This window comes from Aquimarina sp. TRL1 (genome assembly GCF_013365535.1).
Lineage (GTDB): Bacteria > Bacteroidota > Bacteroidia > Flavobacteriales > Flavobacteriaceae > Aquimarina > Aquimarina hainanensis.
In genome coordinates this window covers 903,187-960,857 of sequence record NZ_CP053590.1, presented here as the reverse complement: position 1 = coordinate 960,857, position 57,671 = coordinate 903,187, and the positions used below count along the sequence as shown (strand labels likewise).

The window sequence follows — 57,671 nt, the reverse complement described above, 5'->3', positions numbered from 1 at the left end:
AAAGACAAAGGTGTTAAAGCCGAAATCCAAATTCCGAATTAAAAAATACGTTTTATGTTTACGAAAGTATTGGTGGCAGAAGATTATGAAATTGCCAATCAGGGGATTATTAGGGTTCTTCAGGAAGAGATTGGCATTCAAAACATCGAGGAGGCTAAATATTGTGATGAAGCCTATCTCAAATTTAGAAAAGCACTGCAAGACCAAACCCCATTTGAGTTATTGATCACGGATCTTTCTTTTAAAGAAGATCACAAAGTACAGACCAGAACCTCTGGAATCGATCTGATACAAGATATCAGAAAGATACAGCCGGATATCAAGGTGATCGTCTATTCACAGGAAGACAGACCTGATAAAATTAATATGCTATTCGATGTCCATACGATTGATGGTTATGTGTGTAAAGGCCAACAAGCCATCAAAGAATTAGTAGATTGTATAACAGGAGTGTTTCAGGGAGATACAGTACACCCCCCCCAATTGGCAGATAGGAATACCAATGAAATGATTCACTTAGACGATCTGGATATGATACTACTGGAAGAATTGTCTAAGGGATTTACCAAGAAAGAAATCAGAGTCAAATTACAGGAGCAAAAAATAAAACCCAATAGCGAGAGCGCTATTGATAAAAGAGTAAGTAAGTTATTTGATGATTTTAAGGCAAAAAACACGACACATCTCGTAGCGATAGCAAAAGATTTAGGGTTGTTATAAGCGTATGTTGTATCGTTGCATTTGAGCCCTTGATACACAGGGGATATTGTATTGTTTTTAGAAAGGATATTGTTCTCAAAATCAATTTTTTTCAAAAAAAAAGACCCGGATTACAGAAATCTGTATTGAGATGTCCGATAGCTGATTTAAGTTTGTATAGTACTAGCAAGTAAGTGATAGATGCTGAGGAGCTTCTCCTAAATATGAAAGGGAAACAAACTAACTATACAATGGAAAAAGATCAAGTAATTATCACAGGAATCATCAACGGGAATGAAAAAATCCTAACACGTTTCTACGATGAAAACATACGCTATATTCAGGGGTATGTATTGAGAAATCATGGAAAACCTGAGGATGTAGAAGATGTCTTTCAGGATGCATTAATGGTATTGTACCAGAAGTTGAATTCCGGGATTTTTGAGTTAACAGGATCTATTAGAACCTATTTTTATGGGATTTGCAAAAATATCTGGAGAAACCAACTACGAAGAAAACCGATTTTTACAGATGGGAAACACATGCTCGAAGAGATTACCTATGATTCTTTGCTGGCTGATATAGAAAATCAAGAAAGAGAACAGTTTTATAAGAAGTATTTCCAACAGCTAAGTACAGATAATAAACAGCTACTGTATCTTTTTTTCGAAGGGAAGTCAATGAAAGAAATAGCTCAGATAACAGGGTATTCTGAAATTTATACGCGTAAAAAGAAATTTCTGGCCAAAAAGAAACTATTAGAAATGATGGAACAAGATCCATTGTATAATGAATTAAGAGCTGTATCCTAAAATGGATTATTACAATATATTGATATAGTTATGCGGGGGCAATAACATATATAGACAGTGAATTTTAGAAGAAGCCTTATGATTTCATAAGGTAGTTGAATAGAGGTATATTTTGTGGGGAAATATACCTCTTCTCTTTTTACTCCTGTCTTGATTTACATTGGAGACTTAAAAAACTGAAAGAGATATGCAGCAGCATCCAGTGGATATTGTGCAATAAGAAAATGAAAAAAAGTATTTTATAAGAAGGGGAGCGTTGTATAATTATTTGATTTGTAAAATAAAAAACTACATTTGAATCAATGTCACTTTTTTTATCGCAAAAAAAGACCAGTAAAATGAGGATCATAAATTCAGTAGATATCAACCTGTGCTAATGATAGGCGAATGCATACTGAATTACAGAATAATATGCCAATCAACAATGAATACCCTTACAAGAATCGTATTAGTTTTATTTGTAACCCTGTATTTCCCAATGTTGTTTTCCCAGGAAGAGAAACAGACCGCATATCAGTTTTTTAGACAGGGGGAAGAACAGTTTTTTTATGGAAAATTCAAAGAAGCTACCCGCTCATTAGAGAAGGCAGTAATGATCTATAAGGATACAAAACAGTTTAGTGAGCTTCCTAAGGTATATAATGTTTTAGCAAAATCGTACCTAGAGAATTACCAGTTGGATAAGGTACAGTTTTGTGTAGAAAAAGCCTTGTTGTACAGTCGGATTAAAAGTAAGGAAAATAAAAGAGAAGAAGCAAATGCCATAGAACATCAGGGAACCGTATTTCTCTTTAGAAGAAAATTAGGAGCCGCGCTAAAAAAATATGAAGAAGCACTGATGATTCGGGAGAAGAATATGTCAGATGACAAAGAGGTGATGGCAGTATCGTATTATCGCTTAGGAAAAGTATATGTCGAATTAGGGAAGTACGAACAAGCAAAGGCGTATTTAGAAAAAGCGTTTATCACAAATGAAGGCAAAACTCCGACACAAAAAATTTTGCAAGCCAATATTCATGAAGTGATCGGGCAACTTCATTATAACAAAAGAGAATTTGACAAGGCACTTACTTTTTTTGAAAAAACATTTGAGATCGCAAAAGAAGTGTATGAAAAAGAAAATCCATACTTCGGAAGACTTTATAATGAATTAGGGGTTATATACTCGATAAAAGAAGATTTTAATGCAAGCCTTGATTATTACAAGAAAGGATTGAGTGTTAGTATTTCTCAGTTAGGTGTAGATCACCCGGAACAAATGATGATTCATTTTAATATGGGAACGGTGTACCTAAAACAGCACCAGAAGTATAAAGCCATATTCCATACAGAGAAAGCATTGGCTATGGGGCTAAAAGTTTTTAGACCGGATCATGAGAATATGTTTTATCCGTTTAGTCAATTAGGTCAGATATACGGAGATGAAAAAGGAATTGAATATATAGAAAAAGCCTTAGCAATTTGTCATAAGTCAACACATAAGAATTTCTTGAGAATATCTTATTTGCATGAGTACCTGGCAGAAATTTATATGAGTCTGAATAATAATACAGCAGCACTCAAAAATGCCCAAAAGACACTGGATCTCCGGTTGCGAATGTTTGGAGAGCAAAACCCCAATACAATCAAATCCTATAATTTGGTATCGAAGATATATGCAAAATGTACAGATTATAAAAATGCTTTACTATATAATAGAAAAGCGATTGGTCATAACTATGAAACAGATAAACAATCAGAGACAAAGACGACAGAATCTTCATTAGGGAATTATTTAGATACTGATTTATTGTTAGAAACAATGGAAATCCGATCAGATGTTTTTCTTAGAAAATATAAAAGTACTCGCAATAAAGAAGACCTGGAGGAAGCAATATTATTTTGTGAAAAAGCAATTGCAGTAATTCCTCAAATAGAACAAAGAAAGCGAAATTATGACGACCGGATAAAGTTTTCAGAAATTGTAAAATCGATATATGCCAGGAGCATAGAAGCAAATTTATTACTTACGAAAGAGCAAGTTTCCGAGACCTCCTATCATACTCCTTTTTATTATTCTGAAAAAAGTAAGGCAACTGTTTTGAGGGCAATAGCAAAACGGGAAACGATAAAAAAAACAGTTGCTATTGATTTTACGTTGTTGAATACTGAAAAAACATTGAATATACAGATAGCAAGATTAAACTCGCAGATTCTTAAGGAAACTACAAAAGAGCGGCGAGATTCTGTAAAGCTATATAAATTGGAGGGGGAATTATTAGATGTATCCTTGCGAAGAGATTCTGTAGCAAAAGAAATAGAAACCTACTATCCCGCATATTATAAAAAAAATAAATCAAGAGAAGATATTATTACAGTTTCTGAGGTACAGAACAAATTGGAAGCCCATACTACACTAGTCGAATTCTTTAGATCTGATGCGGTTTTATATGTGTTTATTATTACGAATACGACTATTGAGGTCAGAGAGTTAGCAGTACCATTGCTGGATAAGCATATTGAGGAACTTAATAACAGTATTACAGCGAAAAATCACCATCAGTTTATAAAAAAATCAAGACAACTATATCGACAACTCATTGCTCCGATAAAGGATGCTTTTGTTGGGGATAGGTTAGTATTGATTCCTGATGAATCTTTATGGCATTTGCCATTTGATTTGTTACTGACCAGAGAAGAAAAAAATGAAGCAGGGAAATTATCGTATTTACTTTTTGAGTATGCCATTAGTTATGCGAATTCAGCCAGCTTATTATATAAAAATAACACAGGGGCAAAAAATGATGGATTGTTAGATGAATGCCTTGCATTTTCATATACCAGTACGGATACAATAGACAGTAAAGAAGAGGTGCTTTCTTTGCGAAAATTAAGAGATGAGAAGGCAGACTTACCAGGAACAAGAAAAGAAATAAAGGCGATTTCCAACATTGTAAATGGAAAATATTATTATCATAAAAGTGCGAATGAGGTAAACTTTAAAAAAGTGGTAAATAATTATAAGTTGGTACACCTGGCGTTACATGGAGAAATAGATCATATAAACCCTAAGAATTCGAAAATACTTTTTTCAGATACTGAAGCAACTACCTTTGAGGATAACAAATTGTTTAGTCATGAATTATATGCGTTAGATATTCCAGCAGAACTGGTGGTATTAAGTGCTTGTAATACAGGAGCCGGCAAGATAAATAAAGGAGAAGGTATTCTTAGTGTAGGGAATGCTTTTCAGTATGCAGGAGTAAAAAGTCTTTTGTTGAGCAAATGGGAAATTTCAGATCAAACAACTCCTGAGGTAATGGCACTTTTTTATGAAAATTTGCAACAGGGAATGAATAAAGACAAGGCGCTTCAACAAGCAAAAGTTGATTTTTTGAAGGCATCTGATGTCTTTACAGAAGCTCCTTTTTACTGGGGGAGCTTTTATGTACTGGGGAATACAGATGCCATTTCTTTTTTTCAATCCGATATATATGAGAAAGAATGGTTGTTTGCCTGGCTCCTTATCTTTTCAGGATTGGGAATACTATTTTATTGGAGGAAATCTCGGATACATAAAAAGGATTCCGGGACGAAATAAAAAATGATGATTAAAAATAGATGTATTCATATACATACATTATTACTAAGTTTATTCTTTAGAAACAGTCTCTTTCTTATATCGCAATTGTCCAAGTTCTATTTTTATAGCTGTTTTGGCTAGAATTGTAAACACAAAAGCACCCAAGGCCCAGATCCCTAATGTTACTCCTATTTCAATTCCTGTCGGGGTATATTCTGCAATTTTTCCATATGGTCCAGGGATAAAACCAGGAACGATTAATCCGAAACCTTTCTCAATCCAAATAGCAATAAAAAGTAAAGAACAAGCAAAATATAAAATCTTAAAATTATTTCTCAGTTTATGGAATGTAAGTAATAGTGTGGCTATCAAATTCATAGAAATAGCAGTCCAGATCCAGGGAAGTAAGGCTTTCTTTCCATGTAGCCCAAAGAACAAATAATATGCGCTTTCACTATGATGAGTTGGAGCATAAAACTCTTTGAATAACTCAGAAACAAGCATAATTAAGTTAATCTGAGCTGCTACGGTAACAACGATCCCAATTTTTTTTAAGGTTTTGTCTTCAATGCGAAAAGAACTACTGTATCGAATTAATGCCAATACCAAAATAATTAATGCAGGACCAGCAGCAAATGCAGAGGCTAAAAAACGAGGACCTAATAAAGCATTATTCCAGAACGGACGTGCCTGTAACCCCTGATATAGAAAGGCTGTAACCAAATGAATCCCTACTGCCCAGAGAACAGATAATAATGCTCCGGGAACATATACTTTAGACAAAGCATCTTTTCCTTGGTAATGTCTGAATAATATATAAAAAGGAATGCTGATATTTATGAATAAATACCCATTAAGTGCAATAACATCCCAGGTAAGCATAGAGTCTGGAAAATTAAAAACACCAATTCCAGGGAGCATATGCCATAATACAGAAGGGCCTCCCATATCAGCAACGACAAAAGCTAAACACATGATGAGAGCAGCAACAGCAAGTCCTTCTCCAATAAGTACCGCTTGTTTAAAATCAATATCCTTCAACACATAAGTAGGCATGACTAAAATAACAGCAGCAGCGGCAACACCCACTAAAAAAGTAAAATTAGAGATGTAAAGCCCCCAGCTTACACGATCTGTCATTCCAGTAACACTTAGACCATGTTCTAATTGAATGGTATAACAATACATACCTATAAGCATGATAAAAGTGAGAAAAGCCATCCATAGATGGTATTTTTTTGATCCATGGAGAATAGCTTGTAGACTGTCTTTTACTAAACTGATAAATACTGTAAACATTTTCATTTGATTTTGGTTGTTGATCTGGGAATAAGAAATAATAAGCCAGATCTTATGTTAAAGCCCACGGCTTTTTTATCTTTTAATTCTCAATTAGATGGAGTGTTAATCCATGAAATACCAGAATTTAGGCTCAGTACCTAAGTCTTCTTTTAGTCTGAATACTTTTTTATTCTCTAAGACCCACCTAATGGTACTGTTAGGATCTAGTAAGTTTCCAAAAATTCGTGCTCCTGTAGGGCAAGCCTCTACACAAGCAGGATTTTTCCCGGCTCTTGACCGCTGAACACAGAATGTGCATTTTTCCATAACCCCTTTTTTACGCAATCTGTTCCCTAGATAGTGTTGGTTTTTATTAATTTCTGCTTCAGGAACCTCGGGTTGAGACCAGTTAAACCGCCTTCCGTCATAGGGACATGCAGCCATACAATAACGGCAACCGACACACCAGTCATAATCAATAACCACTAGTCCATCCTCTTCTTGCCAGGTCGCTTGTACCGGACATACCTTGGTACAGGGAGGATTATCGCAATGAAAACATTGAGTTCCCATATAAAAATGACCTTCTGCAGGAACCTCATGATAGTAATTGTCATCTGCTTCATTGAAGTTAAACCCTTTTCCATCTTTCATTTCATGAATTCGGATATATTGCATTTGAGAATTTCTATCCTGATTATTTTCTTCCACGCATGCATTAACACAATCCATATAGCCTTGGCATTTAGAAATGTTAAATGCATATCCAAACAATACGTTTTCTTCTGGACCTTGAGAAGAAAGATTAATTGTTTTGCCGGTACGTAATTCATAAGAGCGAGCTAATCGTTCTACAGTGGCTTTTTTTTCCTCCTCGGACATTAATTTATAATTGCCTTTAAATTGTTCTTCCCAGTCGATTTGCGCTTTTTCTTTGGATTCATTACCAGAAACCAAACTACAGGAAGTACTGACAGCTCCAGCACCTATCAATAAGCTGGCAGTTAGTTTTTTAAAAGCAGTTCTGCGATCCATAGGAACATCAAATACCTGATCAAACCCATCTTTTTGTTGAGGGGAGGTATCGGCAGAATGACAATCGCCTTCCTTTTTTCCGCAACTGCAGGAAGATGAAGAGGCATTTTCTTTTCTAGATCCGAGGTTTAGAGAAAACCATTTTTTAGTAGTATTACTCATATTAGATATGATTATATGTTTGTCACCTTAGTGATAAGGTCTATTCTCGTTCTTTTATTTTTTGTGTATTGTATCGCACAGGCCACTTAGATTCAAAATGAGGTTTATGTGGATTATGACAGTTTACGCAAGTCAAAGCAGTTCTCGGAGGAGCCCAGCTTTTTACTTGTTTACCATGAGCACCTCCCTTCCAATCAGTAAATTGTTTAGAGTGACATTGACTGCATAATTGATAGCTTTTGTTAAAATTAATAGGGGTCCCGGTTATACTCTGAAGCTGATCCATATTATCTCCGTTATGGCAGCTAATGCAATTCATTGTATGCTCATCAGCATGCTGAAGTTTGATATTCCAATGTGCTTTTTTAGAAGCGGTTCCTTTCATTTCTTTTAGTGGACTGCTATGACATTCAGTACAGGCAAAGGAGGTGATTTCACCTGTTCTTTCTGGGATTAAAAAAGTATGCTCTCCTTCAGTTATTTTTATGGTATTCAGGTGTTTGGTGTGTAATTCAGAGGTGGTGGAAGTAGCATGGAAGCTCTTGCTTTTAGCCTCAATTTTATCCGTAATACTATGGTATTCATCTTCATGATGCTTACATGAGATAAGCAAGGAAAGAACAGTGATATAACCAACCCAATTTACTAGTATCTTATGTTTATTTTTCATGAGTATTTGGTCTTATAAAAATGGAAGAATTGGTTACGGTATTATCAGTAGAAACGTGGCATTGTCTGCAGTTGATACGCTCTGGATGAGATACTCTAATTTCTTTAGGGGCACTTGGTCCAGCGTGACACGACAGACAGTTTTCCCGCATTTGAATTTGATGAGGTATCATAGGAGGACTTCCTACTAAGGCACTATTTGTGCCTACAGAAGGTGCGGCAGCTTTAAAAAAGTTATTTTCTTTAAATAATTGCTGTGTATGCTGAGGGACGTGACATTGTTTACAGTTGAGCATTTCAGGATGAGGGGTAACCGGAGCATAGGCTTTATATTTAGTTACGAATCCTCCATTTTGATGACATTGCAAACATTCTTTTTCCCCCATAGCTCTTTCATTAGAAACCGGATGAGGGATACTGGGAGGAGCCCCATGAAAAGCTCTATTCTCATAATAAGTATCTAAACTTCTTTGATGTATTTCATCAACAGTCATGTTAGCATATTCTAATGCATATTTTGACCTTATAAAAACCCCGGTTTCTGATGGGATTAAAGGAGTTGATATCTCTTGCTCCAAAGGGATATAGGCATCTTCTAAGCCTGTTTGATAGCTATAATTCCAAATAGCAATAAAGCTTATAAAGAGCACTATAAATAATGATATGATGCCTAATCTTTTCATCTAAGTGTTTTTTTACTAAAACTGCTTCCTGTTTTATTTTTTTCAACCAGATGCAGCTTGCATTAATCGATATGTTGTATCATCTGCCTTTATTACTTTGAGTTGGCAGATGAGAATGGTTATTCGTTTATGCTTTTTCTACTTTTACAGCACACTTTTTATAATCAGGTTCTTTAGAAATAGGGCAGAAAGAGTCCAATGTGATATCATTGATCAGCATGCTTTCATCAAAAAAAGGAACAAATACCTGCATAGGAGCAGGAACCCCCCTTTGATTGACGGAAGCTGGTAATATAATTTCTCCTCTTCTAGTAGTAAGTTTAACGCTATCTCCATTTCGAATTTGCATTCGCTTAGCATCTGAAGGGTTCAATTCTACGTAAGCATGAGGCATTGCTTTGTGCAATACAGGAATTCTTCGGGTCATGGAACCCGTATGCCAATGTTCTACGACCCTTCCAGTACAAAGCCAGAAAGGAAATTCCTGATCAGGTTCCTCAGCAGCTGGTTCGTACGGGCGTTGCCATATAACTGCTTTACCATCCGGCTTCCCATAAAAATGAAAATCTTTTCCGTTAGTACATGCAGGATCGTATTTAGAATTAAAACGCCATTTTGTAGATTTCCCTTCTACGTATGGCCATAAAGCTCCTGATTGTGTTTTTAAGACCTCCAGAGGAGCCATGTTGTGTTTTTTTCCTTCATGGTGTCTTCGGTATTCATTATAAATTTCTTCAATATGTGTTTCTTTCTGGTAATAGAACTGTTTTTCGTATCCTAGACGTTTGGCAACTTCGATAAGCTGCCAAGTATCGCTCATTGCTTCTCCTGGAGGAGCAACCATTTGTTCGAAATATTGTGTTCTTCGTTCTGAATTTCCGTATAACCCTTCTCGCTCAATCCACATAGCTGATGGTAGTATAACATCGGCAATGTCTGTAGTAGGAGTTGGGTATACATCAGATACGACGATAAAACGCCCTTCTTTTTTAGCCCCGTCTCTATAGCGTTTTAGCTTAGGGATGGTTACCATAGGATTGGTTACTTGTATCCACATAAATCGTATATCTCCTCTGTCTAATGCTCTGAACATCTCTATGGTGTGATATGTCGGCTTTGGAGAAATATTTTCTGCCGGGACTTCCCAGATTTTTGCAGCGAACTCCCGATGTTTTTTGTTCATAACTACCCCGTGTGGGAGCTTATGTGTTAGTGTTCCTACTTCTCTTACCGTTCCACAAGCGCTTGGCTGTCCGGTTAGAGAAAAGGGGCTATTTCCGGGAGAGGAAATCTTACCTGTTAATAGATGAATATTATAAATCAGATTATTCATCCAAGTGCCTCTGGAGTGTTGATTTGGTCCCATACACCAAAAAGACATTACTTTTTTATTAGGGTCTCCGTAATACGCAGCCATATACTTAATCTCTTTGGCAGAGACTCCTGATATTTTTTCTACTTTTTCAGGAGTGTAATCTTTTAGAAATTCTTTATAAGATTCGAAGTCAATTTTTTGAGGTTTATCTTTGAATTTGAAGTTATCTTCCAAACCGTACCCCATATTGGTTAGCCCTTTACTGAAATTACAATGTGTTTCTATAAAAGCGGTATTTACCCACCCATTATTAATGATTTCATAGCAAATAGCATTTGCTACGGCAAGGTCTGTTTGTGGTTTGAAAATAATAGAAGTATCTGCTGCCATACTGGTTCGGGTCGTTCGGGTCGCAAAATCAATGATTTTTACACCTCTTTTTAATCGTTGATCTAATAACCTAGAAAATAATACAGGGTGCATTTCTGCCATATTATTACCCCATAGAACAAAAACATCAGCATGATCGATATCTTCATAACATCCCATTGGTTCATCAAGCCCAAATGAAGAGAGAAACCCCGTTACTGCAGTAGCCATACACAAACGTGCATTTGCTTCGACATTATTTGTTCCGATACATCCTTTAAATAGTTTAGAGGCAACATATCCATCAGGAATTGTCCATTGTCCGGAACCGTATATGGAAACAGCATCTTTTCCATGTTCTGTTATTGTTTCTTTCATTTTAGAAGCAATAAGATCTAATGCTTCCTTCATAGAGGTTTCTACATAGGTTCCATTTTTTTTAATAAGAGGTTTCGTCAATCTGTCTTTTCCATATAGAGCGATAACAGAATGGTACCCTTTTACACAGCAAAGCCCTTTGTTGACAGGGGATTTAGGATCTCCCTTAACGGCTACTGCTTTTCCATCTTCAACTCCTACTAATACACCACAGCCTACTCCGCAAAATCGACAAGGTGTTTTTTTCCAACTTAGATTTGCATTTTTTGGAATATTTTTTTCTTGTTCATCAGCGAATAATATTCCAGGAAAGATTGATGCTGCTGCGGTCATGGCTGATAAAGCAGCCATTTTTTTTATAAAACTTCTTCTATTTGTTAAAGAGGTGTACATAACGATTAATCTTTTTGAGGTGTATTAAATCCAGAAACCATGGCTAGTAATTTTAGACTTGGAATTATGTCTAATTTTTCCTTTAGAGAATCTTCTTCTTCTTTGTTGTTCGTCTCTGTAATAACAATTAAAACTTCTTTATTTTCGGCAGGAATTACATCGCAATTTTCTATATAAGATAATGACGCTAATAGTTCTTCTTTTTTTCCTTTATGAGGGTGGGCTAAGTAACTTTTTATAGGCATATCTCTTAGTTTTGGTTGATTTGTTAAAAGTATTTCTTATCAAAAGTGATTTGTATGATAATTGTCATATTTGACTTGTTTATACTTGGTCTAAATAATTGTTTTTAAGGTTTTTAATTATTGTGTGTAAGTGTGTACGCTAGTGTTCGATACAGGTAAGTAATTAACTCCGAACCAGCATATGAGTAATACAATAAATGCAAAAGCTAGAATACTAAGGGCTTGCTTGGATTTGTGCAAATAAAAATAGCGGTAATGAATATATATCAAGTACCCCATCCAAGTTAAAAAAGCCCATACTTCTTTAGGATCCCATGTCCAATAATGCCCCCATGCTTCCTTGGCCCAGAGAGCTCCAAATAACAACCCTAGAGTAAGAAAAGAGAATCCTATATAGACGAGATTGTCTGCCAATTTTAGTGTTTCGGAATCAAAGCGGTTTTTATAATAATCAATTAGCCCTTTTATAGCTACGATACTCGATGCTGCTAAGACAGCATATGAAAATAGATAGACCAATACATGGGGAATAAACCAAGGGCTTTGTAGGGCGGGCATTAACGTTTTTGAATATGTTTCAGGGTGTAAGTAATTAATAATAAGAAAAAGACAGGCCATAGCGATGCTGTATCCCAAAAACCATTTGTATCTCCATCGGATAAAAGTGATGTAACCAACGAGTGGTAAAAATGTAGCATACCAAAGGCGTGTTTCGCCTAGGGTTCGCATAGGAGGCCTGTCTAGTTCTATCCATAATTTTATCACAAACACTAGTAAGATCCCCCAACCGGTAATAAAAACAATGTTGGCTATTTTGAATAAAGCTACTTTTTTGTATGAAAGAAGTAAAAGAAGTAAACCAATACACCAAAGAATGAGAATATTAGTGCTGTATAAGGGAAAATCAATCCAGGTCATAAATTTTATTTTTTAGTTATTTTGTTTCCTACCCAAAATAGGTATAAGGCTCCTGTAATCATCATAAATATTCCTACGTAAATAGCCGGAAGCCAGGGATCTTTTACAAGTTCTAAAACACTGAGATTGGACCACTTTCCCATTCTGTCATCATAACTTAATTGATAGATTTTCCATCCATTGAATAAGAAAGGTTTGTTTACTTCTAAAACGGTACTAATTCGTTTCCCTTCTTTGGTTAAAATATCGATGTCGGAACTAAATTTCTTTGCTTCAGGAATGGTCATTACGATGGAATAGTCATCACTTATCTTTAGAGATTCATAAGGAGATCTAAAACTACCACTGCTGACCCATCCGGTTATTATGGTATCTTTTACAAGATCCTTAATAGTTAACTTAGCGGAAGGAGGGGAGCCAACTTCATTGACTGACACGTATTTGTTTAAGACTCTACCAGAGGAAGGAAGGTATTCGTCAATTACAACTTCAAATTCGTTAAAGTTATATTGCTGTTTAGGAGTTATGAGGTATAGATTTTTGCCATCATTATGCACTAAACTCCCACTAGTATTGTCTACCAAAGCTAGCTTAGGATTATATTCTTCTATTAGAAAATCTTTTAGATAAAACGCAAAAGGAAGTTCTACCGGGTTGTTTTGGATATCTTTGGCAATCCAATTAGGTTTCCCTTCATAAGTGTCAATAGTAATTCGTTGTACATCTCCAGCACCTAGAATTCCCGATAATAAAGCCATGAAGAGCCCCAGATGATTGAGAATAAAACCTGTATTAGACCAACGAAACTGAAGTATTCTTTTGATTGTAATCAACCCTAGACAACTTAGGAATAGAAATAGAGTAAGAAGAAATGCCCAGTTGGTAGTCATGCGGTTTAATCCTAATGTATTGATCACAGCATTATCAGAGGTGGTTTGTGGGATAATACCCATTACCATGACCAGAGTAGTTACTAAAACAATACTGGTTATGGAAGCGGGGACTTTGGTAAGCCAGCGAATGATTTGATAAGAAGAAAACCATTTATAAGCAACATATAATAGGACTATGTATATGATTAAAAAATAAATATTATAGGGATAGGTAAGTGTCAAAGAGCTGGTTTGTCCTGTGAAAACTTCCAGAAAAAAACCGGTTATGATAATTCCCAATCCGATAAAAAAGGATTCAAGGTAACCCCAGGGAGTTTCCCAGAGGTTACGTTGAATGAGGGTGTTTGGCTCACTCATATAATTGTGTAGGTTATATTAATAGGTGCTTTCTCTTTTCTTTGCAGCTTCTTTCCATTTAGGAAGTACTTCGTTTTTAAAAGCCTCTTTTTCTTGTTTTAATTTATCGATAGGGAGTCCTATAAACTTTTGAGCAGCTTCTTTTGTTTCTATAGAGGGATAAGGAACTTCCTCTTTAAAGCCAAGCTCATGTAATAACCTAGCGAGTTGTATTCTTGTCTCTTGCGTAATATCAATTCCTTTAGCGACAACTCGTCCCAATTCTACAGGTGCGTGGAAAGAGCCTCCATGCGATGCAGCAGCATAATCCCATCTCCATTGTCCTAGTCTTATTCCATGTAAGATATCCTTCATTTGTTCTTCTGTAGCACCTAGATCCCAACATTTTTTAGCTTCTACATGTGCTTTTACTAATAGAACTTCTAATTGATCTCTGTTCTCAATAATTCGATCCTGATTATCGAATACATTTTTTATAAGCTCGTCTTTTTCTTCCCTATGGCAGACCTGGCATGAATTGGCAACATTATTTAGTGGTGATTGTATATGATGATCTGTAAACTTCTGACCTCCTTCTGTTTTATATGGCATGTGACAATCAGCACAAGAGACCCCTCTTTGTCCGTGAATTCCCATTTTATATACTTCGTATCCAGGATGCTGAGCCTTAAGCATAGGAGCTTTACTTAATTTATGAACCCAGTCTACATGACCGATACTGTCGTAATATTTTTCCATATCTTCTACAGTCTGCCCTTTATCCCAGGGAAAAACCAAGTAAGGAGTACCTTTTTTATTCGGTAAGTTTTTATCAAAATAATATTCTACATGGCATTGTGCACAAACCAAAGATCGCATTTCATTATGAGAAGCATCCTGGATATTTTTTCCTTGACGATCAAATGCTTCAATAAGTGCAGGGCGAGTGATTTTCAGGTTCATTGTCTCGGAATCATGACAGTCAGCACAGCCTATAGGGTTTATAACTTCTTTTCCTAAACGGGACCATTTTCCTTTGTAGAACTCAGAAACTCCTTGTTCATTCATTACCCTAGGGACGTCAGGAGATTTACATGTCCAGCAGGTAGATGGCATAGGACCATCATTTTCTCCCGTAGGAGCTCCAGTTCTAAGTGTATTGTGTATGTCATCGATGGCATAGACATGCCCTCTTCCTTGATTATAATCTTTAGAAAAACCATATCCTGCCCATAAAACCACAAGCCTAGGATCAATCGCTAGCATATCTATCATGGCATTTCCATTATATTTTGAAACAAAAGAAGAGTCCGCTGTTTTATAGTAAGATTGGAATTCTCTAGGGAAGTTTTTTCCCCATATTTCATTTCTGGGCTCTAGCGGGTTAATTTCAGTTTTTGGAGTATAGGCAAATTTAGCTTCCATTTTGCGTGTTGTAATTGTAGAAACTAACATGCCTAATAAAAATACTATAGTTAATGATGCCAGAAATAGCACCCAGTTTTTCCATGGTTTTCTTTTATTACTCATCGTTTTCAGGGTTTTTGTTTTCAGAATCGTTTAATTGTTTTTCTAGCCATTCCGGGATTGTTTCTTGGTGCTCTTCAGGGATTTTTCCGTAGTATTTAGTAGCGGATAAACTATGGATGCTTCCATGAGGAACTTCTTTGTGACATTCCCAGCATTTTCTCGTTGTTCTATCTTCATAATGGTTTTTAACCATTCCACTTAACCGAGCATCGGTGACTTGATCTTGATGGCATCGAATACAATTGTTTTGTACTACGACATTTCCGGCTTCTTTCATTTTAATAACCTCTGGCTCTCCTCGGGAAGTAAATACAGAAGCATGATATAAACCATCTTTGGCTTTAAACATGTATTTTTTTATCGCATTATCGTGAGGAACATGACAGTCATTACAATTTGCCCATTCTCTGTGAGAACTTTTTTCCCATGTGGTGTATTGAGGAGTCATTACATGACAATTAGCGCATGTTTTCGGGTCGTCAGATAAATACGAAACAGCTTTTGACTCTATCAGAGTATAAATAGTAAGACCTGTTAGTGCTCCGGATAATATAATCACAGGGATTCTCCAAGGTTTCGGGGGGATAAAAAACTGGAATATTTTTTTCATAATTATAATATTAGGATAAAAAGGTCTTTTAATATTTTGAAAGAGTAAAAATCAGATTTATTTTGAGGGATAAATATGACATTTGTCACAATATATTTGTTTAGATTTAATCTAAATAGGTATAGCTTTTTGCAAGAGTAAGAGGTTGTAAACATGATTTTTATCATGTTTTTAAGGAAAAACAGCCGCTATATTTGTGTGTATATAACGAGTATAATGATATCTGTAGAAGAAGCCATACAAAAAGTAGTTAAGACGGTTCAAACTACCACTACATCACAAACTATAAGAGTAAGAGAAGCGGTAGGAGAAATATTGTCAAAAGATGTGATTGCACCAATTAACATGCCTCCTTTTAGGCAGTCTGCAATGGATGGTTATGCATTAAATCTCTATGACAATACTACGTATGAGGTACGGGATGAAGTAAAGGCAGGAGATCAGCACCATCCGGTTTTAGAAAAAGGCGAAGCAGTGCGAATTTTTACCGGTGCAGCTGTTCCTGATACGGCAAATACAGTGATTATGCAAGAACGGGTAGTAATGAATGAGAACACTATTGCTGTAGAAGGACTCGTAAACTTTGGAGATAATATTCGCTTAGAAGGAGAGCAGATTAAGAAAGGAGAAATTGCCTTAAAAAAAGATACAATAATCACTGTTGCAGGTATAGGGTATCTGTTAAGTTTAGGAATACAAGAAATTCAGGTGTATAAAAAACCGTCTATAGGTGTTGTTGTTACAGGTAATGAATTGATAGAACCGGGGAAACCATTATCTACAGGGAAGGTTTATGATAGTAATGGAGGGATGTTAGCCACTGCGTTACAATCACTAGAATATAAAGAAATATCGGAGTATTCTGTAAAAGATCAATATGAAACCACAAAAGAAGTTTTATTAACAGCTCTAAAAGAAAATGATGTAATTGTTTTATCGGGGGGGATTTCTGTAGGAACCTATGATTATGTTGGGAAAGCATTAAAAGAGTTAGGAGTAGAGGAGATATTTTATAAGGTAAAGCAAAAACCAGGGAAACCATTGTTTTTTGGAAGAAGGAAAAACAAAATTGTTTTTGCATTGCCAGGAAATCCCGCAGCAGCGTTAAGTTGTTTTTATTTATATGTATATCCAGCATTAGAAAAATTAAGAGGGAATAAAAATTTTAGTCTAGACAAAAAAGAAGTAACATCTATATCTTCTTTTGAGAAGAAAGGTAACAGAGCTCAGTTTTTAAAAGCCATTTTGGAAGAAAATACTGTGACGATTCTAGAAGGACAGAGTTCGGCTATGTTACAAACATTTGCTGTAGCAAATGCATTGGTCTATATCCCTGAGGAGCGATCGAGAATTATGAAAAATGATACTGTAGAAGTAATATGTTTACCGATATGAAGAATGTAAAAATAAAAAGTAGGATTTGGATAGAAGTGGATGATAATGTGCTTATAGGAGAAGGAAGAGTTCGGCTACTAAAAGCAATAGAAAATACAGGTTCATTGTCTAAGGCAGCAAAGAAATTAAATATGTCTTATAAAAAGGCATGGGACCTTATCTATTCAATGAATAATGCTACCTCTTGTCCGGTTATCACGACGACTATAGGTGGTAAAAATGGAGGAGGAGCAGTATTAACAGAACATGGAAAAACATTAATTGATTTTTTTGAAGAGCTCAACAAAGGATGTTGGGAATACCTAGATCGTCAAAAAGGAGAAATACGGATACGATGATTTTCGAAACAGAAAGTGTTTTGCTTTTTATGATTATTCTTCCATTAGTGTCTTTTTTGTATGCTAGTGTAGGACATGGAGGAGCAAGTGGATATTTGGCATTAATGGCGTTTTTTTCTTTTAGCCCTGAGATGATGAAATCAACGGCGTTATTACTGAATCTATTTGTAGCAGCGATTGCATTTTTTCATTATTACAGAGAAGGTTTTTTTAGGATGAAACTATTTCTGCCATTTGCAATAGCTTCTATTCCGATGGCTTTTATTGGAGGGACTATAGAGATAGAAGCTGCCGTTTATAAAAAAATACTAGGAGTACTGTTGATTTTTGCTATTCTGAAAATGCTTAATGTTTTTGGGAAAGGAACCGCCACTATCAAGGACGTTAAATTATGGCAGGGAATTGTAGTAGGAGGGGGCATTGGTTTGCTCTCTGGTTTAATTGGTATTGGAGGAGGAATTATTCTGAGCCCAGTTATTCTATTATTGCATTGGGGTAAAATGAAGGAAGCTGCAGCAGTTTCAGCTCTTTTTATTTGGGTGAATTCCGCTGCGGGACTTATTGGACAATTTAGTAAGGGAATAACTTTGAATAATATCTCATTTATTTGGGTGCTTTTCGCATTAGCAGGAGGTTTCTTAGGGGGGTATTTTGGAAGTAAGAGATTTAGTAATGCAGGGTTGAGGTATGTATTAGCCTTAGTATTAGTATTGGCTTCAGTAAAGTTATTTATAATCTAAAAAATGAAAGAGTCTTCCAAGGACGTTACCGGAATTATCCTGGCAGGGGGCAAAAGTAGTCGGATGGGAACAGATAAAGGTTTTATAAAGTATCGTTCAAAATACTTTATAACACATATTATAGAAGCTATGGAGCCAATAGTTCGTGATATTATTATTGTTAGTGATTGCGCTGATTATGATATTTTTAATAAACAAAGAGTTGAAGATGAAATAAAAAATGCAGGCCCTTTGGCAGGAGTGTATACAGGTTTAAAACATACCAGAACAGCCTATAATCTAATAGTAAGTTGTGATGTTCCTTTGATCAAGACAGCTGTACTGACAAAATTATTAGAACAAAGAACTGAAGAAACACAAGTAATACAGTTACAAGGAGAAAATAAAACAATGCCCCTATTGGCCTTGTATAAAAAGGAATGTGAACAGAAGTGCTTAGAGTTGTTAGAACGTGGAGAGAGACGGATGAAAGTAGCAATAGCTGAGTTTAAAACAAAAACAATAGAAATAGAAAAAGAAGAGTGGTTACGTTCTATGATAAATGTAAATACTCCGGAAGATCTAAAGAATATAAGCCATGGAATTGACGATTAAATATTTTGGAATGTTAGCAGAAGTTACTAAATGTGGAGAAGAAAAATTAGACTGTGCAGCCAAAACAATAGAAGAACTTCTAGATTTTCTTTTTGTAAAATACCCAGACCTAAAAGGAAAAGAGTTTAAAGTGGCCCAGGGACAGGAGTTTGTTTCTCTTGAGGCGCCGTTAGCAGAAACAGAGCTTGTATTGTTGCCGCCATTCTCAGGAGGATAATAAATGAATTTTAAACAAAACACATAGACATGAATAAAAAAAACCTCAAAAACATTTTTGTAGAAGGGGCTATTTCTACAAAATTTATTGGAGAATCAATAGCAAAGCATCAAACAAAAACGACTATTGGAGCACATGATATTTTTTTAGGACAGGTGAGAGCGGATATTATTGATGGAAAAAAAGTAACCGCAATAGAATATACTGCCTATGAAGAAATGGCAAACCTAAAGGCTCATGAAATAAGAGAAGAAACTTTTGATAAGTTTGACCTGACCTGTATGCATGTGTATCACAGTAAAGGGATAGTGAAATCAGGGGAGATTTGTTTGTTTGTGTTTGTCTCTTCTCCAAAGAGAAAGGAAGCATTTAGAGCAATAGAATACCTAGTAAATGAAATAAAGGCAAATATTCCTGTTTTTGGAAAAGAAATATTCGATGATGCTTCGCATCAATGGAAAGTGAATACATAATATGGTAGATATCACACATAAACAGACAACACTTAGAACTGCTGTAGCTCAGGCAACGGTAAAAGTGAGTAAATCCGAAACAATCACAGCAATCAGGAAGAATACTGTCCCTAAAGGAGATGTATTATCGATGAGTAAAGCTGCAGGTTTATTAGGAGTGAAGCAAACACCTAATTTATTACCAGATTGCCATCCGATACCGATTGAATATACCAGTATTGAATATGAGATTAACGAATTGGAAATAGAGATACTGTTTACGGTAAAGACAATTTATAAAACAGGAGTAGAGGTAGAAGCAATGCATGGGGCTAGCGTAGTAGCACTAAATATGTACGATATGCTAAAACCAATTGATAAAGGAATCGAAATTAAGGAAATCAAGCTCTTAGAGAAAAAAGGAGGGAAATCAGATTTTAAAGATCGTTTTAGAAAAGATCTTACCGCTACAGTAATCGTATGCTCAGATACTATCTCGGCTGGACAAAAAGAAGATAAAGCCGGGAAAGCTATTATCACTGTATTAGAAGAAAACGAGGTGTCAATATCGAAGTATATTGTTATACCAGATGAAATAGAAGAGATAGCGCTTTGTGCAAAAAAATATGCAGAACAAAATATTGATTTAATTATATATACGGGAGGAACGGGGCTATCTAAAAGAGATGTTACCCCAGAAGCACTTTTACCGTTATTGGATAGAAGAATTCCGGGGATTGAAGAAACAATTAGACGGTATGGTCAGGAGCGGACCCCTTATGCTATGTTATCCAGAAGTGTAGCCGGGACCTTAAAAAACAGCTTGGTTTTAGGACTCCCTGGATCCACTAATGGAGCAAAAGAATCAATGGAAGCTGTTTTCCCAGCAATACTTCATCTTTTTAGAATTTTTAAAGGAGCAAGACACGATTGATGAAAGAAATAAAAAATATATTAACCGATACTCATCAACGAAAACATTCGTATCTGAGAATTTCATTGACAGAACGTTGTAATCTTCGATGTACTTATTGTATGCCCTCTGAAGGAGTTCATTTATCCCCAAAATCTTGTCTGATGACAGCTGATGAGGTCTATGAAATAGCAAAAGTTTTTGTGAAAAATGGAGTTACAAAAATTAGATTAACAGGAGGGGAACCACTTATCCGAAAAGATATTCATCAGATACTAGAAAAATTAGCTTCTTTACCTATTAATCTTGCGATTACAACAAATGCTGTTGTCGTTGATAGGTTTATTCCTGTTTTTAAAAGAGTGGGAATTAGAGACGTTAATGTTAGTTTAGATTCTCTGAATGAGAGAAAGTTTAAAGATATTACAAGAAGAAATTATTTTGATAGAGTATATACTAATATTTTTAAATTATTGAACGCTAATTTTCATGTAAAGATCAATATTGTATTGATAAAAGGCTTTAATGAAGATGAAATTATCAATTTTATTCGATTAACTAAAGATTTGGATGTAACGATTCGTTTTATAGAGTTTATGCCTTTTGATGGAAATAGATGGAATATTGATAAAATGGTTTCTTACCAAACGATAATGAAGACTGTAAAAAACTATTTTTCCGAAAGATTGATTGTCAAAGAAAAAGATGCTCCAAATGACACTGCTGTTCACTACAAAATAGGAGGTTATACAGGGAAATTCGCAATTATTAGTTCTGTGACAAACCCATTTTGTGATTCATGTAATAGGATAAGAATTACGGCTAATGGATACTTGAAAAATTGCTTGTTTTCGGCAACGGAATCAGACTTGTTAAGCCCTTTGCGAGAGGGGAAATCGATAGAGTCAATAATTCAAAAAAGCTTTTTGCTTAAAGAAAAAACAAGAGGAGGAATGAATACCTTAGAGGAATTAAAGAATCCAGTACTACATACGAGAAACCGAAGTATGACAATTATAGGGGGGTAGTTTTCTACTTAGTTGTTAAACCCTTTTAAAGAAATAACAGTACCGTTTTCCTTAATCTCTTCCACAAGACTGGCAATGGTTTTATCTCTAAAATCATTTAAAATTAATTTTTTAAAAGGAGATACAAATCGATGTGCAGGACAGGGGTTTTCATCATCACAGGAAGATAACCCTAAAAAGCATTGATCAAACTTATCTGTTCCGTCGATTGTTTTTATAATATCCCAAACCGACTTTTCTTTATTTTTTTTATCTAAGAAAAAACCTCCCTTAGGTCCTTTACTAGAAGAGACAAGCTTATTGGTTACTAATTGTTGAAGGAGTTTAGCAAGAAAAGGTTGAGGAGTCTCGATTTCTTCAGCAACTTTTTTTACGCCAATTTTATGAGTTTCATCACTGTGTATCGCTAGATATAGGATAGAACGTATTGCATATTTGCATGCATTAGATAACATAATCGGTTTGGTTTTGCTTTCAAAAATAATAAAAGATATTTTTATCTTTATTATGAGCAATGCTTTTCATGAAATAAACAACAGGTTTTTACTCAATAACAGAGGTATAAATGTTTCAGGATTTGTTTCAAAGAGATTCTTCCAAAAATGATCTTTATTGAAGAATGTATGAAAGGTTTACAAAAAAGTTCCTTCCCTGTCTAGGGATATTATTCCAGTCAGCATAGGTAGAATATGTCGTGTCCAGGATATTTTCAATACCATATTTAAGCACGGTTTTATGTTCTTTGATATAAAACTGATTTCCCATTGTTAGGTTCAGGATGGCAAATGATGGGGTCTTGTCCTCTCCGTAAGTGGGGCTATAGGATGTCTGCTCCACATTTCCTTTGAGCTGTATAGCGGCGTTAAATGTAGGGAGTTTATAAGAAACCTGGATCTGATATGAAAGAGGACTGATCAGTGGCAGGTTAGCACCATTACTTCCCTGACCGTAATTAAATCCGATAGCTGTATATAGTGAAATTTGATCTGAAAGCGTATAGGTACTATTTAAGGTAGACTTAAAGATAGAGGCATACGCTAGAGAGTTGTATACCCGAACTCCATTTGCTCCAATGGTCATCGGACTTATAGCGGGATTGATCTCTCCGATAATATAATCCATAAGATGAAAATAAGCAGCTTCTGCGCTGATTTTTAGCTTCTTTTTCTCGAAATTAGCTTTGAGTGAGAAGTCTACCGATTTTTCTTTTTTTAGCGCTGGGTTTCCTATATAATCATAACCATCAAAGCTATTGAACAGAAAGAAACCATAGCCTTCGCTCACAGAAGGAGCTCTTTCTCCATATCCGATCCCAAAAGAAAGGTCTGCAGTAGCTGTTTTTTTTTGATAATTAGCAGAAAAACTATTGAGAATCCGTTGTTTAGAGTCTGATATGAAAGGATAAAAGATTCGAAGACTTTCTAAGCCGGTTTGATTTTTAATAGTGTTCTTATGATATCCGATACGAGTAGTAAGGTGTAGTTTATCCGTATCAGTAAGTTCGATTTTGTCTTTTGCAAAAAAACCAGTATTAAAAGTTCTTACATCTGGCCAGGTATACATAAACATACGCTGCTCATCAGGAGTATTAGGGTACATTGTCATTTCTGCGAGTGATCGGTTATAATGAGCGGTAAGGTTAAATTGAAGGCTGTGTTGTTCTTTCTTCAATGCCATTTTGGAATACCCTCCATAGGTATCACTCCACCCAGGCATGTCCATACGTATTGGAACATCAGGTCGCTTTGTATCATCCATGATGTGAGTTACCGAATTGTAATAGAGTTTTGTTTCCCAATCTTTGATCATAGTATCATCGTTTTGGTATTTATATGCGAGAGAAGAAATAGATGCTTTGGCTAGAGAGACATCCATAGGCAATGCCGGATAGCCTACATCAGATGCTCGGTCATAAATATAGGTGACTTCTATGCTTTGATATTCCGATATTTTATAAGCAGTTAATACAGAGATATTGTACTTTTCGAATTGAGAGAATAAAACTTCGTTGTTATTACCCGCATAGTAGTTATCAGACTTTCTATAGATGATATCCCCACTTACGAAAAAATTATTTCCGGAATAAGAGAGAGCCGTTCCGGTAGTTTTGTAGTGACTGTTTGTTTCATATCCAAGATCAAAACTGCTCTTGAACCCTGTGTTTTTATAGGTTGCTTCTGGAAGTGTTAAGTCAATTCCTCCTCCAATTGTATTGGTGTTTTCTGCTCCTTCCTGACCAGAATAAACCGTCACTTTTTCCAGATTAGAAACATCTACATATGAGGTAACCGGATCCATTTTGTCGGTACAGGCTCCATAAATTTGCATTCCATCAATAGTAATCGATAATCGATCTGTGGTCATGTTATTTAGCGAAGGTTCCCAGGCATAATTTCCTCGCTTAATCATGTTGATGTGCAGGGAGTTCTCTAAATATTGATCAATCCCTGATACAATTTTTTCTTGCTGATAGTTACTGAGTTTTCTCCTGCTAATAATGGTGATTTCATCTAATTGAGTGATTGGAATTTCTTTTTTTTCTGGAAGTTCAGATTGTGATTGAATCCCCCAAATACTACTAAAAAAGATTCCGAGGATGCAGTTATGTATTTTTTTCATGTTTTAAAACATATTGAATAAGAAGATATAGCACTCTATACGACCTCATTATAGAAATGAGGTAGTGCCGCTATTCTTTTGGAGTTGAGGGTTTTTCGATAAAAAATGCCCTCTTTATTTTTGTGAAATAGGAGTAATAGCCCCAGGTTTTATTCCGGGGCATTTATAAGTCATCAGAGCTGATTTTAGATCAAAACTCTATTTCCAGATATAAACTGCTTTGTAAGTGATCAGTCGTTATATCCTCTCCTTTAAGAAGCATTCCCTGATCATTTATAAGTTTTAGGTTCAGTACCCAATACCCAGACATAGTTAATGATAACCTTCCATGATACATAGTATCAATATCACTGTAGATGAGATCTTCATTATTAGGAGAGCTGTGATTTCCCATAGAAGGCATTCTGGGGTCCAGAGCTATGGAATAATTTTTCACTACGGGAAATGAAAAAGCATCTTCCATAGTGTAGATACCTATTTTTACATCATTAACTGCAATTTTGGGAACTGATGGGGCTATCAAAGCAATAATGTATTTGGTATCATCACTACCTGTAATAGTAGTTACATTTTGTCTGTTACTTTGTCCAACCAGTAGGGGGGCTTTTGCTTCATAGGAACTATCATTAATCGTATAAGAAATGTTCAGTGTCCATCCGCTCATGTCCATATGAGTCATTTGATAAATAATATACCCGTTATAGAGGGTGTTTTTTCCTGGAACCTTGGAAATGGTAGATTTTGGACAAGAGTGTTTCATCGTTGGCATCGTCATAACCGGATTCCATGTTAGTGAAGCATTTTCTATATAGGTATTGTCCGAGTTATTTTTAATGCGCAAGCTAATATCATTATAGCCGGTACTAAAATGACCTGTATCGGTATACAGTTCTATTGTATGGGTATCGTTGGTAATTTCCTGAACTTTTTTCAAAGATTCAATTTCATCTATTATAGTTATATCTGTGTCATCGTCAGAACAGGATATGTGGATCAAAAAGAAGAATATAGGGAATAAATAGTGTGTAAATTTCATGTTTTTATGTTTTTAATAGTGTAGCATCTGATACGAGTTGTAAAAAAATAATGTACAGCTTATCATCCTCAATCAATGATGAAAAAATAGGATGACCAGAATCCGCTACAGGCTTATAATTCTTATGAGATGATTGTATAAAAGATCACCACATAAGGAGAATGTGTATGATTACACTAGAAATAGTGTATGAAAAATGCTTACACAGTAATAGGTGGGGGTACTTCTATTTCGTAAAATTGCTTAATAGGTTTTTCTAATGTCTGACAGCTGATTAGAGCTGATGTTTTAATCGAAATTGTATTGAGAAAATACATTGGAGCAGGAGGAAGATATCGCAAAGAAACTACATAGTTTTCTTCCTGACCCAGCGGAATACCAGAAGGTGTTTTCTTACTGTTTGCTCTTAGCATTTTTCTCAATTGACATTTTCCGTTACATCCTTTGGGAGCTTCTTTTTGTACACATAGTGTTGCCGCAATTACCTTTTGATTAATCATAAAATCAGTAAGTATGATTACTGTATTTATGTTATAAGTTAATACGATAAAACCTAATAATAGGGCTATTATTCTATGTAGATAAAAGGGGTTCACAAAGACAAAATTATTAAAAAAAGAAGCACTGTATATGATAAAAATCAGTAATAGCCTAAGCTTAGAAATCTTTTCTTTTTGATTTAAAAATAATTCGAGAAACGGGAAGCACCACCCAAAGAAATAAGACCACAGATGAAATGATAAACCCAAGGCTGGTACCGAAGAATTTTTTAAACACAGCCCCTGTATATCCTAGAAGAGCAGAGATATCCAGTTTTAATAAAATAAGTGTTCTCGATAAGTCAATAGGATTTAGAATGGTCCCGAATAGCGATAGCTTATCTAAAGGGTAATCTTCAAACAAAATTAATGACATTAAAAAGATACCGTCATAAATGATAGCCATAAATAGCCACAAAAGAATGGCGTATCCAAACCCCTTTATTTTGTTGTTATTGGATAACGCGATATTAAAAGCTAGTGCTGTAAAAATAAAGGTGAGAAAACTTCCTGTAATAAGAAGGAGAGAAAAATCCCAAATGGCATCTGAAAAAAATAATCCGTAGGCGGCAAAGGGAATTCCAATTCCTATAATCAGACTCATGGACAAAGAGAGTGAAACTCCGAGATACTGCCCCAGAAAAATGGCTTCACGTCGTAGCGGTTGAGCCAGTAATAACCCAACAAATTCTTTGGAATTGTAGTAATACATAACTCCAAAAACGGTTCCGATAAGCGGGACAATAAGGATGATCACATTCATTAATGTTATAACTGCTTTAGACAGGTCATTGTTAAGGAATAACAGGACGGAAGCAAGGAGCAGGTAGAATAGAAAATAAACATAGCTCCAGCGGCTACGCATTAAATCGTAAAAACTATATTTTAATATTTTAAGCATGATGTAATTCTAATATGGATGCGATTGCATGTTCAAAATCTGTTTTTTGTGTTTTTTGTTTTAGAGTAGGGATGGAGCCTTTAAAATAGATCTGTCCTTCTAGTATAAAGACAATTTCATCAGCGATTTCTTCTACGAAACTCATAATATGAGAAGTGACTAAGATGGTCTTGTTTTTCTCTTTTTCATCTTCGATCAATGCTTTTAAACGTATCAAGGAGATTGGATCTAATCCTGTTGTAGGTTCATCTAGTATAACAATTGGGCTATCAAACATAAAAGTGAGAACAATGTTTACTTTTTGTTTTGTTCCCCCGGAGAGCTCTCCTAATTTTTTATCCAGAAACGGAGTCAGCTTAAAAAGAGAAATTAATTCCTCATCCAGTTGGGTAGCTCCCCGGAGATCCTTAATCATTGTAATGAGCTCTTTGACTTTTAGATTACTGGGGAAATTGGCAATTTGCGGCAAATAGTCAATTTGCTTTCTGTAATTCCAATTATTCTGTATAGGTTGTCCCATAACCATTATATCACCTGATGAGGGAGTAATCATACCTAATACACTCTTAATTAAAGTTGTTTTTCCCGAACCATTGGGTCCTAGGATGGCAAATACCCCTCCTTTATTAATAGTCAGGTTAATGCCAGTCAATACCTTATTTTTCTGATAACTTTTATGTAAATTCTTTATTGCAATCATAATACTTTCTTCATTAAGGGGTGTTGATCGATAAGCTTATCAGGAGTAAAGACAGGAGAGACTTTCTCAGAGAAATCGATGATATCGATAAAGAGACTACGTAATAGTATGATGGTTTCTGGAGTCCTGTTAACGATGTATGAAAATAATTTTACAGGTCTGTATCCGACATCCCCAATATTATTTTTATCTAAATCATACCCAGTATAATTACTCCAGTAATTCTTATCGAATAGATTATCGTTTAATTTACTGTTGTATGAAATATCGAAAGAGTTATATAAAAAATTGTTATGAGTAAACGTATTGGTATAACATGCTCCCCGAACTTTAATAGCCCATCCATTGGTGATAAAATTATTTTTCGTGTAGCGTATTCTGTTGGATCCTTCTATATTAATTCCAATGGTGTTTTCTTCGAATGTATTTCCGATGATCTCAGCATCATTTATTTCCTTGAGGAGCATTCCGTAGGATGCCGTACCCCAGTTTTTCCGGAAGAAGTTATTTGTCATCTTAATACGTCTGGAGAACATGACCGCTACACCTGCACCATTTAACTCAAAAATGTTTTGATCGTAACTATCGTCATTAGAAAACATAAAGTGAAGACCATAACGGATATTTTTTGTGCTGGTATTGTTTTTTATGGTGCAGTAATTAGAAAATTCCAGGTAGATACCATCTCTTACCTGCTGTATAAAGTTATGTGCTATTTCTATGTGATGACTATACCAGAGTTGAATCCCGTTTCCCGAATTGTGTTCTTCGACAGCATTTCCGATAATTTTATTGTGGTAAATTTTTCCATGATTAGATTTTTCTATATAAATACCGAAAAAGAGGCGTTCCAAAACTATATTCCGAATTGTGAAATGGTTGCTTTTTCGCACTCGTATAGCTGCAAAGTCTTCTGTATAGCTAATACCTACATTAATAATAAACAAGCCGTCAACGGTCACATGATCAGACGTAATAGTGATAATTTCTCCTTGTTGCTCTCCATCAATGACAGGGTATTGTTTACCGATAAGACTAAGGGGTTTATCGATTACAATATCAAATTCTTTATAGGTTCCCTTTTGGATATAAATAGTGTCATAAGCATGGGCTGATGCAATAGTTTCTTTGATAGAAGTATGAGTACAACTATGACATACAGAGAATGTTTCTGCGTATGTGTTTTTAGCGCTTCCTATTAAAAATAAAAACAATAAAAGGCGTAAATAGCGAAATGAATGATGGTATGTATGTATTCTTATAGTCATTTGTATTAGGAACAATAGAATTAGGGGTTAAAAATCCCACCACTTCTCAGGCTAAAACCAACCAGTACGAATAATACAGAAGTAATAGTAACTGCGATAATGTGATAGGCTAAGGGTTTTAATTTTTGTTTAGGGATAAGGACGAACCTGGCGTGTAATGCGAGGCATATGGTACATAAAAGAAGCCCAAGTTTTATAAGAATGTGTTTTATAAAGTGATTTTCAAAATCGAAAGTGAATAAATCAGGAGCATATATGGTTGTCATATATATTCCTGTGATGACAAGTATAAATAAGGAAGGGATTCCAATACGTTCGTACCTGGTTTCAAAACTCTCTATGATTTTGAAATCATTATTGCGTAGTGCTTTAGGAAGAAATGTCAAAGCTAATATAAGGTGACCTCCTGTCCATATGGTAGCACTGATGATATGAATAAATATTACAATTTTTAGCATTATTGGGTGTTGTTTTTAAGAGTTGACAGGAGCTTGTTCCAGGAGTATATATTTCCTCCTTTTTTTGCCTGAACAGAGTCTGCGTCTTTTGGGTTTTCAAAGGCTGATAAGTAGGCTCCCATCGGACTGGGGATTTGCTCGGTGATTAAAAAAGTTGCTTTTGTGGCATCTATTAATAATTCTGGTTTGGTATAATCTACAGTGAGGTAAGAGCCGATAGAGGAGGTGTCTACTGTTTTTATATGGTTGATCATACATTCGGTAGCATCAAACTTAAATACTTTTCCTTTTCTGGTTACAATTTCTGCTGCATGTCTTTTATCTACAATAGTCATTGTACAGGAATAACACATGTCTGTTCCGTAATGAATAGGCTTGGGACCTGTATTACATGAAGTCAACAGTATAGAAATAAAAGAAATGAATAATACTTTTTTCATGATGCTGAATTTATTTTAGGAGAGGAGAGTGTTTTTTTGATTTTTTTTGCTGGTTATGTATGCGAATAGACAGAGGAGTATTCCTGCTCCTAAGAAAAAAGCTCCCAGTTGCGGATATGAATGCACTCTGAAATTTAAGATATCCTCAGATCCTAGTAGCGGAGGCTGAAACCCCATCACACTTCCGTCTGGATTTGTGAATTTCAGGATTGCTTTTGGGTCCAGGTTATGACCGTATTCATATTCCCATAGATAAAAGTCATAGATGCCCGTACATGCTAATACACTCATTATTATAAACCATCCCAAATACCACTTGTAGTTTTTGAAAAAACCGATGAGTACCCCGGTAAGTGCCATAAAAATGATTACTATAGGGAATATTTTGAATTCAGGAATCGTTTCCGGAATTTCCTGCATTCCTACATAGTGATTCATCAAATTTATATTTTTGATATCATGGGGGTGGGTGTCGGCAAATTTATAGATGTAGATATCCATTCCCAGAGGGGTAGGGTATTGAGGCGCTTCCAATGTAATGTTCCATAAAGGAAATAGAAACAAGGTTAGAATTATAACAGCACCAGATACCATCATTATTTTTGGCTTCGTCATAAGAATAATATTTAAAAAAAATGAAGCAGTCGTTTCGTATGATTACCAAGGGTCGTCCTTATCAGATTATTGAAGATATGGAAGTTCTTTTGATAGGCTGATAAGCATTGGTATATCATGACTGCTTCATTATGAGTGAATATGGTATTTACGTTATAGAGGTACCTTGTTTAAGGCTTATTCATCCCCTAATGACCAGCTTAATTCAATGTCGGAATCCTTTGGAGAAACACGAACATATCCTTGCATCTCCTGATGTAGTGCCGAACAAAAATCAGTGCAATAGAACGGCCAGACACCTACTTGCTTTGGCTCCCATACAAAAGACTCTGTCTGTCCGGGCATGATCAATAACTCGGATGTATTTGCTCCAATCATACTAATTCCGTGAGGGACGTCATAATCTTGTTCGAGATTGGTTACATGGAAATAAACTTTATCTCCAACTTTAATACCTTCGATATTATCCGGAGAAAAATGACTCCTGATCATGGTCATATAAATGTGAACCTCATTGCCATTTCGTACTACTTTTACATCTTCAGCAGACTTGGCAACATACGGGTGTTTGTTTTCTTCGAGTTTAAATATCTTTTTAGACTTTGATTTTATCAGATCTGCCGGACATCCGGCAGCATAATGAGGTTCTCCTACTGTTGGAAAATCCAGAAGTAACTCCATTTTTTCTCCTGTGATGTCATACAATTGTGCAGATTGTGTTACTTCGGGACCAGTAGGAAGGTAGCGGTCTTTTGTGATTTTATTCATTGCCAATACGTATTTTCCAAATGGCTTTCTGGAGTTACCTCCTGGAATCATTAAGTGTCCTACAGAATAGTATGTGGGTTTTCTGTCAATAACTTCCCAGGTACCTACTTTCCATTTTACTACTTCAGAAGAGATAAAGAAAGTGGTATATCCATGACCTTTATCATCAAACTCTGTATGTAATGGACCAAGTCCTGCTTGTTTTACACTTCCTGCATTCACAGTTTCAAAATCAAGGATCGGAATACCATAGGCTTCTCCTGTGAATTTTTTCTCTTCAATGGCTTTCATCATTTTAGAAAAAGAATGTACGGTTACATCAGCAGATAGCTTCCCACTTCCTACAATGTACTCTCCCGTAGGGTCTACATCACATCCATGCGGTGATTTAGGTGTAGGTAAGAAATATACTAAACCAGGACATTCTGCGGGATCCAGAACACGAACTTCTTTTCCCCACTTAGTGGTTGCAGTATGTGTTTCTTCGTCATAAATATTATGTGCATATCTAGTTGGCATTGTCTTGAATTTTCCGGCCTTGATATATTCTTCTGCCTTCTTCCAGTTTACTGCTGCAATAAAATCCTTATCATTTTGTGAAGCATTTACTTCTAGTAATGTACTTGCTTCTTCGGTATTATAGGTCGTGTAGAAAAACCATCCATGAGATTTTCCTCTTCCCGGGTGCGCTTTGTCATAATCGAATCCCGGCATTAGAATTTGAAAAGACAGATCCATATGTCCTTCTTCGGGATCTACTTTTAAAAAAGATAAGGCGCCTTTAAAATTACCTTTGTATTCTTTGATCGAAATATCTCTTTGAGGTACCGGAACCCCAAAACGAGTTCCTGCAATTACATATTCCGTGTTTTCAGTTACATAAGAAGAACTGTGGTTTCCTGCAGAGTTAGGAACTTCTATGATCTCAGTAGTTTCGAAAGTAGTAAGATCTATTTTGGCAATTCTAGGTGTATTATTCTCGTTGATAAATACCCAACGACCATCTAGTTCTCCATTTGTTTGCGAGATATCCGGGTGATGTGCATCTCCCCAGGGGATATGCCCAAAAGAAGTATTCAGCATCGGTTTTGTCTCTTCACTATATCCCCAGGCTTTTTCTGCGTCCTGAGAGAAGACAGGGATTATTTTGAACAGTCGACCGGAAGGAAGACCATATACGGCTAACTGACCACTGAATCCTCCAGAAACGAAGGCGTAAAAATCGTCGTGCTCTCCAGGAGGGACATATACTTTTTCTGCTGCGGATGCGTTTAAAGCTCCTTGCTGCTTAGATTTTGTTTTTGGGGTGCAGTTTATAATAGTTACTGCGATACTTATCATAAACAGATAAATGAATGTCTTTTTCATGTTTTATTTATTTAGAAGGGAGAATTACTTTATCAACTACATGTACAATTCCATTACCGGCAGGAACGCTACCAATAATTTTAGCGCCACCTACATATACTTCTCCATTTTTTACTTCTACCGGGATGTTTTCATTACTGGCTTGCCCTAGCTTTTTGAATTTTTTTATAAACTCTTTATCATAGGTTGCCGGAGTAACATGGTGCTTTAATATGTATGCGAGCTGATCTATATTTTCCGGCTTTAACAAATTGTCTACGGTTCCTTCCGGGAGTGCATTAAATGCTTCGTTTGTAGGAGCAAATACTGTCAGAGGACCAGCATTGACAAGTGAGTTTTCTAATTGTGCAGCTTGTACGGCAGCCACTAAAGTGGTGTGATCTTTAGAACCGATAGCTATGTGTAATACAGACGGTTTTGCTTCGTCATCTTTGATAAAAGCCTGCCCTTGCCTTTGTTGTGCCTCTTGCTGTTGGGACTTAGAGGGAGATGATACCTTGTCAACAGCTTCATTTTTACAACTTATAGTTGCAAAACACAATAAGAAGAGCGAGTATCGTATCGACTTTTTATACATGTTTGTGTTCATTAAACGTAATTGATTTTGGGGTTATTGATATTCTATAATGTTCTTAAGTATTCTAAAATTGTTCTGGCTTCTTCTTTGCTCAAGCTTTGATTTGCCATTGGAGAACCGTTAAACTCAATAAAGAGTTCTTTGGCTAATGGATCTTTCTGAACCATTTCTTCGGGATTTAACATCATATTCATCACCCATTCAGGAGTTCTTCTTTTTAGAATACCTGCTACCGGAGGACCAATGAATTTTTTGCTGACTTTATGACAAGCCATACATTTTGTCTTGAAAAGAGCTTGTCCGTTAGTAACCATTGAACTATCGGTGTTTTCAGGCAATTCTATAGAAGATATGGGACCAACACCTTTGTTTGTTAAGTCAACCTTTTTGGATGCAAGAATAACGGGAGAGGTTGTTTCTTTTTCTTCTACCTTATTCGTTGAGGTATGTTTTTTTCCAATTGTAAATTTTTCTTCTTTCTTTTCTTGTTTTTCACTGCAACTCATACACAGTAAAACAGAGAATAAAAGGAAGAATGTTCCTAGTCTCTTCATAGTAGTGTTTTTTAGAATTTAATACCCGATGTCTGAACTTTAAGACAACCTTACTTTGTTTTGAGATAGACAAAAGTAATTGACAAATAATAGTTTAAATATGATTTAAATCATATATTAGGATAAAAACATCTTTTATTCTTTTAACTAAAAAAAAATCATGATAAACTCTTTATTTTTATAGATGAATTACAAGAGAGAAGATCGGTTTAAATGCCTGAGATTAGAAAAAAGAAGGAAGCTGATACCAATCGGCATAAAACAGCTCAGTAAAGTGAGTAGAAAAAAATAGTGACTAAATAGAGGAAGTTGTAGCCAGATAGATATTCCTTTGTAGCATATAAGAAGCTCCGAACCTATGAAACCAATTAAGTATAGGGTCATAGATGTTTTGGGAAGTACTATTAAATAAAAATGATTGAGAAAAAGTAATAAAGCCAGGCTGATGATTCCTAAGAATGTTAGGTGAAGATATCCTATTATAAGGTCTAAATTAGAGTGAACAATATTAGAGAAATAAGGAAACGCCGTCAATGTCTGGAGAAAAAACTTAAGACAGAGTAACCCTAAGATAAATCGATACAGACCTCGTTTAAAGGGGGAGAGGTCTTTGCGAAAAATAAAAAAAGAGCTATTACTTATTTTGATGAATACCCCAAGGCCTAATAATTGACTAATAGCTCCTGTGCCGGCTAAAAGGTAGACTAGTGATTTTGGAGTGTTCCACAATACAGATAAGAAAAAAGACAGGAGGATTCCTATCTGAAAGGAGTAATATAGCAAGCGTTTTCTCTTTCTTGGGATGTTTATTTTTTGTTGTTCCAGTATGTAAAAAAAGACCCCTAACAATGAGAGAAAAAACCAGCCATTATATTGAAAATGAAGATAAAAATAAATGGCGTGTTTGTACCAGGGAGAAAAACTGCCTAGTGTATTCATTATGATTCCTAATGCCCAGGGACCAATACTGGATAGAATCATATAGATTAAAGCGCTTCGGATTAGTGCATATGAAAACGAGTTTTTTTGTTCGGGAGTTGTATTTTTTATAAACAACCAGAAAAAGTAATAAGAAGCAACTATAAAAAGAGAAGAAAACACAATAGAAAAGAAAGCATAGCCTGTAAATGGAAAAGTAAACAACATGCCTATAATGGTAATTTGTGTACACCAAAAAAGCCTTTTGTATGTTTTGCCGATGTTTCTTTTGGATAAATATAACTGGTAAATCAGAGAGGTTATTCCTGTGTAGATCCAACCTAATAATGCCACATGTGAATGAGTGTGTACAATATGCTTATAATTTGTAGAAAGGAATATGACATGAGACATTCGCAGTATAATCCCTAAAAAGGCAATGATACAAAAGTATATTATTCCGATAGTAGCATGTTTTTGTATCTGTACCATGGTGGACTTCTTTTATGATATAGCAAACCATATAATCTATAATGAAATAAAAATATGGTTTGCTATTGTAAATAGAAAAGCTTTTTACAGACAGTTCTGTACTTTTTTTTCTAAAGCTACCGCTTTTGGGTGAACAATATTATTTTCTAAATGAATATGTAAGTGCAAATCTTGTTCAAAATCATCTAACTCAGCATACAACGCCTTAAAAGTGTTGCAGGCTTCTTCTGGAGGGGTGTAATTATTTGTCAATTTAGCAATTGTTTTAAAAATTGTCCCAGCGTTTTCATGTTCATATTCCATCATTTGTACCGGGTTTTTTACGGTTCCAAAATGAGGAGAGGCATAGGGAGTTTGTGTTTGGTCAGCTTTGATTAGTTTTTTTATAAAAGGGAAAAGAATTAATTCTTCTTTTTTCATATGAGTTGTTAATTCATTCGCTACTTCTAAGAACAGTTCCTTAATTTTAATAAGTTCGGGGTAATGATGTCCATGAACATTCGCTACTTTCTCAGTGTATGCCAATAAGATACCAATACTCTCCTCTACATAAGTGTGGTGTACATGTATGATATGGTCGATTAAAAAGCCTAACTCCCAATTGTTATAATCAAACTCCTTTTTATTTTTTTGATCAATAGCCATTAATTCATTCCTAACTATATCATAATCGATGTTATGATTAGAACAAGCTTTTTGAATAGTGATTCCTCCTCCACAACAAAAGTCAATTCCATATTTCTTAAAAACGTGTGCTGTTTTTATATTATCAGCGACTACTTCTGCTACTGTTTTTTGTGCCGTAATTATCATAGGATTTCTTATTAAAGTGAAACAAAATTAAACAAGGCTTTAAGAGGATTGTGAAGATACTGGCAGATACCTATAACTTTATATGATCTCAATCATATAGTTTCTTTTTATGATGACAAAAGCACATTAAATACCTGTTATTAATGTGCTTTTTTTATAATGATTTATTGCATTTTAATTGTTACTAGTGAATAAGGTTGGCTTAATAATAAGCATTATCCATCCCCAATTATTGGTGTTTCCATCTGTATTTTCTTTGAGAAGTTCCATTCCATCAGCCGCAAAAAGATGAGAATATCCGGCTTTTATAGCAATGTCTTTTTGCATCTTGTATGAATAGACTAAGTCAATTTCATTACCAAATTGAGTATCACCATTAGAAGGCATATCTGCAGCCGCAGAAAAATTATGTATGGCAACCAGTAAATTTGCTTTGGTTGTAAGGGCTATTTTAGCTTTAGCATAAAGATCGATGAGCCCTACATTATTGATATGATTCCCGACATAGAAATAATCCATCAAACCATTAAACTTATGGTTTGTTCCATAAAATGGATTAAAAGCAGTATTTTCCCTATTTGAAGTGGTTCCATTGTCGTTTCCACTTTGTACTTCGATTCCTAGAATAGGAGTAAAACTGGGAGTGATTTTATAACTGGCTTCTAAACCAAGGAGATATGCATTCAGGTCATTGTCAGCCAGGTCATTACCGAATTGATAATATGCATTACCAATAATACCTAGTTTATTTTTTTTATAACCAAAATGGGTTCCTGCTGTCTGACTATATCTAGTTTCATTATTATCTGCATTAGTATCATCAATATATTGAAGACCATTATTGAGAAATAATAAACTAGCAGAAAAATTATTCCAATCTTTATGCAACCAGGCATATTGCAAACTTTTATAAGTATTAGGAGTAGTTAGTGTTGTTTCGGTTAACCTCTCAGCATCTTGATTAAAGGCAGCACCTATGTTTAAGGTAAATCTGTTTTTTTGGTAATTTAATACAGCTGCATCATGACTACGTGCTTGTTGCGCCCAATCTACACTTCCGAAAATACGTTGATCATCCAAGGAAATTTCTTGTCGACCAATTTTTGCAGAAAACTCCGGAGTAAACATAATTTTTCCCCAGGCTTCATGAATACTTAAACCGTTTTTGTCAGCAGTGTTTAGCTGAGGGACATCTCCCCAAATTCTGATATCCTGAATGCTTAGAAAAAAGTCCAGCTTTTCAGTTTTATAAGCTGTTTTTAATCGTGTTCGTTGAGAAACAAACGCTGCGGGGTCAACATTATCAGCAAAAAGTGTTTTGAAACCATGCCTGTATTCGAATCTAGGGCGTAATTCGGCATCAATTTTTAATTGAGCGTTCGAAACATAGGTAAAGAATAAAAAAAACGCCAAAGTGAAACTATTGTGTATTTTCATAACGGATATAATAAGAATTTATGGTTACAAAATTTAAAAGATAAAAAGGGATAGGAAATGATAAATGTCATTTCAGACACGTTTGTTTTATTAAGGAGGAAAAAACGTAAGGTTTTGAACCTTTTTTAAAGATGATCTTTAATGAATAAATCTTGTGTTTTGAGATAAAAATAATAAAGATAGTTTACGGGAATAATGTACTTTTGATAGAGTATCAAGAAATTCTTATGGAGAAAGAGAAACCAAGATTGGTAAGGCTTACCTCAATTATGACGCAGCTGCAATCCGGAAAATTGATAACAGCCAGAAGTATTGCCGAAAAGCACAATATAAGTATTCGTACCGTCTACAGAGATATTCGAACATTAGAAAAATCAGGAATACCGATTGTCACAGAGGAAGGAAGAGGATATTCCCTGATGGAGGGATATAAGCTGCCACCAGTTATGTTTTCTGAAGAAGAGGCAAATGCTTTGATAACGGCAGCAGAAGTGATTAGTGCGAATAAGGATATTTCTTTGGTAACTCATTATCAAGAGGCAATAGCAAAAGTAAAAGCAGTTTTGAGATATTCTCAAAAAGAAAAAACCGAGCTTCTGGAAAATAGAATTCACGTACGAAAAGATCGGGATATAACCAGTTCTAGTAACTTTTTAATTTCTCTTCAATCTGCTATCACTAATTATCAATTAATATTTTTGGATTACCTGTCCCTGGAAGATAATAGGACGCAGAGAACCGTTGAACCATTTGCGTTGTACAGTACTAATGAAAACTGGATTTTAATCGCATTTTGTAGATTAAAAAATGAGTTTCGATCTTTTAGGCTAGATTGTATAAAAGAAATAAAAGTAGTCAAAGAACACTTTACCAAACATCCGATGACATTGCAGGAGTATTTCGAAATATGTAAAAAAACATGGGAGGAGAAATCAAAAAAGAACCCCTGACATAGGGTTGACATTACTGTCTTATAAGTTTGCAGAGAATCATTAATACTAAAGACATGAAAAAAGTAAACATGACTTCTTTTTATATCATAGGAGTCTCTGTAAGAACTACTAATGAAGAGATGAAAGCAGCAACTGATATTCCTGAGTTATGGAATCGGTTTATGACACAACAACTACAGGAAGTAATCCCTAATAAAGTAGATGAAACCTTATACGCAGTATATACAAATTATGAGAAAGATCATACCAGACCCTATGATACCGTTGTAGGATGTGCGGTTACCTCCTTGGATAATATTCCCGAAGGGATGGTTGGGATAACCATATCAGCAGGGGAGTATATGTCATTTGTATCTAAAGGTGATTTGACTCAGGGAGCTGTATATAATACCTGGTTAGACATTTGGAATACCCCTTTGGGGAGAACTTACAAAACCGATTTTGAACGCTATGGGGAAGCGGCTAAAAATCCGACAGATGCCGAAGTAGAAATTTTTGTTGGAGTGATGAAATAAAGGATCATCTGATGCGATGAAAATTCCAATTCCCGATACTACAAAAGGAAGAAAATATGATGTTTTTTGTACTATTAGACTGGGGGGATCTATTCGTTTAAAAAAATAATTTTATGTGCTATTTGTATAAACCGTTTGGATGAGGGAATTGGAATTTTATTGTTTAGGTGGTCTTCTGTTTTATAGAAAAGAAATACTTGTTTTTCAAAGTATATTCTTTTCTATAAAAAGGGGTTTATTAGTAAAGGGGTTGCTATTTTTTCATTGAAACAAACACAGTCAAAAAAGTACCTACATTATGTCAAGACGTAACTTATTGCATGTATAACCCGTAGGTACTTATATAAAATCACTTTCTGAACGAAACATAGACCCGTTTTTTCCGTAAAGCAAAATAGTTTTAAATTCGATTAGATAGGTTTTATATTCGATGTAGTGAATACAGTGTGGATTTAGTATTTTAGCAGTAATAATAAGCCACTACCCCTCTACTATGAAGTCATCCATACAACTTAGCTGTATATTGATGCTGTTTTTTTGTTTTATGAGTTGTGATAAAAAAGCAACTATACGACCCGCTATAACAACTACACTAAGTGCTCTAGATACAATATCACAAAAAAAACCATTACAAGCTTTAAAAAAGATAGATAGTCTATCCAAATACGTCGAAGCAATAAATGAAGCCGAAATAGCCATATTGTTGTTTAAGAAAGGGGAAATTTATTTTTTAAATGATCAGTACTATCAGGCGTTAAAGGTTCATAAACAAACCTATCAGCTATTTCATAAATTAAAAGATGATTATAATAAAGGAAGAAGTTTAATAACCTTATGTGCAGCAAGCTTACATTTGGGGAAGGTAGAAGAAGCACAAGAATACGCTCTGGAAGCACTTCGTATTTCGCAAGATATTACTAACGATAGACTCTGTGCTAAATCATATAATCAACTATTTCATCTGCATCTCAAACTAAAAGATTATAACAAAGCACTTACTTATATAAAAAAGGCGGATTCCGTCTTTACACATTTACCGGATACAATTTCTAAAATAGCGATAAAAAGTAATATGTCTAGTGTGTATGTGCTACAAAAAAAATACAACAGAGCTCTGGAGAATTATCAGGAAATTATACAAAATAAGCAGTATACCAAAGATCCTAAAATGACAGTTAGTATTCTCAATAACATAGGCTATACATATCTTAAAGCTAAAGAAGAGAAAAATGCAGAAAAATTTTTTAGAGGTGCGATAACATTAAATAAGAATATCAAAGCGATTAATGCAGCACCATATAAAGGACTGGGGCATATGTACCTGATGTTGGGAGTTCATGATTCGGCAACAACATATTATGAAAAAGCATTAGGAGAATACAAAAAACATACGAATCATAGCGAATCGATTGAAGTTTATGATAAACTGATTTCTATAGCCATTCTAGAAGAGAAATATCAACGGGCTTTGGAGCAACAAATTATTAGAGACAGTATTCAGCAACAGCAAACAATAGCGGAAAAAAATAAATTGCTTTCATTCGCAAATGTAACCTATGAAATTAAACAGAGAGAAGCAGAATTGGCATATGAAAAAGAATTACATGAGAGTAATAAATTACTCTTTGCTACTATTGTATTGTCTTTATTACTTGTATTAATAGTAGTTGGTTTTTGGCTATATACGACCAAGTTGCGTTCTGCTAATACGGCATCGAAGTTAGAACAACGCTTATTGAGAGCACAGATGAACCCTCATTTTATCTTCAATACCTTGGCAGCAATCCAAAACATAATCTTAAAAGGAGATTCTCTGCAATCTTCTAATTACATTGCCAGGTTCTCAAAGTTAATTCGTCAGAATTTTGACTATGTGAGAAAAGAAAAGATATCGCTACACCAGGAGATAGGAATGATAACTAATTATATAGAGACACAACAATTGCGGTTTAATAATATGTTTACCTACACAATTATGGTAGAAAAAGCCATCAATACCAGAGAAATTTTTATTCCTCCTATGCTCTTACAACCATTTGTAGAAAATGCAATCGAATACGGATTAAAGCATAAAGAGGAAAAGGGAAAGTTGTTAATTGATATTTCGGAAACCAAAGAAGGTGTTCAGTTTGTCATTGAGGACAATGGAGTGGGAAGAAATGCTTTTTCCAAACAAAAGGAAATAGAAGATGAGGTACATGCTACAGATGTTTTTAAGGAACGGTTGAAGCATAGAAAAAAAGGAGAGGAAAAACATTTTTATATTCAGGATTTAGTAAATGATATAAAAGAATCTATAGGGACAAGAGTTGTATTTAAACTAAGAATGCTATGATTAGAGCTGTATTGATTGAGGATGAATTTAATGCAATGAATGCATTAGAGAAATTGATAAAATATACACAGAAAGACATCACTATTGTCGCTAAAATAGATAATGTACCTGAGGGAATTTCTTTTCTTAAGAATGAAACTGTAGACCTGGTATTCTTGGATGTAGAATTGGTAGGAGGAAGTGCTTTTCAGATTTTGGATGCATTAGATACAATTAATTTTAAAATTATTTTTACGACGGCCTATGATGAATTTGCTATAAAGGCAATTAAATTTGAAACCATAGATTATTTGCTAAAACCGATAGATTCGGATGAGCTGTTTAAGTGTATAAATCGATTTAGAGTAGGGTATAAGAAAGAACTCGCCTATAAAAAAGCAGTAGAGAAAATATCAGAATTAGATAAAAAAGAAGAACAAAGAACCCTGTTGATTAAAACTTCAGATCAGCAATATTTTGTGCAGATTGATGATATTATACGTTGCCAGTCTGATGGGAGCTATACAGTTTTTTATACCACAAATCAAACAATTATGAGTGCCCGTAACCTCAAATATTATGAGAATTTATTGAGTAATCACACCTTTGTACGAGTACATCAATCCCACTTGATAAATATAAAATATATCCAGACGCTGACCTCAAATAATACTGTACACCTGACCGGAGGAGAAAAAATTCCGGTAGCAACAAGAAAGAAATCGTATGTAAAACGTATTCTGGAACAATTCTAATTCGGTTCAGATATAAAATTAACAGGGACACATATAAAATGATTAGAGAATAAGGTAAAACCTCCATGTATTTTTGATTGAAATTGAAGTAAACTACCTCGAGTAAGAATAAGAGGAGTTACTTAGGAGATAATTGTATTTCAGGGGAAGCCCCGGGATATATCTTGATCATCGAATAAACATCAAAAGAAAATATAATGGGATTAAAAGAAAAGAGATTTACCAAAATATTTCAGGAAGAACAATTTCCAGACTTACAACAACAGATTTTAGAGGCATTAGGAAATGAAGTCCCTATGGAAATTGAATGGGAAACATTATTTGAAGAACGTTTTATTCATTTGTATTCAGAGACGTACCCTAAGATCTATTTTATACCTCTGATCGAAGCCTTTAAAGCAATTGGAGTTGATGATTTGGGTAAAGAAGCCCTGAAAGAAGGAATCCATAAGATTGTGATTTGTAACAAGAATGATCATCATAACCCAGAACGAGCTTATACAATTTCAGAAGGAGTATTAACCGTAGATCATAGTCCTGTACTGAATGCAGATAAAGTAGAAGAACGGATCTCAGTATTACAGCAAGTTATAGAAAACTCTTTATAAAAAAGTCTCCTTTTCTAATCTAAAATAGAATACATCAATAGAAATGGACAATGAATATCTGCGACAATTCAAAGCGAAATCTCCCACTTCGGTAATACAAGAATTATTTAGGACAGCACCACAGTGTTTGATTGAGATTTTATTGCGTAATGGTGCGTGTATAGAAGGAACTATTATTGATTGCAGTGATAGCTTTATTTGTATGAGGGATAAAAGAGAGAAAGTGAGTTATTTTTCTCTTTATGAGATAACAATGGTCTCAGTGCTACAACCTAAAAAAGCGGCAGTGATATTATCTGATGGGGCTATCAGCAGACCAGTGGATGAGAAAGCATCCATAACAGTTTTGGCACTAAGAAGGTGGCTGATGAGCATGATAGCATCATTACGGATTCCCGATTTTACAATCACTTTACCAGATGAGTTAAAGTCAGTAGAAGAGCGGCTCAATATAAGAGATTGGGTTGTTCATTTTTGTCGTGCCATAGCCGAAATACGATCGGACACTTTAGGAAAAGAAGCCTGGAGTACAATTCGTAAAATAGAACTGCAATTGACCTCGGGGTCAATAGATATATCCAAAGATCAGGATATAATTTTAGGAAAAATTAATTATCAAAAAGCAACACCATCAAACTTAACCAAAACTCTAGAAGAGCATTTGTTAGAAGTGTTGTGACAAAAAATAAAGAAATACCATGGGACTAAAAGAAAAACGAGCTGTTGAAGCATTTAGAACAACTCATTTCGAAACCATAAAAAATGAAATAAATAAAACTGCGGGATTTGAAATTTCATTTGATATTTCCTGGGATACATTATGTGAAGATCGATTCTCTCACTTGTATGATGACACATTTCCCAAGATCTATTTTTTACCACTATTAAACGGGCTAAAAGAAATCGCCAGTGATGATATGGGACAGCAAATGTTGCAGACCGGTTTGAAAAAAGTAACTATTCTTAATCAAGATAATAAGCACAATCCAACGCATGCGATTACTTTTCAGGGAGGAGTATTAACAATTGATCATAGCCCGGTTTTAAATGCAGATAAAGTGGAAGATCGAACCGAAAGAATTGTTTTTCTATTAGAAAACGGTCTGGAAGAAGTAATAGAAAGTTCTTCAGTAAAAGAAGAAAAAAAAGCAGCTGACGAAGAAAAAGTATTGGAAGAGCTGGATATAGAAGTGCTTTATAATCAGTGCGTGGCAAGGTCTTTTGAACAGCAAAACATATTCGCAGATATGGTGAGTGATCAATCCTGGGATTTTAACATGGGAAAAGGAACAGTCACATTTGGAACACAGGAATTTTCAATGCAAATGTTGGGGACATATTCAGAAAAAGAAAAATCCTGGTTATGGGCATGGGGAAATCAACAAAGCGGGATTCCAGAAGTATTATTAGAAGCAGTTCACGAATTACGTTCCGTAGGAAGTAAGTACGGAGTGGAAGATTTTGTAAGTCCTAAAATAGATACAGAAGAAGATCCTGGACATTTCTACGGAGCCATTGCCAGTTCCTTAATAGGGATGAGCTGTTATTGTCCGTTAAAATTTAAAGGACTAAATGTCTATGTATTGATTAAATCCGATGAAATAGAAGCAAAGGAACTCAAAGAACCTTCATTACTGGCTGCTAATTTTACGAAAATGCTTACAGCAGTAGCCTGTTCTCATAAACATGCACTGTATTCATATTTAGAGCAGAAAGGATACTCTATGGAGTTGACAGGGAATAATATTGTGGCAACTAAAGAAGGCGATCAGCTTCTTGGGATTTTTGACCTGAAAGGGAGGTTAGTAAAATTGACAAATAACAAAGTAGCAGTATAATGACAGCATATCAATCAACAACCTTGCAGGAGTTAGAAGAAGAACATCAGACAGCGATTTCTGAGGCGCAGACAATAATGATGAAAGAATTGGAAGAAGCTCAGTTGACCGGTGATATGGATAAAATTCGTGTCAGCAGTAGTGATTTCCAAAAGAAGACAAGCCAGTTAGTAACATTATATCAAGAAAAAATAGAAGAAATCAATGCAAGAGGAGAGGTAGATACTTCTTTAGAAGATAAGGTATATGGAAATACCAGGAGCGGATTGATATTAGATAATTTGGTATATGAAGGAGATAAAGAGTATGTATTAGCTTTTCAAAAAGATAATCAGATTCAAAAAGTACTGGAAACAATAGAAAGTAATAACCCAGTATTTAAATCGAGAAGGCATCTTTTGAAATCCAGTTTGAGATTGACAAAAACATTAGCTCCTCAGTTACATGAAATAGGGACACATTGCAAAGAAATACTAAAACTCAAAAACAATATAGAGTTTTTTGTCTACCAAAGTGATGTTTTTAATGCATCCTGTTATCCACCGGATGATAACACACTGTATATCATTCTTTCATCAGGGATCTTAGAACGATTCCAAAAAGATGAATTGAGTTTTGTTGTCGGACATGAAATAGGGCATGTTCTTTTTGAACACTTTAAGTACCCAGTAAAACACATATTGGAAGAAGGGAGAGATACATTAGCTCCTATTCATGCCATGAAATTATATGCGTGGAACAGAAATGCTGAAATAAGCGCAGATAGAGCAGGTTTACTGTGTTGTCAAAGCTTTGAAGCAGCAGGAAGAACTTTTTTTAAATTATCATCAGGAGTTACAACAGACTCGTTAGATTTTCAGTTAAGTGAATATTTACAGCAATTTGTAGACCTGGAAAGTGTGTTAAATGATGCAGGTCACGATCCTTCAGATTGGTATTCCAGCCATCCTTTTAGCCCAATTAGAATAAAAGCATTAGAACTTTTTAATAAGAGCGAAACATATAAAAAGTTTAACAATGCGTGCACAGTAGAGATTACAGGAGAAGCTATGGAATCCGAAATCAAACGCGTAATGTCACTGATGGAACCCCAACACCTGAATGGAGGGGCAGAATATACCCATAAAATACAACGATTTATGTTTTTGGGAGGGTATTTGATTGCTAATGCCGATGGAACAATTGAAGAATCAGAAATTCAGGCATTGAGTAGTATTGTCGATGCATCAATATTTGCAGAATGTATGCTTACCATACAAGGGTTGGAAGAAAAAGAAATGATAGGAGAGCTGGGAGCGCTTGCCAAAGAGTTGGATGTAGTACTGTCAGTAATGCAAAAACTGAATATTTTGAGAGATTTATCGATTATAACCTATGCAGATGGAGCTATTGATGACTCTGAGGTAAAAGTACTGTATACTTTGGCAGTGATGTTGTATATCAATACAGAATTTATCGATCGGGTAATTAGTGATGCACAAGGGATAGAATAAAGTTTGTAAATACTGTTTTTACTGTTTTTATTTTTTGAAAAGCATGTGATTTTATATCGCATGCTTTTTTTGTTAAAAAACATGTAATTTTTATAAAAAGAGAAAAAACAAAATATACCAAAAAAGAAATTTGAACTGATTTAGTAAATCATTGATAGAAAGAGCACAATGCAACTTACTGTTAAACCATAATTTTATTAAATTTTTCTTGTTAAATTGTCTTAAATATTACTAATAATGTAATAAATAGTATTTTTTACAATGATTTATTGTGGTTTATAGATAATTTCGCCCGCTGAAAACTAGCTAATAATAAACTAATTGCTTAATTATCTATGAAAAAAAATCATGTAAAAATTCTCTTAAGCCTTTTTTTTCTGTGTTCTTTTTTAGCAAGTGCACAAGAAGGAATGGTTGAGGGTACCGTTCGTGGTTCAGATGGAATTCCTTTACCCGGAGTAAATATTATTGTTAAAGGAAAAACAACAGGAACCTTATCAGACTTTGATGGGAATTATACAATAAAAGCAACTTCAAGTGACATTCTTGTTTTTTCTTTTGTTGGTTTTGAATCAAAACAAGTTCCCGTAATGGATAAAGTGAAAATCAACGTAACATTACAAGAAGATGTAAGCGCTTTAGAAGAGGTAGTAGTGGTAGGATTTGGTACACAATCCAGACAAAATATCACCACTAGTGTAGCTTCTATTTCTGCAGATCAAATAGCCGAAGTTCCTACTCCAAGCTTACAGAGTGCTTTAGTAGGTAAAGCAGCTGGAGTACAAATTACACAGCTCAATGGTAAGATAGAAGGAGGAGTAAAAGTACGTGTTAGAGGAATTGCATCTATATCAGCATCTCAGGAACCGTTATATGTTCTGGATGGAATCCCTATTAATAACACGAATGAATCAAGAAATGGAGCGCCATTAAACCCATTATTATCATTAAACCCTAATGATATTGAATCTATTGATATTTTGAAAGATGCTTCTTCTGCTGCAATCTATGGAGCCAGAGGAACAAACGGGGTAATTATTATTACCACTAAGAAAGGAAAACAAGGAAAAACGCGAGTGTCCCTAAATTCTTCTTTCGGAATTAGTAGTGCAACTAATAAAATAGATCTGTTAAATGCTGCAGAATATGTGGAGTTACTTTCAGAAGCTTCTGTAAATACTACAGGTAGTACTGCTGCTGCAGAGCAGGATTTTGATAGGCAGTCTAATGGTAAAGACTGGCGAAATAATGAAATAGATACAGATTGGCAGGATATTGCACTTAGAGAAGGGTCTGTACAAGACTTAGGAGTAAATATTTCAGGAGGTGGAGATAAAACCCGTTTTTTCGTATCTACAGCCTATAATAATACCACAGGAATTGTATTAGGAAATGAGATGGAGCGATATACATTTAGAGTGAATGTGGATCATGATATTTCTAATAAATTTTCTATGGGAGTAAAAACCAGTTTGGCAAAAACGATTATTGATCGGATTGCGAATGATAATGCGTTTTCTACTCCATTACAATCCATTGCTCAATCACCATTGTCTTCACCATACTTAGAAGATGGAGAGACTCCAAATGCAGCTGGACTAGAGTATTATAACTTTCTGTTCAATGAAGTGAATGCGAGGATTAAAAATCAAGTCTGGAGAACTTTTGCAAATACCTATTTAGAATATGAATTTATTCCAGATGTAAGTTTTAGAAGTGAGTTTGGATATGATATGTTATCACAGTCTAATGATCAGTTTTTTGGTAGTTTGACTAATACAGGGAATGCTGTTGGAGGATTTGGGTCAGTATCGTCAACTCAAACAGAAAAGTATAACTTTAATAACTACTTTAAGGTTGATACAGCTATTGGAGATTATGTAGATTGGGATATGACTCTAGGAATGAGTTTTGAAGATGAAATAAGACGCTTGGAATTTGTGGAAGGACAAGGGTTTCCATCAGATGAGTTGATAACCTTGAATAATGCCAGTCAAATTACAGCAGGAGGATCTCGAAAAGATCAGGTTAATTTTCTTTCATATTTCGGACGTACTGGGTTACGAATAAATAACAAATACCTCTTTAAGGCCAGTTTGAGATATGACGGATCTTCTCGTTTTGGAAAAGAGAATAGATTTGGTTGGTTCCCGGCAGCTTCTGTAGGATGGATTGTATCAGAGGAAAACTTCTTACAAGGATCTTCATTCTTATCATTGTTAAAATTCAGAGGAAGTTGGGGAAGAACAGGTAATGCAGAGATAGGAGATTTTAGAGGATTAGACTTATTCCAAAACTCACCATATAATAGACAGGGAGGACTTGTTTTTAATCAGATAGGAAACCCGGATCTGAAATGGGAACGAACAACTCAGGTAGATGGAGGAATTGATATAGGATTCTTTAATAATAAAATTAAAGCAGAAGTAGATTATTATGTAAAGAATACAGATGAGCTACTTTTAGCAGAACCAGTTCCATCAACTTCGGGAGAGACAGGAGTGTTTAAGAATATAGGAGAATTAAGAAATAAAGGGTTGGAAGTAGTCATCAATACTAAAAATATCTCTAGCTCCAATTTTAACTGGACTACTTCATTTAACATTTCTACCTTTGATAATGAGATAACGAAATTACCAGGAGGAGATATCATTAACAGTAGAAATATTGTACGTAAAGGAGAAAGTATTTCATCATTTTATTTAGTAGAGTATGCAGGAGTAGATCCGGCAAATGGAGATGCACTTTTTATTAAAAATACAGAAAATGCAGATGGTACTATTGATAAGAGTACCACGAATGATTTTTCAGAAGCCAGACGAATTATAGCAGGAAGACCATTCCCTACCTTAATCTCAGGATTGACCAATACGATTAACTATAAGAATCTGGATTTTTCTTTTACTCTTCAGGGAGAATGGGGAGCTTCAATATATAACGGGGGAGGAATATATCAGTCTAATAATGCGATAGGTAGAGATAACCAAACCGCTGATCAGTTAAACAGATGGCAACAACCAGGGGATATTACAAATGTTCCTCAAGTTAGAAGAGGAAGATCTAATGGAGATCAGCATACTACTAGATATCTAGAAGATGCGGATTTTATAAGATTAAGAAATATCACTTTGGGATATACATTACCAGAAGATATCACCAAGAAGTTTTTTGTGCAAAGATGCCGAATCTATTTTACAGGGGTTAATTTGTTGACATTCACTGATTTTAGTGGATATGATCCTGAATCTACAGGGGACCATTTTGGAGGTAATAATCAAAGAGTTGGAGAAGCATTTTACTCGGCTCCAGCAGCGAAGACATATACCATGGGGATTAATGTTGATTTTTAAAAAATGACCAATCATGAATATTAAGAAAACGATTATAAAATTTAGTGGGATACTTTCGGTATTGCTACTAATAAGTTGTGATGATAATTTAGAATTAACCCCACAACAAGATATAGAAGTAAAAGATGTAATTACTACAGAAAAAGGGGTCAAAAATGTATTAATTGCCGCTTATGAAGTAGCAGGAAGTAACGATCTGTTGGGAGGAGGAATCCATAATGCTTCTGAGTTATTAGGAAATGACCAGCTAATTAATTTTGGAGGAACTTTTAATACGTTACGTCAGTATTCTATTAAACAAATAACTGTTATTAATACGGATGTTTCAGGTATTTGGATTGACAGTTATAGAGCGATTAATCAAGCTAATATTGTATTAGCGAATAGTGATGTTATAAAAGATGAAGAAGAGAGAAGTCGTTTGGAAGGAGAGGCTAAATTTATCAGAGGAGCTGTATATTTTGAGTTGATAAAGTTGTTTGGAAAAACATATCAAGAAGGAGGACAGAATACCCAGCCGGGAGTACCTTTAGTGTTATTGCCAACATTAAATTTGGATGAAATAAAAGAACCATCTAGAAATACAGTGGAAGAGGTGTATACTCAAATTCTTACGGATCTTACAGAAGCATATAATATACTACCAGAAGCAAATGCAGAGTTTGCAGATAAATATGTAGTAAAAGCATTAATGGCAAGAGTATATCTGCAGCAGCAAGCGTATGAAGAAGCAAGAGATGCTGCTAATGAGGTTATTCAGAACAGTGCTTTCGAGTTACAAGATAATTATGAAGATGCTTTTAATAACCCAGAAGATGCCAGAGAAGATATTTTTGCATGGCAGATAACAATACAAAATGGCCGTAATGAGATGAACACTCATTGGGCACCAGAGAATTTTGGAGGAAGAACAGGTCTAGATATTGCTGTAAATGATGAATATTTAGAAATATTTGATGACTCCGATGATGAGCGAAGAACCTTCTTTTATAATGCTGATAATGGAAGAAGAGCTTCTACAAAATGGCAGGAGCAGTATGCGAATGTTCCGTTTATCAGATTAGCAGAATTATACTTGATCAGAGCAGAAGCCAATGAAAGATTGGGGACAACAGAAGGAGATAGTCCGCTGAATGATATTAATAGAATAAGAACCAGAGCAAACGCAGCTGAACTTACCGCAATAACGCTTGATGATATTTTATTAGAAAGACAAAGAGAATTAGCTTTTGAAGGCTTTGCGTTACATGATCTTAAACGTTTGGGAGGTTCTGTAGATGGAATTGATGCTAATGATGATAAATTAGTACTTCCTATTCCACAAAGAGAAATGGATGCAAACCCAAACTTAACTCAGAATCCAGGATATTAATTAGCCGTTAATATAAAAATTCGCTTAACGAATTTTGTTCATTAAATATATTCACCCCTTAGTTTTGCTAAGGGGTGTTTGTTTTAAAAGATGCTTATTTAGTAGATTTATTTAATATCCCCTCCTACAGGAAGTCCACTGGGAACACTTTTAGGAATTGATTTATCAAAATGATCATCATTTAAGGAAAGCATAAAGGCAATAATAGATTCAAACTGTTCTTCGTCAACCTCCATATCGGCTAAGTCCTCAGAAAGCATATCACCATTCACATTTGGATTTTCAATTTCTCCTTCTCCCAGTGCTTCATAGAATTCCATTACTTCTTCAAGAGTTCGTTTAGTACCGTTGTGCATATAAGGACCTGTGATGCTTAGGTTGCGTAATGTAGGAGTTCTAAAACGATATTGTCCATCTCCCCCATCATCACTTTCTTTTAGGTCACTATGATCCGCTACTCCAAGACTGTGTAATTCATAGTCGCTAAACATCGGTCCGCTATGACAATTGGTACACTTACTGTCAATGAAAGCCTGTAGTCCACGAATTTCCAGATCTGATAAAGCATCAGAATTTCCATTTACGTATTGATCAAAACGACTGTTATTTGCAATCAGAGTTCTTTCGAAAGTTGCAATAGCTTTAAATAGATTCATCTCAGTAATACCATTCGTTCCATAAGCAGATTCAAATTGAGCAACATAAGTAGGGATTTTCTGTATCCGTTGAAGAATAGTATCAATAATTATATCTTTTTCGAATCCATGTCCTCGCATTTCTTCTAAAGAGAGTATGGGAAGCTTGGCTTGTGATTCCAGTGAAGAGGCTCTGTTATCCCAAAACATTGGTGCTGTAGTAGGATCATAGGGGGTATTGTTTTCGATACCGTTAAAAGCAGTATTTAGGATTGTCGGAGAGTTTCGTTTGACCAACATTCCTCCTGTTCTGCTTTCACCAAGACCTTTTCCTCCAATTCCGGAAGATAGAGCTCTTCCATCTGCATATCCTTTGTCAGGATGATGACAGGTAGCACAGGAAACTGTTTGATCTCCGGATAAGATAGGATCCCAGAAAAGGTTTTTTCCAAGTGTTACCCGAGCTTCTGTAATTTCATTATCTAATGGAACTCCCGGTTTTCCTGGGAGTGCATCCAGACGTTCATCAATAGGGACATATTCAGCCTCAACTGCGCAACTACTACATAAAATACTAACAATGATAAATATGGGGTTTTTTAAAAGTTTCATGATATGATGGGGTTTAAAAGTTAATGGTAAGACCTATTTTAATTCCTGTTCCTTCAGTATTTAACTGTTGTATACCGGTGCTCAATCTGATGGAACGATTAAATTGATACCCAATATCCAACCCTGCCTGAAACCCGAAATTTGTTATAGTCTCTTCTCGCTCTTCATTAGCAAATAAGAATGAGAAACGTTCATTCAGATAAATACCCCCTCCATAGACAGAGGCATAGAATCCCTTATATGGGTTTTTGCCAAAGTCATAATCAAACCCTCCAAGAACACCAAAGCCGTTTAATAAAACATTGGTACCTCCTAAGGATCGTATATAATTCGCTCCTACAAATGGTTTTAATTTTTTTTCTGTGGATAAATTGTATTTTGCAGTAAGCCCGATTGCACTTTCATAGGTGCTTGAGTAATCCCCGGAAATAAATAAATATCCGTCTGTAGAAACACTCCATTTTTTAACATTTTCTTGAGCATTCATGGTGGTAAAACACCAAAATAATAATGGCAACATCAATAACTTCTTCATATTCTGACCAATTTTTTAAAATTTTCACAAATGTATGGTCAAAAAAGAGGAGCAAATCTTGATCTATGTCAATAGTTAATTTTTACTCAAACAGAATTTTCTTTTTGAGACGACTAAGTGTTTCCGGAGAAATATTGAGATATGAGGCAATTTGAGTATTGGGAATTCGATTGAGAATATCTTTGTGTTTTTTGGAAAAATTGATATAACGCTGAGTTGCATCTAGTGTATAATATTCTAATTCTTTTTGCTCTTTTCCAACAAAAGCTCGTCCTGCCAGCACGTAGAAAAGTTTGTACCATTTATGATTAGATTCGGCAATGGTCAGAATTTTATTTAAATCCCAATAATATACAGTTGCATCTTCCAGCGCCTGACAATATAATTTGGATGGAGTGTGCTCTATATAGTCTGATAGAGAGGCGACAAAAAAGCGTTTTCCAAAGATAAAATGTTTTGTGTGTTCTTTGTCATTTTTATCCTGGTAGTAGTGTCTGGCAATCCCTGTTTCTAGAAAATAAAAGTGAGAAATCCGCTGCCCTGGTTTACAGAAAAAATCATGCTTTTTTATACTTTTTTTGGATGCCATAGAGAAGAATGTTTTTAGCTCATTATTATCTAAGGGAATTAAACTTCTAAGTTGTTTAGCAATGATGTCTTCCGTCTTCATAAATCTCAATTGTAAAAATAACAGTGGGAAAATACTAAAAATCATTTATATGAAGAAAGAAGATGTAGCATGAAAGAGGTGATTTTTAATGGGGTATAAACTGTAAGGTGACAGGAGTTAAGGAATAAGAAAGTAAAAACCGAAAAATACTACTGATATAAGAGAAAAATGGGTAATAAAAAAAGAAGCGATACTCCTTATAATATATACCGACGAGGTAACAAATAAGAAAAAATAGTATGTAAGAAAAGAAGCTCTTTAATTCCTGTGCCAAAAGATGTAAGTAAATCAGTAATAAATAAATCTGAACTAGTATGAGAAATAAATTTACGATTGTATTGTTTTTGTGGCTTTTGATACCATGTATAGTCTTAGGACAGTATCAGGTAGCATATCAAGAAGTAAGTAAAGAAATAAAACCTATAAAAAATATCCCATGTGAGTTTTCATGGAAGGCAGTTCATACAGAATCAGGGATGAGAAATTTTACAACTCCGCAACGAGAGCAACCTTTTCAAGGACCTTGTTTATCATACGCATTTAATGCAGCCATAGAAACCATGTATATGATCGAATATAATGAGACGGTTTCATTATCTCTTTCAGATGCTTATTTGGATATGAAAGTCTTTGATGAAGATATGGCAGTTTATAAAACAGTGTTGGAATCGGGATTTAAGGTGCCTGAAAAAATCCCGGGACATTATGAGTACACTTTAAGTGATTTTTTTCCAGGAGTAGATTCTTGGTTTGATCCGGTTTATAATAATTTTAGAACAAAAGCCTTAAATTGTATTAATGAAGAAAGAAATTTTGTAATAGCAGCAATTGACGAGCCTCCTACAACATATGAAATACTCGATACTTGTGGGGAACCTGTGACAGATTTTGATTATTTGACAGTTTCAGATGTTATTGCACTTCCGTTTTCACAGGTTCCAACGGTAGATCATCTCAAAAATATTATTATGACCCAGGGACCGGTTGTTCTAAAAGTAACCAATGAAGAAACCGATTCAGGGTATGTGCTGCAAAAGTTTAAGGAGTATAGTACATCAGAAATGACAGCAGTATCGTATCATGCATATACACTTATTGGATGGGAGAATCAAACGGATACCACCACCAAATGGCTTATGAAAGATAGTTGGTTCTATGGAGAAGCAAAGATAGTTGATGACGAAGATTTTATAGAGTTACTTTCTTCAGGGACGATAGCATTATACCGCGTAGAAAATATAGAGAAAAATAACACAGCTTCGGGAGTTTCTCCTTTTGTGGTAGATACAGCATTGCAATGTGTTCCAGTTTCTCCGCTTTTTACTTTGTGGTCTGTGGGGGTACATTTAGATTATATTTGGATTGGAGGAAAAATGTACTCCAAGTTTTTTGTGCATAGCAATCTGCCTGCAGATGAGTGGGAGTGGGAGGTAATTACTCCTGCATATACTACCTCTGAAATACATGGAGAAATGATGAGTAGTCTGTTAGTTAGTCCACATGAGAATGGCAGCGTTACTGTTCGGGTAAAGGCGAGAAAAGATGATGTATGGACTCCGTGGAAATATAAAACTGTCTATTTGAATAATGGAGTATCAGGTGGGATGCATTAGAATAATCTTTCAGAAAAAATAAGCCTTTCCAATTCCTGAAATCATTTGTTTGAATGATTTCAGGATAACAAAGGAAAAGAATTATATACTAAGAGTCTGTGTTGGATAAATTACATATTGGATAATTGACTGTGAAGATCCGGAGTGTACATGATATCTTGTAAGCTATATTTTTTGTTAACGATATCGTGATCTACATTTTTTCCTTGTATTCCGTAAACTTTTCCTCTTTCAGAACGTTGCCAGATTGTCCAGCCATTTTCAGCCCATGTTGTTGGTGTTTTTGGAGTTTTGACCTGGTATTCTGCAATCCAAAGTTTATAAGAAGCGAATTTTGAATCAGTTAAGTATGTATTGCCAAAAGGGTTGTTAGTATAGATGATAGGTTTGATTCCTAATTTATCTTCCACTATTGATAACCATAAGAGCACATCTTTTTGGAATTGTATAGCAGAAATATGATGCTCTAAACCTTCTTGTTCCAGATCCAGCATAGGAATCATATCTCCTTCATTAAGAGAGACAACTGTTTGGATAAATAAATCAGCTTGTTTTCTAGGGTCTTTTCCTGCCATAAAAAAATGATATGACCCGTGTTTTAAACCGATTTTTTTTGCCTGTTTCTGATTTGTTTTGAATTTTGGGTCTACAAAAGAAGTTCCCTGTGTCGCTTTGGCATAACAAAAAGAAACTCCATCTTTCTTTATTTTCTTCCAATTGATGTTTCCTTGATAATGAGAAATATCAATACCAAGAATAGGAGCGTCATTAAGGTTTGTTTTCTGCTTTTTGCAAGATAAGATACTTACGAAAAAACAAAAAAGAAGTAGGTATAATTTGTTCATAGCTTTTGGTTTATTAGTTCATTAATAGAAAACTGGAATAAGCTTTTTAGAATCAGATTGATGAGGTAGAAATAAAAAATAGGCAAAATGAAATAAAGCAGAATAATGGAGGTAAAAAGATTGACCAGATGTTGTAACAGCAATTCAGTATTGAGTAATACGATTTCTTCTGCGATTTTAAAATCTTTTTCTACTTTAAGTCCGATATCTTCTACAGTATTTACTACAGCATCTTCTGCTCGTTTTAAAAAACTGATTTTCTTTTTTCCTTTACTCTTTGCTTCTTCTAATTGTTTGTCTTTGATTGCTTTTTGGTGCTCTTTTAGCGCAGTTTCTTTTTGGGCAAAAGTAGCTTTTGTTTCAGAGAGCTTTTTATTGAGATCAATTCCTAAATCTATTTTTACAGCTATTGCAATTGAATGAATTGTATTGACATAAATTGATAACCCAGGAGTGAGAAACAAAGAAATTAGTAAAAGTTTAAACGCGATTGTTTTATAATTTTTTAAAAACAAACCCACAATAAAAACTAATGGGATTAGCTTAAAAATAGTAAGGTTAAAAATAGCAAGAAGCAATGTCTGTATCTTGATCAGAATTTCTGTGACAGTGAGGTAGTCTCCTATTTTAGTGAGATCTTCTACTGTATTAGAAGCATAGCCCTTGATTACAGGAATCCCTTCCGAAGCAACATAACTGATTGTTTTTTTTATGACGGTAATGAAAGTAGAACTCTCAGACATTCTACTAGAAACTTCCTTTACACAGGCAGTTGCTTTATCGTGATAATGCCCATGAAAAGAAAGCAAAACCAAAAGAATGGCAATGAATGCAATTAGTATTCTGGTTTTGTTTTCTTGTAAAAATTTGAGCATGTTTTAGGTTTATAGAGTACAATAAAAAAAGAACACTTTAGTATGTTCTCATTGAGAAACGGGACTAAAAAAGGTGTACTATTATTTATTATTGATAGCACTTCTCTAACAAAACTAACCGATTTGATATCAGAAGAAAATAGGGGAAATTACCTGTTTTTTTATTCAAAAGAAGAATTGTTTTTGTTGTAAAAAGGAGGTATTTTTAAGGTATAACGGCAAAAAAAGAATATTTCTTGTAATGATAAAGAGAGATATTCGACTCTTTGTTTTTTAATTGATACCAATAATCAAGTTAATCGTGCCGGTAGAACAAGAACGAGCTATTATATTAATGTTTGCGAATTCTTCATCAGAAGAAATCAAGCATAAGCCAATTCAAAAAGGAAAAGCGCTTTTTGAGTATTGCACGATGAAAACGCTTCGGGAAATAGAAAAAAGTAACCTTCCCTATGTTATATATACAGAAAAAGAGCAAAGAGGAGATTCCTTTGAAGAGCGATTAGTAAATGCGATTCAGGAAATTTTTTCTCAGGGGTATCAAAAAATAATAACGATAGGGAATGATAGTCCTGAATTGAAGGCAACAGACCTTGTCGATGCAAATCGAACCATTTCAGAAAAGAACATTGTGATCGGTCCATCTATGGATGGAGGAATTTATCTATTGGGAATTTACAAGACACATTTCCAAAAAGAAATCATCCTGCAATTGCCATGGAAAACACCAAATCTAATGCCGGCAATGATTGATTTTTTTAGAAAAAAACAGATAACATTGCACATTAAGAAAAGGCTTAGAGATATAGATACTATAAGTGATGTAAAATGTTTTAGTGGTTTTTTCAAAACGTTTTCCTACTCTTTTTTGCAACTTCTATCTTACTTATTACAGGAAGAGCTAAAACAGTTTCGCTGTATGACTCCTCTGAATTATATCGCCATTATACAAACAGGACGCTATAATAAAGGATCACCTCAATTGATAAACTCTTTTAGCTGAGAGATTGTATTTCGAGAGGAAAGAGCTTCTCAAAACAGCTGCATTGTGGGAATGTATACCCGATAAAACAAAAAAATAAAGTCATTACTTATTCCAATATATGAAACAATTTATCATTGGAGCATTTCTGTGTTTTACAACATGGGGATTTGCCCAAACGACTGTTACAGGAAGAATAACTACTGTAACAGGAACTCCTTTGCCTTATGCTAATATCTTAGAAAAAAACACCAGTAATGGAAGTATTTCTGATGAAGAAGGGAACTATCGAATTACCTTGAAAACCAAAGTCCCTGTTTTGCTGTTCTCTTCTTTGGGATACAAAAAACAAGAAGTTTTAGTCCAAAACAAAAAAGTGATAAACCTGATCATGCAGGAAGATTCAGAAGGTTTGGAGGAGGTTGTCGTAACAGCCCTAAATAAAAAAAGAGAAGCTAAAGAATTAGGATATGCGGTACAGCGGATTGGTGCCACTCAAATAGAAAATGTAAAATCAGTTAACTTTTTGGATAATCTTGCAGGGAAACTGGCAGGAGTTTCGATTACTCCGGGAGGAGCGACGGGTGTAGGATCTTCTTCTAAAATTACCATTAGGGGAGAACAGTCCTTTTCTAA

Annotated in this window: 56 protein-coding genes (2 of these 56 only partly in view); 25 read left to right on the top strand and 31 right to left on the bottom strand. The window is 35.0% G+C overall.

Translation table 11 applies throughout. The features are described from left to right. The 4 genes from HN014_RS03670 to HN014_RS03655 all read left to right on the top strand — a co-directional run. Positions 1-42, top strand: the 3' end of a protein-coding gene (locus HN014_RS03670) for a tetratricopeptide repeat-containing sensor histidine kinase (RefSeq protein WP_176027537.1). It extends 1,884 nt beyond the left edge of the window; only the last 42 of its 1,926 coding nucleotides appear in the window; the start codon falls outside the window, past its left edge; its stop codon occupies positions 40-42. Between the two features lie 12 nt (positions 43-54). Beyond that, a complete protein-coding gene (locus HN014_RS03665) occupies positions 55-720 on the top strand; it encodes a response regulator (RefSeq protein WP_176027536.1) in 666 nt (221 codons plus the stop codon). A gap of 230 nt (positions 721-950) precedes the next feature. Beyond that, the gene (locus HN014_RS03660; RefSeq protein ID WP_176027535.1) at positions 951-1,511 is read left to right on the top strand and encodes an RNA polymerase sigma factor; all 561 of its coding nucleotides are present in this window, start codon (positions 951-953) and stop codon (positions 1,509-1,511) included. A 424-nt stretch (positions 1,512-1,935) separates the two neighbouring features. Continuing rightward, positions 1,936-5,091: a CHAT domain-containing protein gene (locus HN014_RS03655; protein ID WP_176027534.1), complete on the top strand. Its 3,156-nt coding sequence runs from the start codon at positions 1,936-1,938 to the stop codon at positions 5,089-5,091. A 51-nt stretch (positions 5,092-5,142) separates the two neighbouring features. Here the strand turns inward: HN014_RS03655 and dsrP are convergent, their stop codons facing one another. The 10 genes from dsrP to nrfH all read right to left on the bottom strand — a co-directional run bounded on the left by dsrP (position 5,143) and on the right by nrfH (position 15,890). After that, positions 5,143-6,372: a sulfate reduction electron transfer complex DsrMKJOP subunit DsrP gene (gene dsrP, locus HN014_RS03650; RefSeq protein ID WP_254884091.1), complete on the bottom strand. Its 1,230-nt coding sequence runs from the start codon at positions 6,370-6,372 to the stop codon at positions 5,143-5,145. A 105-nt stretch (positions 6,373-6,477) separates the two neighbouring features. Next, complete coding sequence (locus HN014_RS03645; RefSeq protein WP_176027532.1) at positions 6,478-7,551, bottom strand: 4Fe-4S dicluster domain-containing protein; 1,074 nt, start codon at positions 7,549-7,551, stop codon at positions 6,478-6,480. Between the two features lie 40 nt (positions 7,552-7,591). Beyond that, complete coding sequence (locus HN014_RS03640) at positions 7,592-8,221, bottom strand: cytochrome c3 family protein (RefSeq protein WP_176027531.1); 630 nt, start codon at positions 8,219-8,221, stop codon at positions 7,592-7,594. After that, complete coding sequence (locus HN014_RS03635) at positions 8,211-8,903, bottom strand: multiheme c-type cytochrome (protein WP_176027530.1); 693 nt, start codon at positions 8,901-8,903, stop codon at positions 8,211-8,213. Before HN014_RS03635 ends, HN014_RS03640 begins: the two co-directional genes overlap by 11 nt. Positions 8,904-9,030: 127 nt before the next feature. After that, positions 9,031-11,316: a molybdopterin-dependent oxidoreductase gene (locus HN014_RS03630; protein WP_254884090.1), complete on the bottom strand. Its 2,286-nt coding sequence runs from the start codon at positions 11,314-11,316 to the stop codon at positions 9,031-9,033. Positions 11,317-11,363: 47 nt separating this feature from the next. Further along, complete coding sequence (locus HN014_RS03625) at positions 11,364-11,603, bottom strand: hypothetical protein (RefSeq protein ID WP_176027528.1); 240 nt, start codon at positions 11,601-11,603, stop codon at positions 11,364-11,366. Positions 11,604-11,720: 117 nt separating this feature from the next. Beyond that, positions 11,721-12,521 carry a cytochrome c biogenesis protein gene (locus tag HN014_RS03620; protein ID WP_176027527.1) on the bottom strand — a complete coding sequence of 267 codons (801 nt, stop codon included), beginning with the start codon at positions 12,519-12,521 and terminating at the stop codon, positions 11,721-11,723. A gap of 5 nt (positions 12,522-12,526) precedes the next feature. Continuing rightward, positions 12,527-13,771, bottom strand: coding sequence for a cytochrome c biogenesis protein ResB (locus HN014_RS03615; RefSeq protein ID WP_176027526.1), 1,245 nt, complete (start codon positions 13,769-13,771; stop codon positions 12,527-12,529). A gap of 18 nt (positions 13,772-13,789) precedes the next feature. Next, the gene (nrfA, locus tag HN014_RS03610) at positions 13,790-15,280 is read right to left on the bottom strand and encodes an ammonia-forming cytochrome c nitrite reductase (RefSeq protein ID WP_176027525.1); all 1,491 of its coding nucleotides are present in this window, start codon (positions 15,278-15,280) and stop codon (positions 13,790-13,792) included. After that, positions 15,273-15,890: a cytochrome c nitrite reductase small subunit gene (gene nrfH, locus HN014_RS03605; RefSeq protein WP_176027524.1), complete on the bottom strand. Its 618-nt coding sequence runs from the start codon at positions 15,888-15,890 to the stop codon at positions 15,273-15,275. Before nrfH ends, nrfA begins: the two co-directional genes overlap by 8 nt. Positions 15,891-16,106: 216 nt before the next feature. Between nrfH and glp the strand changes: the two genes are divergently transcribed. Genes glp through moaA form a run of 8 tightly spaced genes read left to right on the top strand, consistent with a single transcriptional unit; the run spans position 16,107 to position 21,567 of the window. Beyond that, a complete protein-coding gene (glp, locus tag HN014_RS03600) occupies positions 16,107-17,285 on the top strand; it encodes a gephyrin-like molybdotransferase Glp (RefSeq protein ID WP_176027523.1) in 1,179 nt (392 codons plus the stop codon). Further along, positions 17,282-17,623, top strand: coding sequence for a winged helix-turn-helix domain-containing protein (locus tag HN014_RS03595; protein ID WP_176027522.1), 342 nt, complete (start codon positions 17,282-17,284; stop codon positions 17,621-17,623). Before glp ends, HN014_RS03595 begins: the two co-directional genes overlap by 4 nt. Further along, positions 17,620-18,363 carry a sulfite exporter TauE/SafE family protein gene (locus HN014_RS03590; RefSeq protein WP_176027521.1) on the top strand — a complete coding sequence of 248 codons (744 nt, stop codon included), beginning with the start codon at positions 17,620-17,622 and terminating at the stop codon, positions 18,361-18,363. Before HN014_RS03595 ends, HN014_RS03590 begins: the two co-directional genes overlap by 4 nt. A gap of 3 nt (positions 18,364-18,366) precedes the next feature. Next, on the top strand, positions 18,367-18,957 hold the full coding sequence (locus HN014_RS03585) for a molybdenum cofactor guanylyltransferase (RefSeq protein ID WP_176027520.1): 591 nt from the start codon (positions 18,367-18,369) through the stop codon (positions 18,955-18,957). After that, positions 18,941-19,174: a MoaD/ThiS family protein gene (locus HN014_RS03580; protein WP_176027519.1), complete on the top strand. Its 234-nt coding sequence runs from the start codon at positions 18,941-18,943 to the stop codon at positions 19,172-19,174. The genes HN014_RS03585 and HN014_RS03580 overlap by 17 nt, the downstream gene beginning before the upstream one ends. Before the next feature lie 29 nt (positions 19,175-19,203). Beyond that, entirely contained in the window at positions 19,204-19,647 is a 444-nt protein-coding gene (locus HN014_RS03575; protein ID WP_176027518.1) for a molybdenum cofactor biosynthesis protein MoaE, read from the top strand. 1 nt (position 19,648) lies between these two features. Further along, entirely contained in the window at positions 19,649-20,560 is a 912-nt protein-coding gene (gene moaCB / locus HN014_RS03570; protein WP_176027517.1) for a bifunctional molybdenum cofactor biosynthesis protein MoaC/MoaB, read from the top strand. Beyond that, positions 20,560-21,567 (top strand): GTP 3',8-cyclase MoaA, encoded by a 1,008-nt coding sequence (moaA, locus tag HN014_RS03565; RefSeq protein WP_176027516.1) that lies wholly within the window; start codon positions 20,560-20,562, stop codon positions 21,565-21,567. The genes moaCB and moaA overlap by 1 nt, the downstream gene beginning before the upstream one ends. An 8-nt stretch (positions 21,568-21,575) precedes the next feature. On the opposite strand, the gene HN014_RS03560 is transcribed toward moaA, so the two are convergent. The 16 genes from HN014_RS03560 to HN014_RS03485 all read right to left on the bottom strand — a co-directional run bounded on the left by HN014_RS03560 (position 21,576) and on the right by HN014_RS03485 (position 37,070). Then, positions 21,576-22,022 carry an Rrf2 family transcriptional regulator gene (locus HN014_RS03560; RefSeq protein WP_176027515.1) on the bottom strand — a complete coding sequence of 149 codons (447 nt, stop codon included), beginning with the start codon at positions 22,020-22,022 and terminating at the stop codon, positions 21,576-21,578. Positions 22,023-22,176: 154 nt separating this feature from the next. Continuing rightward, positions 22,177-24,186 (bottom strand): TonB-dependent receptor, encoded by a 2,010-nt coding sequence (locus HN014_RS03555; protein WP_176027514.1) that lies wholly within the window; start codon positions 24,184-24,186, stop codon positions 22,177-22,179. A gap of 190 nt (positions 24,187-24,376) precedes the next feature. Further along, positions 24,377-25,222, bottom strand: a complete 846-nt coding sequence (locus HN014_RS03550; RefSeq protein ID WP_176027513.1) for a hypothetical protein — start codon at positions 25,220-25,222, stop codon at positions 24,377-24,379. 200 nt (positions 25,223-25,422) lie between these two features. Further along, positions 25,423-25,722, bottom strand: a complete 300-nt coding sequence (locus tag HN014_RS03545; RefSeq protein ID WP_176027512.1) for a hypothetical protein — start codon at positions 25,720-25,722, stop codon at positions 25,423-25,425. Between the two features lie 157 nt (positions 25,723-25,879). Beyond that, positions 25,880-26,662 (bottom strand): ABC transporter permease, encoded by a 783-nt coding sequence (locus HN014_RS03540; RefSeq protein WP_176027511.1) that lies wholly within the window; start codon positions 26,660-26,662, stop codon positions 25,880-25,882. Then, positions 26,655-27,362: an ABC transporter ATP-binding protein gene (locus HN014_RS03535; protein ID WP_176027510.1), complete on the bottom strand. Its 708-nt coding sequence runs from the start codon at positions 27,360-27,362 to the stop codon at positions 26,655-26,657. Before HN014_RS03535 ends, HN014_RS03540 begins: the two co-directional genes overlap by 8 nt. Continuing rightward, a complete protein-coding gene (locus HN014_RS03530; RefSeq protein WP_176027509.1) occupies positions 27,359-28,630 on the bottom strand; it encodes a nitrous oxide reductase family maturation protein NosD in 1,272 nt (423 codons plus the stop codon). The genes HN014_RS03535 and HN014_RS03530 overlap by 4 nt, the downstream gene beginning before the upstream one ends. Before the next feature lie 20 nt (positions 28,631-28,650). Next, positions 28,651-29,088 carry a CopD family protein gene (locus HN014_RS03525; RefSeq protein ID WP_176027508.1) on the bottom strand — a complete coding sequence of 146 codons (438 nt, stop codon included), beginning with the start codon at positions 29,086-29,088 and terminating at the stop codon, positions 28,651-28,653. After that, complete coding sequence (locus HN014_RS03520) at positions 29,088-29,528, bottom strand: nitrous oxide reductase accessory protein NosL (RefSeq protein WP_176027507.1); 441 nt, start codon at positions 29,526-29,528, stop codon at positions 29,088-29,090. The genes HN014_RS03525 and HN014_RS03520 overlap by 1 nt, the downstream gene beginning before the upstream one ends. 15 nt (positions 29,529-29,543) lie before the next feature. Next, positions 29,544-30,143: a hypothetical protein gene (locus HN014_RS03515; RefSeq protein WP_176027506.1), complete on the bottom strand. Its 600-nt coding sequence runs from the start codon at positions 30,141-30,143 to the stop codon at positions 29,544-29,546. Between the two features lie 177 nt (positions 30,144-30,320). Continuing rightward, positions 30,321-32,279 carry a Sec-dependent nitrous-oxide reductase gene (nosZ, locus tag HN014_RS03510; RefSeq protein ID WP_176027505.1) on the bottom strand — a complete coding sequence of 653 codons (1,959 nt, stop codon included), beginning with the start codon at positions 32,277-32,279 and terminating at the stop codon, positions 30,321-30,323. Between the two features lie 7 nt (positions 32,280-32,286). Beyond that, a complete protein-coding gene (locus tag HN014_RS03505) occupies positions 32,287-32,868 on the bottom strand; it encodes a fasciclin domain-containing protein (protein ID WP_254884089.1) in 582 nt (193 codons plus the stop codon). A 32-nt stretch (positions 32,869-32,900) separates the two neighbouring features. Next, positions 32,901-33,410, bottom strand: coding sequence for a c-type cytochrome (locus HN014_RS03500; RefSeq protein WP_176027504.1), 510 nt, complete (start codon positions 33,408-33,410; stop codon positions 32,901-32,903). 189 nt (positions 33,411-33,599) lie between these two features. Next, positions 33,600-34,820, bottom strand: coding sequence for a hypothetical protein (locus HN014_RS03495; RefSeq protein WP_176027503.1), 1,221 nt, complete (start codon positions 34,818-34,820; stop codon positions 33,600-33,602). Positions 34,821-34,904: 84 nt separating this feature from the next. Beyond that, on the bottom strand, positions 34,905-35,633 hold the full coding sequence (gene ric, locus HN014_RS03490) for an iron-sulfur cluster repair di-iron protein (protein ID WP_176027502.1): 729 nt from the start codon (positions 35,631-35,633) through the stop codon (positions 34,905-34,907). A gap of 174 nt (positions 35,634-35,807) precedes the next feature. Further along, a complete protein-coding gene (locus HN014_RS03485; protein ID WP_176027501.1) occupies positions 35,808-37,070 on the bottom strand; it encodes an alginate export family protein in 1,263 nt (420 codons plus the stop codon). Positions 37,071-37,297: 227 nt separating this feature from the next. Between HN014_RS03485 and HN014_RS03480 the strand changes: the two genes are divergently transcribed. From HN014_RS03480 to HN014_RS03435, 10 genes are all read left to right on the top strand, one after another. Then, on the top strand, positions 37,298-38,020 hold the full coding sequence (locus HN014_RS03480; protein ID WP_176027500.1) for a YafY family protein: 723 nt from the start codon (positions 37,298-37,300) through the stop codon (positions 38,018-38,020). A 56-nt stretch (positions 38,021-38,076) separates the two neighbouring features. Beyond that, a complete protein-coding gene (locus HN014_RS03475; RefSeq protein WP_176027499.1) occupies positions 38,077-38,538 on the top strand; it encodes a GyrI-like domain-containing protein in 462 nt (153 codons plus the stop codon). Positions 38,539-39,031: 493 nt separating this feature from the next. Then, complete coding sequence (locus tag HN014_RS03470) at positions 39,032-40,873, top strand: histidine kinase (protein WP_176027498.1); 1,842 nt, start codon at positions 39,032-39,034, stop codon at positions 40,871-40,873. Beyond that, a complete protein-coding gene (locus HN014_RS03465) occupies positions 40,870-41,607 on the top strand; it encodes a LytTR family DNA-binding domain-containing protein (protein ID WP_176027497.1) in 738 nt (245 codons plus the stop codon). Before HN014_RS03470 ends, HN014_RS03465 begins: the two co-directional genes overlap by 4 nt. A 197-nt stretch (positions 41,608-41,804) precedes the next feature. After that, positions 41,805-42,215, top strand: coding sequence for a hypothetical protein (locus tag HN014_RS03460; protein WP_176027496.1), 411 nt, complete (start codon positions 41,805-41,807; stop codon positions 42,213-42,215). A gap of 43 nt (positions 42,216-42,258) precedes the next feature. After that, positions 42,259-42,894, top strand: a complete 636-nt coding sequence (locus HN014_RS03455; RefSeq protein ID WP_176027495.1) for a hypothetical protein — start codon at positions 42,259-42,261, stop codon at positions 42,892-42,894. Between the two features lie 19 nt (positions 42,895-42,913). Continuing rightward, on the top strand, positions 42,914-44,053 hold the full coding sequence (locus HN014_RS03450) for a DUF6882 domain-containing protein (protein ID WP_176027494.1): 1,140 nt from the start codon (positions 42,914-42,916) through the stop codon (positions 44,051-44,053). Next, positions 44,053-45,546 carry a M48 family metallopeptidase gene (locus tag HN014_RS03445; protein ID WP_176027493.1) on the top strand — a complete coding sequence of 498 codons (1,494 nt, stop codon included), beginning with the start codon at positions 44,053-44,055 and terminating at the stop codon, positions 45,544-45,546. Before HN014_RS03450 ends, HN014_RS03445 begins: the two co-directional genes overlap by 1 nt. A gap of 335 nt (positions 45,547-45,881) precedes the next feature. After that, entirely contained in the window at positions 45,882-48,896 is a 3,015-nt protein-coding gene (locus tag HN014_RS03440; protein WP_176027492.1) for a TonB-dependent receptor, read from the top strand. A gap of 13 nt (positions 48,897-48,909) precedes the next feature. Next, positions 48,910-50,268, top strand: a complete 1,359-nt coding sequence (locus HN014_RS03435) for a RagB/SusD family nutrient uptake outer membrane protein (RefSeq protein ID WP_176027491.1) — start codon at positions 48,910-48,912, stop codon at positions 50,266-50,268. A gap of 107 nt (positions 50,269-50,375) precedes the next feature. Here HN014_RS03435 and HN014_RS03430 read toward each other — a convergent pair whose 3' ends face one another. The 3 genes from HN014_RS03430 to HN014_RS03420 form a co-directional block, all read right to left on the bottom strand. Then, entirely contained in the window at positions 50,376-51,515 is a 1,140-nt protein-coding gene (locus HN014_RS03430; protein WP_176027490.1) for a cytochrome-c peroxidase, read from the bottom strand. Positions 51,516-51,528: 13 nt separating this feature from the next. Continuing rightward, positions 51,529-52,050, bottom strand: a complete 522-nt coding sequence (locus tag HN014_RS03425; RefSeq protein ID WP_176027489.1) for a hypothetical protein — start codon at positions 52,048-52,050, stop codon at positions 51,529-51,531. A gap of 82 nt (positions 52,051-52,132) precedes the next feature. Continuing rightward, positions 52,133-52,720 carry a Crp/Fnr family transcriptional regulator gene (locus tag HN014_RS03420; RefSeq protein ID WP_176027488.1) on the bottom strand — a complete coding sequence of 196 codons (588 nt, stop codon included), beginning with the start codon at positions 52,718-52,720 and terminating at the stop codon, positions 52,133-52,135. Positions 52,721-53,034: 314 nt separating this feature from the next. Here HN014_RS03420 and HN014_RS03415 point away from each other — a divergent pair, with 314 nt between their 5' ends. After that, complete coding sequence (locus tag HN014_RS03415) at positions 53,035-54,333, top strand: C1 family peptidase (protein ID WP_176027487.1); 1,299 nt, start codon at positions 53,035-53,037, stop codon at positions 54,331-54,333. A gap of 110 nt (positions 54,334-54,443) precedes the next feature. On the opposite strand, the gene HN014_RS03410 is transcribed toward HN014_RS03415, so the two are convergent. Then, positions 54,444-55,178 (bottom strand): GH25 family lysozyme, encoded by a 735-nt coding sequence (locus HN014_RS03410; RefSeq protein WP_176027486.1) that lies wholly within the window; start codon positions 55,176-55,178, stop codon positions 54,444-54,446. Further along, positions 55,175-56,053 (bottom strand): hypothetical protein, encoded by an 879-nt coding sequence (locus HN014_RS03405; protein WP_176027485.1) that lies wholly within the window; start codon positions 56,051-56,053, stop codon positions 55,175-55,177. Before HN014_RS03405 ends, HN014_RS03410 begins: the two co-directional genes overlap by 4 nt. Before the next feature lie 301 nt (positions 56,054-56,354). On the opposite strand from HN014_RS03405, the gene HN014_RS03400 reads away from it, so the two are divergent. Both HN014_RS03400 and HN014_RS03395 read left to right on the top strand, forming a co-directional pair. Beyond that, on the top strand, positions 56,355-57,056 hold the full coding sequence (locus tag HN014_RS03400; RefSeq protein ID WP_176027484.1) for a DUF2064 domain-containing protein: 702 nt from the start codon (positions 56,355-56,357) through the stop codon (positions 57,054-57,056). A 100-nt stretch (positions 57,057-57,156) separates the two neighbouring features. Next, on the top strand, positions 57,157-57,671 hold the start of the coding sequence (locus HN014_RS03395) for a SusC/RagA family TonB-linked outer membrane protein (RefSeq protein WP_176027483.1). The gene runs 2,704 nt beyond the window's last position; 515 of the gene's 3,219 nt are visible here — the first part of the coding sequence; it begins with the start codon at positions 57,157-57,159; its stop codon lies off the right edge, out of view.

Coding starts and splice junctions, on each gene's coding strand:
- HN014_RS03665 (WP_176027536.1), top strand. CDS start 55: ATGTTTACGAAAGTATTGGTGGCAGAAGATTATGAAATTGCCAATCAG.
- HN014_RS03660 (WP_176027535.1), top strand. CDS start 951: ATGGAAAAAGATCAAGTAATTATCACAGGAATCATCAACGGGAATGAA.
- HN014_RS03655 (WP_176027534.1), top strand. CDS start 1,936: ATGAATACCCTTACAAGAATCGTATTAGTTTTATTTGTAACCCTGTAT.
- dsrP (WP_254884091.1), bottom strand. CDS start 6,372: ATGTTTACAGTATTTATCAGTTTAGTAAAAGACAGTCTACAAGCTATT.
- HN014_RS03645 (WP_176027532.1), bottom strand. CDS start 7,551: ATGAGTAATACTACTAAAAAATGGTTTTCTCTAAACCTCGGATCTAGA.
- HN014_RS03640 (WP_176027531.1), bottom strand. CDS start 8,221: ATGAAAAATAAACATAAGATACTAGTAAATTGGGTTGGTTATATCACT.
- HN014_RS03635 (WP_176027530.1), bottom strand. CDS start 8,903: ATGAAAAGATTAGGCATCATATCATTATTTATAGTGCTCTTTATAAGC.
- HN014_RS03630 (WP_254884090.1), bottom strand. CDS start 11,316: ATGGCTGCTTTATCAGCCATGACCGCAGCAGCATCAATCTTTCCTGGA.
- HN014_RS03625 (WP_176027528.1), bottom strand. CDS start 11,603: ATGCCTATAAAAAGTTACTTAGCCCACCCTCATAAAGGAAAAAAAGAA.
- HN014_RS03620 (WP_176027527.1), bottom strand. CDS start 12,521: ATGACCTGGATTGATTTTCCCTTATACAGCACTAATATTCTCATTCTT.
- HN014_RS03615 (WP_176027526.1), bottom strand. CDS start 13,771: ATGAGTGAGCCAAACACCCTCATTCAACGTAACCTCTGGGAAACTCCC.
- nrfA (WP_176027525.1), bottom strand. CDS start 15,280: ATGAGTAATAAAAGAAAACCATGGAAAAACTGGGTGCTATTTCTGGCA.
- nrfH (WP_176027524.1), bottom strand. CDS start 15,890: ATGAAAAAAATATTCCAGTTTTTTATCCCCCCGAAACCTTGGAGAATC.
- glp (WP_176027523.1), top strand. CDS start 16,107: ATGATATCTGTAGAAGAAGCCATACAAAAAGTAGTTAAGACGGTTCAA.
- HN014_RS03595 (WP_176027522.1), top strand. CDS start 17,282: ATGAAGAATGTAAAAATAAAAAGTAGGATTTGGATAGAAGTGGATGAT.
- HN014_RS03590 (WP_176027521.1), top strand. CDS start 17,620: ATGATTTTCGAAACAGAAAGTGTTTTGCTTTTTATGATTATTCTTCCA.
- HN014_RS03585 (WP_176027520.1), top strand. CDS start 18,367: ATGAAAGAGTCTTCCAAGGACGTTACCGGAATTATCCTGGCAGGGGGC.
- HN014_RS03580 (WP_176027519.1), top strand. CDS start 18,941: ATGGAATTGACGATTAAATATTTTGGAATGTTAGCAGAAGTTACTAAA.
- HN014_RS03575 (WP_176027518.1), top strand. CDS start 19,204: ATGAATAAAAAAAACCTCAAAAACATTTTTGTAGAAGGGGCTATTTCT.
- moaCB (WP_176027517.1), top strand. CDS start 19,649: ATGGTAGATATCACACATAAACAGACAACACTTAGAACTGCTGTAGCT.
- moaA (WP_176027516.1), top strand. CDS start 20,560: ATGAAAGAAATAAAAAATATATTAACCGATACTCATCAACGAAAACAT.
- HN014_RS03560 (WP_176027515.1), bottom strand. CDS start 22,022: ATGTTATCTAATGCATGCAAATATGCAATACGTTCTATCCTATATCTA.
- HN014_RS03555 (WP_176027514.1), bottom strand. CDS start 24,186: ATGAAAAAAATACATAACTGCATCCTCGGAATCTTTTTTAGTAGTATT.
- HN014_RS03550 (WP_176027513.1), bottom strand. CDS start 25,222: ATGAAATTTACACACTATTTATTCCCTATATTCTTCTTTTTGATCCAC.
- HN014_RS03545 (WP_176027512.1), bottom strand. CDS start 25,722: ATGATTAATCAAAAGGTAATTGCGGCAACACTATGTGTACAAAAAGAA.
- HN014_RS03540 (WP_176027511.1), bottom strand. CDS start 26,662: ATGCTTAAAATATTAAAATATAGTTTTTACGATTTAATGCGTAGCCGC.
- HN014_RS03535 (WP_176027510.1), bottom strand. CDS start 27,362: ATGATTGCAATAAAGAATTTACATAAAAGTTATCAGAAAAATAAGGTA.
- HN014_RS03530 (WP_176027509.1), bottom strand. CDS start 28,630: ATGACTATAAGAATACATACATACCATCATTCATTTCGCTATTTACGC.
- HN014_RS03525 (WP_176027508.1), bottom strand. CDS start 29,088: ATGCTAAAAATTGTAATATTTATTCATATCATCAGTGCTACCATATGG.
- HN014_RS03520 (WP_176027507.1), bottom strand. CDS start 29,528: ATGAAAAAAGTATTATTCATTTCTTTTATTTCTATACTGTTGACTTCA.
- HN014_RS03515 (WP_176027506.1), bottom strand. CDS start 30,143: ATGACGAAGCCAAAAATAATGATGGTATCTGGTGCTGTTATAATTCTA.
- nosZ (WP_176027505.1), bottom strand. CDS start 32,279: ATGAAAAAGACATTCATTTATCTGTTTATGATAAGTATCGCAGTAACT.
- HN014_RS03505 (WP_254884089.1), bottom strand. CDS start 32,868: ATGAACACAAACATGTATAAAAAGTCGATACGATACTCGCTCTTCTTA.
- HN014_RS03500 (WP_176027504.1), bottom strand. CDS start 33,410: ATGAAGAGACTAGGAACATTCTTCCTTTTATTCTCTGTTTTACTGTGT.
- HN014_RS03495 (WP_176027503.1), bottom strand. CDS start 34,820: ATGGTACAGATACAAAAACATGCTACTATCGGAATAATATACTTTTGT.
- ric (WP_176027502.1), bottom strand. CDS start 35,633: ATGATAATTACGGCACAAAAAACAGTAGCAGAAGTAGTCGCTGATAAT.
- HN014_RS03485 (WP_176027501.1), bottom strand. CDS start 37,070: ATGAAAATACACAATAGTTTCACTTTGGCGTTTTTTTTATTCTTTACC.
- HN014_RS03480 (WP_176027500.1), top strand. CDS start 37,298: ATGGAGAAAGAGAAACCAAGATTGGTAAGGCTTACCTCAATTATGACG.
- HN014_RS03475 (WP_176027499.1), top strand. CDS start 38,077: ATGAAAAAAGTAAACATGACTTCTTTTTATATCATAGGAGTCTCTGTA.
- HN014_RS03470 (WP_176027498.1), top strand. CDS start 39,032: ATGAAGTCATCCATACAACTTAGCTGTATATTGATGCTGTTTTTTTGT.
- HN014_RS03465 (WP_176027497.1), top strand. CDS start 40,870: ATGATTAGAGCTGTATTGATTGAGGATGAATTTAATGCAATGAATGCA.
- HN014_RS03460 (WP_176027496.1), top strand. CDS start 41,805: ATGGGATTAAAAGAAAAGAGATTTACCAAAATATTTCAGGAAGAACAA.
- HN014_RS03455 (WP_176027495.1), top strand. CDS start 42,259: ATGGACAATGAATATCTGCGACAATTCAAAGCGAAATCTCCCACTTCG.
- HN014_RS03450 (WP_176027494.1), top strand. CDS start 42,914: ATGGGACTAAAAGAAAAACGAGCTGTTGAAGCATTTAGAACAACTCAT.
- HN014_RS03445 (WP_176027493.1), top strand. CDS start 44,053: ATGACAGCATATCAATCAACAACCTTGCAGGAGTTAGAAGAAGAACAT.
- HN014_RS03440 (WP_176027492.1), top strand. CDS start 45,882: ATGAAAAAAAATCATGTAAAAATTCTCTTAAGCCTTTTTTTTCTGTGT.
- HN014_RS03435 (WP_176027491.1), top strand. CDS start 48,910: ATGAATATTAAGAAAACGATTATAAAATTTAGTGGGATACTTTCGGTA.
- HN014_RS03430 (WP_176027490.1), bottom strand. CDS start 51,515: ATGAAACTTTTAAAAAACCCCATATTTATCATTGTTAGTATTTTATGT.
- HN014_RS03425 (WP_176027489.1), bottom strand. CDS start 52,050: ATGAAGAAGTTATTGATGTTGCCATTATTATTTTGGTGTTTTACCACC.
- HN014_RS03420 (WP_176027488.1), bottom strand. CDS start 52,720: ATGAAGACGGAAGACATCATTGCTAAACAACTTAGAAGTTTAATTCCC.
- HN014_RS03415 (WP_176027487.1), top strand. CDS start 53,035: ATGAGAAATAAATTTACGATTGTATTGTTTTTGTGGCTTTTGATACCA.
- HN014_RS03410 (WP_176027486.1), bottom strand. CDS start 55,178: ATGAACAAATTATACCTACTTCTTTTTTGTTTTTTCGTAAGTATCTTA.
- HN014_RS03405 (WP_176027485.1), bottom strand. CDS start 56,053: ATGCTCAAATTTTTACAAGAAAACAAAACCAGAATACTAATTGCATTC.